This window comes from Pseudoalteromonas sp. 31A1 (assembly GCF_011378815.1).
Lineage (GTDB): Bacteria > Pseudomonadota > Gammaproteobacteria > Enterobacterales > Alteromonadaceae > Pseudoalteromonas > Pseudoalteromonas arctica.
In genome coordinates this window covers 57,672-115,342 of the sequence record NZ_WTKY01000011.1, presented here as the reverse complement: position 1 = coordinate 115,342, position 57,671 = coordinate 57,672, and the positions used below count along the sequence as shown (strand labels likewise).

Here is a 57,671-nt window from a genome sequence, read left to right as displayed (position 1 = left end):
CAGGGTCAGCCATTACCGCGCCGCAATCATGGCATTGTCGTGCAGCAATATCATTTTGAGCGCCGCACTGCTCGCATTCTTTAAATCTAAAACGATAATCGCACTGCTCTTTATGGCCACTATCGTCTTCTAACAACCCTTTACATCGCCTGCCAAAGTGCTCTATTACTTTTCCAGCAGAATCAGTTTTACCCCAAAATATATTAGCAAACCCACAACCTGGGCAAAGTACCTGCACAGGCTCGTTATCACTATCGCCTTTTTTATCGCCTACTTCTGGGTGAAATAAATTAAAACCATTGCCGGCATAATCTATTACTAAGCAATCCGTTTTTGATTCAGATAACCTCAAGCCTCGCCCCACAATTTGTTGATATAAACTAACTGATTCTGTAGGTCTTAGAATAGCTATAAAGTCGACATGTGGCGCATCAAAGCCGGTTGTTAGTACGGATATATTAACTAGATACTTTAATTGCTTAGCTTTAAATTGCTTAATGATTTTATCGCGCTCAGTGTTTGGCGTATCACCTGTTATAAGCGCGCTTTGATGAGCTGGCAAATAGCTTAATATTTCCTGAGCATGCAATACCGTGGCGGCAAAAACCATAACACCTTCACGCTCTTCACTGTATTGAATTACTTGCTGTAATATAGCTTTAGTTGCGCGCTCACTGTTTTTTAAAAGCGCATTCATATCATCAGTCGTATATTGCCCAAATGCATTACTATCTAAGGACGAAAAATCATAATGGCTAATCGCTGCATCAACTTCATTTGGCGGCGTTAAATAATTATGTTTGATCATATACCTGAGCGGCAATTCAAAAATACAACTTTTAAACGGGCTTTCTTTAGTCCCTTTAACAAAGCCATGATAATGATGATGGTATATCCACCCCGTTCCTAGCCGATAAGGTGTTGCTGTTAAACCCAATACTTTTAACTGAGGGTTATATTCTTTTAAACTACTTATTACTTTTCCGTACTGGCTTTTTTTATCCCCATTTACCCTGTGGCATTCATCAATAATAAGTAACGAATAATGCTCATTTAATTTATTTAAATTACGAGAAAGTGATTGCACACTGGCAAAGGTTACTTGATGGTTTAATGACTTTTCTTTTAAACCTGCTGAAAATATACTCGCCTCTAAACCAAAACTTTTATATTTTTGCGAATTTTGCTCTACCAACTCTTTTACATGAGCAAGTACTAATATTTTTTGCTTAGCAATACGGGCAAGTTCAGCAATAACCAAACTCTTACCTGCGCCGGTTGGTAGCACAATAACGGCAGGATCATTACTCTTTCTAAAGTGTAAAACGGTTCGTTCTACGGCTTCTTGCTGGTAAGGTCTTAGTTTATAGCTCATGGGAAAACAAATAGGTTTGAGTGAAGAGATTTTAGCAAATAATAGCTGGGAGTTTTAAACTTTAATTATATTTTATTGAGGGGGGAAACAAAAAAGAGAAGCCGAAGCTTCTCTTATATTTAGCTTTAAGCTAAAAACTTCTCAAGCTCAACACCTTCAAACGCTTTAGGACGACGGCCACGGCCTGTCCATTCAATAGTCTCACCATTAAGTTCCATGCGGTACTTAGGCTTAACTTTAGTACGTTTGTCAGATGCTCCATCTTGTAAATCTTCTAGCGTAAGTCCTTTTTCTTTTAAAAGATCCAAAACTTCCTGTTTCGCTTTTTGCTGCTGGGTATATTTTGAAATTGCATCATTGATAAGCTGTTGGGCTTTTTCAAGATCCGTTAATGATGCTGTTTTAATAAAAGATCGGACTTCTTTCATTTATATCTCGCTAAATTGTGTGATTAGATTTATTTAAATATTCTTTTTTAGTATAAGGGTATTTTTCAAAAATAACTACGACACATAATTTATTAATGTATATAAAATTTATTTATAAAAAAACCGCGATTAAAATCGCGGCTTTTATCATTTTATATAAATAATAATTAGAACTTAGTAGTAAAGCTTAACTGGAAATAACGACCAGTAACATCATAAGCTTCACCAACAGTGTTTATACCTGATGCTCCACTTACAGAACTTTGGTTTGCTACAGGAGGTTGCTTATCAAAAACATTTCGAACTGACAAAGTAACGTCTGTTCCATCAGTGATGTTATAAGTACCTGATAGATCATGATAAATAACAGTCGGGAAGCGATTAAACTTTTCTAAAGGAGCACCAGTTGAGAAATTTTGGTTTCCTTCAATATTACTATCATTTGAACTTGCCCAGTACTTCATGCGCCATGATACTGCAAAGTCATCAACTGCATAGCCTAAATTTAAATTTGCACGATTAGTAGGAGTTAATACTTCACCTCTGTAATCTATCTCTTCACCAGATTCAATTGATGTTTCAGCATACTCATACAAATGATTCCAAATCAAGTCAGCTGATAATTGCCCGTAAGCAAATTCTTGTTTATAGCTTAATTCAATATCCAAGCCTTTTGTGCTTAAATCATTTTCATTGCTAGTACCAGAGCTAACTTCTGTCAAAGCACCTCTTGTATCACGTATTGCCCCACCACATGTCGCATCAAAGTCTGATGGATTAACACCGTAGCATCGGTTTAATACCGTTGTTCTAGCAGTGGTAGCAATAGCGTTATCTACAGCAATATCGTAGTAGTCAAGCGTTAATGAAAATTCATCAGTCACTTGCCAAATAGCGCCAACACTAAATGAATCAGATGTTTCTTCTTTTACATCTTCATTACCACCAACATAACCGCCAGTGCTTTGACGTTCAATAGTTGTTAAATTGAATGCGCCTTCAGTAGCAACTCGATTAGCCACTTCAGCGATAGAAAGACAGTTAGCCGCTACATTTCCGGTAGATGATGCAGTAATTGCATCACATGGATCTGCAACACCTGAAAATGTTTCACCTCTACCACCGAATAAATCAGCAATATTTGGAGTTCTAATAGCTCGCGCTGCTGATGCTCTTAATTTTACTGTATCTGTAGGAGAGTATTGTACACCTGCATTCCATGTTGTTTGTCCACCAACAATTTCATGATCTGAATAGCGAGCGGCTAAATCTAGTTCAACATTTTCGAGAACTGGTAATACAGTTTCAACAAAAACATCGTTAGTGTAGAAGCTACCATTCGTAGGCTCAGATTTATTTGTACTTGAAGCACCAGTTTGCGCTAAATCACCTGGAGAGTATGAACCTTTTTCAAGACGATGTTCTGCACCAACTGCTAGACCAACCATACCACCTTCTAGCTCAATTGGTAATTCACCTGAAAGGGTTGTTGAAAATATAAATTGCTCAACTTGACCTTGAGATTTTGCAGGTGATCTTACATATGCAACAGCTTCATCAGACAAAGTTCCTGCACCGAACAAATCTAAAGGCACACATCCTTGAAGTACTGCTAAATCATTAGAACATTGGACGTTACCTTCTGCGTTAGTGTATACATCTAATGCATTTGCAGCACGTTCAACATTTATTTGACCACCATTTTCTTGGCGCTGGTCAGTTTTACCCCATGAAATATAAGAGTTTAAAAGCCAGTTGTCATTAATTTCCCAATCTATACCTGTCGCAATACGGATAGTATCACGCTCTAAATCTGTTGAACGAGCACCAAACTCAACCATACGGCGAACTAACGTTGGAATATTATTATCCATTGTTAAATCAGGATTATCAGACATTAAATTTTGGCGTAAAAGGTCTGGAACTAAAGGGCTTCCCAGTTTAATCCCACCAACGCCACCACGTGAAGGTAGATATACATCATCCGTAGTAAAAGGAGTTGGTTCAATAGTCGAGTTGTATGTTTTAGATGAATTCCAGTTTACTTCCGTGAAAGAGTGAACACTATCTGAAATATCTTGTTTAAAATTAACTGCTGCGTATTTACGCTCAAGCGGAGTAACTAACTGTCGGTAAGAAGCACGATTGAATGAATTCTCATCACCTACATAAGGTGTCCCATCTGCATTGTATGCGCCAACACGGCCTTGAGGCGGATATGAAGAATTCTGAATACCAACATATTCACCACCCTCATCATTCAAAAATATAGCTTCATCATATCTTGAGAAGTCTCGATCGGATGACTTCAGACCTTTATCATCATCATATCCAGCAGCAATTGTTACACTACCTGAATCCCAACTATTACCAGCAGTAAGGTTTAAAGAATATTTTTCGCGATCAGACTCACCTGAAACACCTGTTTGAGCGTTAACTTCAACACCTTCAAAATCGCTTCGCGTAATAATGTTCACAACACCAGCAACAGCATCTGAACCATAAATCGCTGAAGAAGCACTTTTAAGAATATCAATACGTTCAATCATTGATGCTGGTATTGCATTTAAGTCAACCGCATAACCACTTGATGGAGAAACGCCTGATACAAAGCGACGACCATTCACTAATACTAATGTTCTTGAAGAACCTAAGTTACGTAAAGATGTAGTGTTAAGACCAACGCCTGTAGTACCAAATGCACTATTTGATTGGTTTGAACCAGCAATAGTGACCGGGGATTGATTCAAAACATCAGCTACATTCAATGCGCCCATTTGAATAATATCACTTCGGCCAATTGATGTGATTGGCACGGTTGTTTCAATATCAGTGCGCTTTATGCGTGAACCCGTTACTTGAATACGCTCTACTTTTTCAACACCTTCGTTTGCAGCGATTGTGTTCATAGAAAAAACAGCTGTAGATGCTGCACCAAAAGCAATCGCTAAGCGAACAGCTTTTGAAACTTGATTATTTAACATTGGATTCTCCCTAGAATACTATTTTAATTGTTTTGCCTTCAAAAACGGTCTGTAATTAATCACAGTACCTATTTTGATTCGAATAGTAGTCCTAACTTATGCAAAAGGTCAACACTTGGCTAACCAAATAAAACTCTTTATTTACAAAGCTTTAAAGTAACAAAAAACAAACACAATGCTCTTTTTGCATTATTGCATTATTGCATTATTGCAAAAACTTGATTTAGAATAAGTGCTATTTACTGAAGAAATCATATCTAAGTCTCGCCTCAAACAAGTTACTTACTTCCTTATTGTGGCGAATTATGTAGGTGTAAAAGCATGCAAAAAATAAATTACCTACATAAAATTAACAAAAATGATTGAGACAACTATAGCTATTCAACTATCTGAAAAAGTACTACTTGGCCTTTCTAAAAAAGAAAAAATCCATAAAGCTATATGTTCATTGATTTCAAAAATCGCACACCGATGGCAGGCTAACTAAAATAGCTGAGTCACTTTTTGTAGTAATTACTATTAAATATGTATAAATGCTTAGTCTGTATTTCAGAAAGTCGGCGAGGTAGGAGTGTTAATAACTCCTTATATAGATAAAGACGCTATGCGAGTGACGCAAGCTTAATACTGAAACGAAAAAATGAAAGAGCTGCTGTTATGCGTGATGTAATGTGATGCTGCTGATAGCTTTAAAACTCAAAGATATTAAAGCACCACCCTATTCATCAGATTAGAATATAATAAATTTAGAATAGGCTTTTAAAGGATACGAAGACGTTGTTAACGTAGCTTTGAAGTACGTAACCTCTTTATCAAAAAAAGTAATTGGCGTATCAGATATGATCAAGGTTGAGGCCTGTACTACCCAAGAATATATCCAATCACCACATTTTCAGCTTAAGTAATGAAAGATAATCTTTTGTTGGTATCCATTATGTTTTTAAACTTCTGAAGAACCGCTAAGTAAATCCAACAATTTCCAGTCTAAAGAAACGTAATATCAACTAGATGTAAAAATTTTTGCCTAGTTATAGCGAAATTTACTTATCGTTAAATAAACCCCATATATAAGCCGGTTCGTATAAAAACATATTAGGGCAAGTAAAACATAAAAAAGCCTACTGAAATTTCAGTAGGCTTTAATATTAAACACTTTCGTTTATAAACTTATTTACTAAAGATATTAGAAACGTAAGTTTAGTCCTAAGTTGAAACGTCTGCCGTATACGTCGAAAAACTCACCATCATCGTATGTGCCAGGGTTTCTAGGAGGTGTAATATCAAATAAGTTTGAAACACCTAATCTTACTTCAAGCATTTCGCTAACAGTATAACGACCATTTATTGACCATTCTGTATAAGAAGGAACATCATTATAGTTGTTATTTTCAGCAGTCCACTCTCTGTCTAATACTGTTGAATGACGGTATTTACCAATCATACCTACGTATAAATCATCGTAAGTATAGCCTACCGTTAGGTTACCCTGCCAACGAGGGTATCTTACTTCACCAACTGTAGGTGTTGGTTCATAGCCTTCGCTAGAAACATCTGTATTAAACTCTCTATGCTCAAGGTAACTTGCTAGTAAACGGAAGTTAAATGAACCGTAGCTCGTTTCATACTTGTATGTACCTTCTAAATCAACACCCTTAAGAGAGTAAGATGCTAAGTTATATGGTCCATTACGAACCTCAGAAATATCAAGAGTCGTAGGATCACGGTCAACTAAGTCACAAGCACTATTATCTAAACTAGACGCTTCGTAACAATCATCAATAACACGCTGTGCACCTAAAGAGTTAATTGCATCTTCAACGTCAAAACTCCAATAATCTGCAATTAACGTGATATTTTCAGTTGGGGTATAAATTACACCAAATAATGTATCGTCAGACGTTTCTTCTTGAAGGTTTGCATTACCTGAATTCACACTTGGCGGAGTAACACTACGCCAATCATCAGATGGTCTCCAATCTCCAACTGTAGTACCTGGATTTGGAATGCCTGCAGCTTGACAGTTAGCAATTAAGTTTGCTTTTTTGCTATCACTCGCTGTAGATATATTAGTTTGGTCACATGGATCGCCATAAGACGCGAATGACTGAGTACCAGCAGAATAAAGTTGAGATAATGATGGAGCACGAACCGACTTAGACTTTGTACCACGGAAACGAAGTTCATCGTTCATTGCATAGTTAAAGCCTACCTTCCAAGCTACATTATCGCCCACTGAAGAGTAATCCATGTAACGAGCGGCTAACTCAAGGCTTAATGAATCAACAAATGGTGCATCCACTAATAATGGTACTGACATTTCAACACCAATTTCATCAACTGTAAATTCACCATCCCATGCTTTTACAAAGTTACCAAACACTAGATTATTCTGCATTGCTGCACCAGGTTCATTAGAACCAGTTTCTTTACGATGCTCAGCACTTAAAGCAAAAGAAACACCACCGGCAGGCATATCAAAAGCATAACCTGAAATAACACCACCAATAACTTGCTGCTGTTTAACTTTAGAAATTGATGCTGAGGTAGTAACGTAATCTAAAGCTTCTTGAGATGCACCATTAAGACCGAACAGGCTCAATGCCTGACAACCATCTAACGCACCAACTAAAGAACCATCTGAATCACGGTCTGCACAACGAATTGCTCCGTCAATTTCTACCGCGTCAATAGCCTTGTTAAAGTTCTCAGTAAGGAATTCACCGTTCCATGTAGTGTCGTTTTTATTGCGACCGTAACTAAAATATACTTCGTAATCGAACTCTTCTAATAGTAACCCTTGGAAAGAAAGAGTTGTATTAAGTGTTGTACGATCATCTTCATAGGTACGATTACCGAAACCCGAAGCTAGCTTATAAATTGTAACTGAATCTCTATTAGCTTCATCTAGTTGTGCTTTAGCAGCTGGGTCTAAAAATGCATTATCTGAACGAATCGATTCAGCAAGGAAAATTGGGCTACTTTCTGCATAAGCACTTGCTTTTGAGAAAGAAACTTCAAAATTCATTGAATGATCGTCAGCATAATTATTTACAATGTTTGTAAAAACATTGAAACGATTAAGTGGTGTTGCAAGATCTTGATGTTCAATAAATTTGTAACCATTAGAGAAGCCGTCACCAAAATATCTAAGTTGATTATTCGGTGCAGGTCTTGTTACACCACCAACTGCAACGGGACTAAATTCACCATTATCACCAAATACAACATGGCCATCAGGTAAGAATGCATCACCTGCGCGATCGTAATAGCCTAGTGTTTGCAAACCGGCAAACTCACCTGTAGCTAAGATATTCTGTGGAATTCCATCTGTGTCAGAAACATTATCAGGGTTTAACATTCCAGAAACTGGGTTACGAAGAAAGTCACGGTCTTGAGCTTCAAGCTGTTCTGTTTCTGAGTAAGATAAGCTCGTAATAAAACTTATTTTGTCGCTTTCACCACCAAATGTGAATGAAAAAGACTCTTCTTCACCACCACTTTGTTCTGTAATAGATTTTTTGTAGTTGAAGTCCATAGTATCTTGAGACTTTTTCAAAATAATATTAACTACACCTGCAATTGCATCTGAACCGTATACTGCTGACGCGCCGCCATGAACAATATCCATACGTTCAATCATTTCAGTCGGAATGCCGTTTAAATCTACCGCAGGATTATCTACAGAAGCACCTACGTATCGACGACCGTTTACAAGTACTAAAGTACGACCTTCTCCAAGCTGACGAAGATCTGTAGTATTTATACCCGCACCAAAAATAGTGTTAGTAGTTGTTGTAGGTGCAGAGCCTACGCCAGATGAAGGCAGTTTTTGTAACAAATCTGATATGTTTGTGATGCCGGCATTAGATAGCTCTTCGCCGGTGATTGTAGTTACAGGAGTAGGTGAAACCTCTGAGAAGCGCTTAATACGTGAACCTGTAACTTCTATACGTTCTACTTTTTCAACGCCTTCTTCTGCCGCAATTGAATTTGCAGCGAAAACAGCCGTTGATGCTGTACCAAAAGCAATCGCTAAGCGAACTGCCTTTGAAATTTTATTGTTTAACATTTGATTCTCCCTAGAATACTATTTTATTATTTATGCTTAATTTTTAAAATTAATGCGCAATAAAGCCACTTAATAAGACTAAAAATGCCTATATGAAGGTACAGTAGGACTTTATTGTGTGACGGATGATAGTACTAGAGAAACAAAGAGGTCAACACATTATTAACTTTAAACCAGCAAAAATAACAAATGTATCTTTCACCATTACATTAAAACCAACAGTAAGCAGCTGATTTTATTGAAAAAGTAATATGTGTATATTTAAAGCTTATATCACCTTAAAATAAAACACTTTAATAACAATAACTTGAATGTTTGTAAAGATTTGTAACAAAGCATCATTAAAATATATAAAAACATTCATATTTAGTAGAAATATCTAAAGCTGCAGGTTTAAAAAAGTGTCTCTTTTATTTAAGGTGAAATAAAAAATAACCTTACTATCAATTAGATAACCTCACTTTTATACCTTAATAATAAGATGTATATGCGATTACTTTAGTCTTTTCGAGTATATGACTTATAGTATGCTTGTAAAATTTATTATAGGAATGGACCCAATTAATGTGTAAACATGCATAATTACTTACTCCTTCCTTATTTTGCAATCTGAGTTGTAAATTTTATGTTTTTTAACTTAGATATGTGGAAAAAACCTTTTGAAGTAATCACTTAAATTTTATCCTGATCTTTTTAGGATAGGCAGATTATAACCAAGCTACCTGTGTGGCTTTTATGTAAATACCTACTACTGCCTGCATTTAATTTGTTTGAAAAATTCAGTTTAGAACTATTGGGTACACATGTCAGATTATAAGTTTGGTTATATTATTTTGTAATTTGGCCTACATCGTGTTTAACCTGATTTATTGAGCTAGCCAGCTGCAAATCATAAATAAACTTTCTTTGATATGTCGTAAAAATGTTCATTATCATTTTTATACTCGAAAAGAGCATCGACTGATGAGTGTTTGTTTAATGAGAGGAAATTATGAACTCAATTGTGAAGGTAGTGCTTGAACATTTGGTTATTAACTGGCCAATATTATTCCTTAATACTTGTTCTAATGATATTAAAACCATCTCTTTATTTACTAATTTGATAACATTCATCTGAGTATCACATTAACCGGTAAATCAAAGTTAAAACATCCAAAATCATCAGATAAGCTACATGTATCTGATAAGGCCTTAACTGTTAATATTGAATGTACTTAAGAAGAGTTATCCCCTATTAAGTGTAATGCGGGATATCCTCTATATTCATATTTACAGATACTTTTGCCGGGAGCCTCTACAATGATTATCGCTAGAAATAGAACAACTATAGTTTATAGTTACTCAAAATAAATAAGCTATAAATTATAAATAACGACAAACACTTAAAAAACTTATTGCGATTAAAATCAACCACTTAAATAAACCAAGAGATGAATCATATATAATAGTTTTGTAAAAAATACGTTATTGAAATACGAGAAAACACCAACTAAATACAAAGTTACCACGTTAACAAGGTTTGGCAGATAGTCGAAATTCAATGAAATAATGTAGCCTGGAGGAGGGGTAAGTTTAATAGCAAATAGTTTACTTAATATAGATAACCTGTCCGCATTATTATTAGTACTAACACATCAAGATTTCGAACATAAGTTAAAGTATTGCAATTAAACTTAGTAGTAAAATTAGTTCCTATCTTGGTAAATATTTCCTCTTTTGTTAATTTCTCTCATTGCCTCTTGGTTTTTTTTGCGTCTTTCTTCTGCCAACTCTTTTGACATGCATGTACGCTTTTTAATATTACTACCTGTCACCGCTATTTTTTCGCATACCATATTTTCATTACTGCTTAGAGAGTCTTCACTCAGTGAACTACAACCAGATAGAAATAGTAAACTTGAAATGATTATTACGATTAGCTTTTTCATTTTATTCCCTTAAAGTAAAAGCGCTAATATTATAAATATTAGCGCTTTATTATTGTTTTTCTGAACTCTAGAACTTAGCGTTAAGAGTCAAGAATATATGACGACCAGTTGTATTGTAAGTACGAGGGTCTGTATTATCGTTAAACCCTGTTGCTGCATACGGAGGATCTTCATCAAATACGTTATTAATACCAACAGTAGCTGTGTAGTTATCAAGGAAGTAACTAAAGCGAACATTGTGTATTACTTGTGAGTCAACGGTTCTAATAACATCATAAGAATCAAGAGTACCACCGATATTAACGGCTTCAGTTCTAAATGAAGAGTTAACATCAGCTAAATCATCAGGGTCAATATTTGTAAAGTTTTCTTCAACTTCACCAATGTAACGCAATGCATAAGTTGCAGACCAATTCTCTTGAGCTAACGATACATTGAAGTTAGTTTTCCACTCAGGGAAGTTACCATCACCACTATTTCGGCGGTAGTAGCCAGCATTTTGAAGTGTTGAACCGTCGGCTTGAGTTATTGTGTAGTCGTCATAGTAAGTTGCATCTAAGCTTGCTGATAATGAACCAATTGACGTATCAGTTGTATAAGCAACATTAAAGTCGTAACCAGATGACTCTACACCACCAACATTTATGTTTCTGTTATCAATGTCACTTGAGTTACCAGCTAAAATACCTGATGTATAACGAGTTATTTGATCACAGTATGTACCGCTTTCAGCACACTTGTTTAAAATTAACTGCTCGCCTACAGAGCTAATTGCATTTTCCAGCTCGATATCCCAGTAATCGATTGTGAAAGATAAACCATCAACAAACTCAGGGCTATAAACTACACCAACTGTAAATATATCAGCTTCTTCTGGTTGCAACTCTGGGTTACCACCAAGAGTAGAAGATAATTGGTCACCAATAGGTTCAAAACCAGCTGCTGGTACGCCGTCAGCTATACAGAATGATGTAGGGTTAGTAGCACACGGGTCCGAAACTTCAGGGCTATTATCTGATGCGCCAGAGAATAAATCAGAAGTTGAAGGTGCTCTAAATGCAGTAGATGATGTTCCTCGGAACATAAGGCCGTCCATAGGAGACCATTTAATTCCTACTTTATGGTTTGTAGTATCGCCAAAAGTATCATAATCAGAATAACGAATTGCTAAATCTAGCTCTAACACTTTTGCAAAAGGTGCGTCATATAATAGCGGTACATTAAACTCAGCATAAGCCTCATCTACAGTGTAGCTGCCTGATGTTTCTTGACGGCTAGATCCAGATGTAATTCCTAATGCTATTAGTGCATCAGGGAAATCACCACCTTTCTCTTCACGATGTTCTAGACCAAATGCCATACCTAAACTACCTGCTGGTAATTCAAATGCACTACCAAACACACTACCACTAATAATTTGCTGTTCGTTTGAACCAAAATCGTGAGCTTCAAACGAAATAAAATCTAACATTTCTTGAGTAACTTGAGTATCAGTTCCTGGGATACCAAATACATTTAATGATGTACAACCAGCGATAGGATCATCTACAGTTCCACATACAATGCTACCGTCAACGTCTTGGAATGAAGGACCTACGGCTTGTGAAACTTTTTCAAAGTTTACGCCACCAGCTCGTTTAGTTGTAGAATCACTTGAACCAAAGATGTATGAAACTTCATAACCCCAATCGTCATTGATATCGCCTTCAAAACCAACTACTGCGCGAACTGTATCTACGCGAAATTGAGTATCTCGACCGCCAGTTTCAACCATACGACGGCGCCAATCAGAAATCTCAACTGAGTCACCATTTCTGTCTTTAGGACCAAATTGTTGGTTATAGTAGTTATCTGCAGAATAATTTGCATTTGTCACACCAAAGAACGCAAGTGGTGCTAGAGGTAATGGAGCAAGCTTAGTATCTGAAATACGGCGGTTTAAACTAACTTCTGAAAAGAAACGAACATGATCAGAAAACTCATAGTTACTCTGAACAAATACGCCATATCGCTCAGCCGGAGTTAAGTGAAAGTTTACAGGCGCAAAGTTGTAAGTATCTTTATCCCAATCCCAACAATCATAACCAGTTGGATTAGAAAAATCGCTTGGATCTGATTGACCAGGACCATTAGCTGCACCGTGAGTAAAAGAAGAACAATCTTCACCAGCTACTGAACCATCAATACCGTTGTAACGACCCCATGGTGGAGCTGAAGAACCACCTTTAGAAAGCTCACCTGTATGATCCATGTCTAAAGAAAATTTAGACCAGTCTCTATCACCAGAAGACTGAGAACCCTGCTGAACGTAATATGCACTAGCTACCACGCTGCCTTTATCGCTTGTTAAACCTACAGTAAAATCGTAGCTTTTAGTTTCGCCATCACCGCCATGTGTCGAAGCATCGTAACTTGCTGTAGCTTCAAAACCTTCAAAATCATCACGTGTAATAACGTTAACTACACCGCCAATAGCATCTGAACCGTAAATTGCAGAAGCACCGTCTTTTAGAATTTCAACTCGCTTGATAATTGCTGTAGGGATTGTACTTAAATCTACAGAAGAGTTTGCACCACTACCCGACGCAACCATTCTACGGCCGTTTAATAATACTAGCGTTCTTGAAGAACCCAAACCGCGTAAAGATACACGCACCGCGCCTGAGCCACCATTATTAACAGAAGCATTAGTACCCGCACCAGCAACTGAAGGAATTTCTTGAAGAATGTCACCTACGTTACCAATACCTGAAGCAATTAGGTCATCGCGTGTTAATATTTGTACTGGATTCGCACCTTCCATATCAGTTCTTTTGATACGTGAACCAGTTACTTCAATTCTTTCTACTTTATCGGCGCCTTCGGCTGCCATTGTATTACCTGAAAATGCAGCTGTTGAAGCTGCACCAAATGCAAGTGCGACACGCACTGCTTTAGCTACTTGATTGTTTAACATTTGATTCTCCCTGGTGTCACTACTTTATAGTAGTAATCATTATTTATTTATTTTAGTTACATAAGATTAACAGTAACTAAGGCAAATAATAAACAAAAACCACCAAAAAGCCAACAGAAAGTTAACAAACCTTTGCAGAAAAAGAAATGTTTGCGAATATAATAATCAAAATCGCAATAAACTAGAATAAATAAGATGTGGACAGTATGAAAACACAGATATGTTGCTATTTATGGTGTTATTAAAAAAGTTCCTCTTGTAAATTTAACCCAAAATAAACACTTGAGTGCGAAACAAGATAAACCATTTCAATTAACGGTACAATCTGTTTTTCTACATAAGTTGCATAGTCATAGCTATGAAAGCCTTGATATAGTTCAACTCCAGCAGTTGTGTAAACAAATGTAACAAATTCACCCCTATTGACCGTAAATTCGCTATTTTTTTTCTGGTGTTTCTTAACTGCCTGAATATGAGGAGGAATATTCTTTTTATAATCGATTAAGTTTTGACCTAATCTCTTTTTAAATATGAGTAAATCATCAAACTCACCTTTAAATAGCTTTGTTGTATAGTCTTTTACAAGGTCATTTATGTTTAAATTTCCATCAAAAAGACCAGTAAATAGATCGAACTGAAATTGTTGAGCAAGTTTAGTCCAATCACTTCTTACCGTTTCTAATCCTTTAAATACTAGTTTTGATTCGTTTGGTTTAATTAATTTACCGACATAGCGCTTTTTAGAGCCAACTAACTTCCCTCTTATTGTTGGTAAAAAGAAAGGGCTATAAAGAGATTCAAACTCTATTTCTAAATGACTTGTTAAGTTGTGCGTTTGTTTAATCTCGTTAATCCAATCTGTAGTTATCTTTTTAGCTAAAAACACGCCAATTTCATTACACTCGTCGTGGCTTAAATCATCATCCAACTTAATAAATGTAGAATCGGTATCACCATAAATAACGCTATAACCAAGTTCCTCTATCCACCTTTTAGTTTGTAGCATTATTTCGTGCCCTCTTAACGTAATAGAGCTCGATAACCTAGGATCGTAAAACCGACATCCTTTTGAGCCTAGAACGCCATATAAACTATTCATTATTATTTTGATTGCTTGAGAGAGCATTTGGTCTTGGTTGTCTTTGGCAAGCTGCCTTTGAGACGCTAAGCTTTTAACGAGTAGAGGGAGATGGTGTTTGTCTCGCGAGAATACGGCTTCATTAAATCCCTGCACACTATGTTCAGGATTTTGCAGACCTTCTATTAGTCCGAGAGGATCAATGTAAAAAGTTTGCATAATACTGGGGTATAGGCTTTTAAAATCTAAAACAATGACATTTTTATAAAGGCCAGGAATAGACTCCATTACATAACCACCAGGGCTTTCAAATGTAAGCCCATGATCGCCCATATTTGGGGCAACATAGCCACTGCGATGCAGTAATGGTAAATACATATTAATAAAAGCAGCAACAGAGCCGCCCTTTTTTTCAAGCTCTAATCCCGTAAGCTTTGTTCTTACAATAGAAAAATCGAGTAGCTTTAACTTATCAAAAATTTTATTTACCAAAATACAATCTTGTCGATTATATTTTGCTAAAGAAAGTTTATCTTCATTAAATTGCCTAATAATTTCCTGCAGACTATTACCCGAATTGATTAATTTAGACTCGCCCAACACTTGATTTGAAACATTAGCTAAAGAAAAGCTCTCAAAGCTATATGTGCCATTTTTTAAAGTGTCTATTCCATCAACCACACATCGGCCAGGGATCGATACCCGAGTCAAGTGTCCTTTGCGAACATATAAAGGTTGATCTCCTCTACCCAGTAATAACTTAATCCCGAGTGCTTCAGCTCTTTCATGAATAACAGCAAAGTCGAACTCAATTACATTCCAGCCAATTATTACATCAGGATCGCTAAACTTAATAAAATGCTCTAATCCCTTTAACAGCTCGGCCTCATCTACACACCAAATAATATCAAACTCTAGGTTGGTAGCCTCTCTTTCTGGCTCGCCAATCATTAAAACACAGTCTAAATTACAGCCCACGAGTCCAACAGAAAACAAAACGCCACTTTCGTTACATTCAATATCTAACGAGAGCTTATTAAGGGTTGGAGAATATGCTTCATTCGCTTTTAATTTAGCGTCAGTTATTAATGTATAGCCGTCTTGTTTAAAAACATTACCCGTTATCCACGCTCCACCTTTTATAAAGCGTTCCATTAAATAACGCTCTATTGGTCGAATATCTTCTTCAAATACTACAACTCCACGTTGCTTTAAAGCTTTAGCAGCAGAATAAAAGTGTTTAAGTGATTTGAAGTAACAGGCAGACATATCTTCTTGCTGGAAGTTTTTTAGCTCAAGACTTTTAATACTAAAGTTAAGTGATTCAGCTACTAATATCTCATTCGCTATTTCAGCATCTTTGCTTTTGATAAAAAACAGGGCACTCTCATTAGCCGATACCGTTTTTATAGGCCCTCTATCACTACAAAACCACGCTTCGTAGCATATGCCGTTTGCAGTATCATAAGCATGTGAAGAAACAATAAAACCGGCTGTTAAGTACACTATTACTAAACCTTATACATATATATGTAAGTTTTTACTTAATTCAAAATGCTTTAAAGCCATAAACTCAACCTAAATAAACACTCAGACACTTTATTTTGCTAAATTAATTTCATCACTTCTTGTAGTTACACTCTTATAACTCTAAAATCCATAGCACTGTAATTATATACATACTTTAGGTAAATCATCCCATGCTTTCTGACTCACTAAAAAAAACAATTAGGCAAGTACATCAGCATGTGGCTAGCAACCTAAACGATTATCGCCCTCGTAGCAGTCAAAATTACCTTGTAGCCGAAATAGCAAAAACGCTTGCTGGCGAATACCATAAAAAGCAGCGCATTTGCGTAATTGAAGCAGGCACCGGTACAGGTAAGTCTCTTGCCTATTGTTTAGGCGCATTACCGCTTGCCTTAGCGCAAAAAAAGAAGCTAGTTATTTCTACCGCAACGGTTGCACTGCAAGAACAATTAATAGCAAAAGAACTCCCATTTTTTAAAAAGCATTCAGGCCTCGACTTTAAATTTGATTTAGTAAAAGGTCGCCATCGTTATATTTGTGCCCACAAATTACATAATGCTGTAAACGGCGATAGCCAAACACAAATGGACTTTATGCCAACGCTTACTTCACCATTGAGCGCAATGGAAACCAAGTGTTTGAATGAGCTATATAACGCCTATGTGAATAAAAAATGGCAAGGCGATAGAGACAGTTGGGCCGATACTGTACCCGATAGAGTGTGGAACTTAATAGCGTGCGATAAACATTCATGCCAACGCCAAATGAAGGCCCATCAAACGTGTCCGTTTCAGCTTGCTCGTAATCAATTAATGCAAATGGATGTACTGGTAATTAATCACTCTTTATTACTTGCCGATTTAGACCTAGGCGGTGGTAAAATTTTACCAGAGCCCGACAACACCATTTACGTTATTGATGAAGCGCATCATTTAGCACATATAACACGCGATTTTTCATCGGCCGCAGCAACAATCAAAGGCACGATAGAATGGCTTGATAAGCTCACCAAGTTTAGCGGGAAAATGGCGAAGGTTTTAGTGGGGCAAAGAGCTATTGGGCAAAACTTTAAACTTTGCGACAGCATTAATGACGCGAATAAAGATTTAAAAGTAGTTCGCGATATTCTTGATAATGCCGACTTTGAATACTCAAAAGACGATACTTATCGCTTTGAACACGGTGAAATTCCAGAGTCACTGCACAGTAAAGCAAAAGACATAAGCGAAGCCACGCAAGATGCGCTGCGCTGTTTAAACAAAATGCACGACACCCTTACCCAAGATGTAAGTGATGGCGACATAAAACCTTACGTTGCCGACCCAATACTAGGCGAAAGCGGTCAATACATAAACCGGTTAGAGCAACTAAACAAACTATGGTTTAGTTACGCAAAAAAAGGCGAAGGTGCTCCTCATGCACGGTGGATAAAACGCCTTGAATACAAAAGCCATCACGATCACTTATTAAGCGACTGCCCTATCGAGGTCGGTTATTACTTAAAAGATAAATTATGGCGAGAATGCGCGGGCGCTGTTTTGTGCTCTGCTACATTAAGTGCACTGGGCTCGTTCGATCACTTTGCTTACGAAACAGGGCTTGCTAAAGAAGAAGGCGTTAAATTTATTAAAGTACCTTCTCCTTTTGATTACCCAAAACAAGCCACTTTACGTATTCCGGTATCTAAAGTAGAACCAACCGATAAAGACTTTAGTGATCACCTAGCTAAAACATTACCAGAGTACCTAAATGATAAAAAAGCGAACCTTGTACTATTCGCTTCTTATTGGCAAATGGACCACGTAACAAAGTTTCTTAGAACAAAAGGTTTTAACTTATTAGTACAAGGTGAAATGTCGCGAGAAGCGTTGCTTAAATTACACACCAAAAATGTAGACGAAGGCAAAGGCAGTATTTTATTTGGAACACAAAGCCTTTCGGAAGGTCTTGATTTACCTGGTAAATATTTAGAGAACTTAATAATTACTAAAATTCCGTTTGCTGTACCTACTTCGCCGATAGAAGAAGCGCAAGCAGAATTTGTACAAAGCAAAGGTGGTAACCCGTTTTTAACGATTACCGTGCCAGACGCCGCAAAGAAATTGGTACAAAGCTGTGGTAGACTGCTGCGAAAAGAGAGTGATGAAGGCTGTATTACTATTCTCGATAGGCGCTTAGTTACTAAGCGATACGGTAAAGCCATGCTCGACACCCTACCACCTTTTAAAAGACAAATAGATTATTAATGTTTGAACTCGCACTCGATCCAACAACTTGGGCTGTTTTATGTGCTGTTGCACTTGCCGCAGGTTTTATAGACGCTATCGCCGGTGGCGGTGGTATGTTAACTGTGCCCGCTTTATTAACTGCAGGCTTACCTCCACATTTAACATTAGGCACCAATAAACTAGCAGCAAGTTTTGGCTCCTTAACAGCAAGCTATACATACTATAAAAAGAACTTATTTAGTCCAAAGTTTTGGGCTGCCTCCATAATTGCCACCGCAATAGGTGCATTGATAGGGACTATTATTGTTGATCATTTAAGTATCGACTTTTTAAACAAACTACTCCCCATTATTATTATTTTAGTTGCCGCTTATAGCTTATTTGGTAATTTAAGTACCACAGAAGGCGATGAGCTCCCTAAACTAAACAAAGCGATGAAAATAAAACAATGGCTACAGGGTTTAGCATTAGGCTTTTTTGATGGTTTAGCAGGCCCAGGTACGGGGACATTTTGGACCGCTTCTAATGGCATGCTTTATAAAATGAACTTGCTACTCAATTGTGGTTTAGCGCGTTCAATGAACTTTGTTTCTAACTTTATATCGCTCATCACCTTTGTAGCACTCGGCCATGTAAACTTTTTACTTGGCATAACAATGGGCTTTTTTATTATGCTAGGCGCATGGTTTGGAGCACATTCAGCAATACGTTTTGGTAGTAAATTTATTCGCCCTGTATTTAATACTATGGTTATACTTTTAGCTTTAAAACTAATTTACGAGGCTTACTTTTAATATGCATTCAATGGCTTTAGATAAACTACGCCAACAAGTTGCAACGCTAAAACAACAAGCTGAGCAATTTGATAAAGCTAAACTGTTTTCTAAAAACCGTTATATGCAGGCGCAACCGAGCTTGTTTGACCGCGCCGTTTTTAGTACAAAAAGCATGAACCTAGTCGATTACGTAATAGAAATTGAAGACGAAGTGTCAAGATTACCGCCAAGTGAGCATCGCCATGCTTATACCTACGCGCTTGAACGTATAGCAGCTCAAGTACAAGCTGTATTCAACGTTATTAAATCAACGCCTATTTGGGTTAAAGAAAACAAAAGCCATTATAAACCTCGCCCTAAGCAAACAGTTTATAAACAAGCAGTACAAAAAATAATGCAATCATCGCACGAGCTTTACGACGAATTAAAACAAAACCATGAGTTTGAACGCCGTTTAGTGCTCATGATTGAAGAGCGAAAAATGCAAATGGATAAAGCCTCGCCTGCTAAAGCACAAAAGCTTAATCTTGAAATATTAAGCACACACGCTCGATTAGGCCGCTGCAGAAAAGCAATTTCTGCCACCGAGGACAAAATACAACAAGTAGAAAAACAACAACTGCGTTAAGGCGCACTTTACTATGCAGCTTTATTATCATCCGCTATATTCTGCTTTAACGCTTCCTGAGCGCCATCGTTTTCCAATACAAAAATACCAAAAGCTTAAAGCAGAAATTGAAGGACTAGGCTTAACGCCCAATAATTTCACTTCACCTATAAAAGCAACGCCTGCTCAGCTTTCGCTGTGCCATAATCAAACTTATATAAATAACTTTTTAAACGGCACGCTTAGCAATAAAGCCATAAAAAAAATGGGTTTTCCTTATTCAAATGAATTGGTAGAGCGCACATTACTATCAGTTGGGGCAAGCATCCAAAGTAGTGAACACGCGCTAAAACATGGTTTTTCGGCTAATTTAAGTGGTGGCTATCATCATGCATACAGTGATTACGGTAGCGGTTTTTGTATTTTTAACGATCTAGCTATTGCAGCAGCACATTTAATAAATACAGAGCAAGCCGACACTGTTTTAATTTTTGATTGCGACGTACACCAAGGCGATGGCACAGCACAAATCACTCAAAACCATAACCAAATTATTACCTGCTCAATTCATTGTGAGCAAAATTTTCCTCTTAATAAACAAGAGTCCACTTACGATTTTGCATTGCCCGCTAAAACAGCCGACGATGAGTACCTTGCTACATTAAAACAAGCACTCGATTTTTGCGTGCGCATACATAACCCTGATATTATTTTGTATAATGCAGGCGCTGATATTTACACTAAAGACGAGTTAGGCTTGTTTAATATATCGCTCAATGGCGTATATGAGCGCGACTTGTTTGTTCTCAACTTCTGTAAGCAACATCAAATCCCACTAATGTGCGCTTTAGGTGGCGGTTATCAGCGTAATTTGAGTTCACTAATTAATGTTCATAAACAACTATTTAAAGCCGCTATCGATTTATAGTAAGCCTTAGTATAGACTCAGTTAAACGGATTATTTTAAAGCGGTGGGAATATGCGATTACACGAAGACATACACAACTATTACGAAAAGATTGTAGTTGAAGAAATCATCAAACTTAAACTTGATGAAAAATATGATGAAGATGTAATGGCTGACTTTTGTTGTACGGTACTAAATCAGCTCCCGCCACGATATATTCGCTACGATGTAGATATGGCGTTTTATTTACCGCAATCAGAACGCATACATATGGAACAACGTGTGCAAACAGCAATAAATGTCGCCATTAGCCAAATATCAAAAAAGAAAGAGTTAAATGACAAGCCCACTTGATCAAGCCCCTACACATATAAAACTTGCAGTAGATTTAATTATGATACTAGAGCAGCACGATGTTGCTCCAGAAGAGGTCTTAAAAGCACTCGATATTGTAAAAAGCGACTTTGAAAAAAAGCTAGAAAAGCCATAACTCTATTCTATTATTTGTATGTCGTGCTCGGTAACGCTACCTTCGTGCTTAGTGCAATCAATTTTAACTTCACCAAATGTACGTCTAGGCGAAGTTGAACGACGACAGGTCATATTTTGTGCTTTAACGCCAAATTGCGTTATATACAACGCAACTGTTTCGTCTATTTGTTGTTTTTGCTGCGTAGTCGCTGCACTGTAAAATACATCGTATTGCGCAGACCAATTTTCAACCCCCGCTTCTCTTGCAACACCTAGCCAGCCCATCCCTAGTTTAGTAGATTGCTCCAAGTATTGGCCTTTCAAAAACATAAACGCCAACGTGTATTGTGCGCTTTTATAGCCTAGCCCAGCAGGCTCTTTTAAATAATTGAAAGCGGCCTCAAACTGTCCTTTTCGATACGCTTTAATACCATTGTATTCATTCTTTTTCATGGTGGTATCACTGTAAAGGTTGATTGAGCTTGAATTACATCCACCCAAAAAAGTGATAAATACCATAGAAACTACTGAGAACGTTTTCATTCTTATCCTTAATTTATTATTTTTATATGCCGGTTCCGAATATGGCTTACAGTATTTATAAACCCTGCTATTCTAAAATCCAATATGCATAATTAAAATACTATCATGACCTTAGCAAGCTTACTGCGATTATTTTTTCTGGCCGCTATTTGGGGCGCATCATTTTTATTTATGCGAATGGCCGCTAACAGTTTAGGGCCTGCAGTATTAATTGAGTTTAGAGTTGGCTTTGCCGCAGTTACTTTATTTATTGTTGCCTTATACTTAAAGCGCCGCTTAGCCTTTACTGAACACAAAAAACACTTTTTTATTATAGGCGCGTTTAATTCGGCTCTGCCGTTTTTATTTTTTGCCTATGCAGCACAAACTATAAGCGCTTCTACTTTATCAATTTTAAATTCAACAACCCCTATTTGGGGCGTAGTAGTTGGTATTTTATGGACAAAAACAAAGCCTACCAAAAGTATGGTGCTTGGTTTATTACTTGGCTTGATAGGTGTTGCAATACTTGTTGGGCAAAATCACTTTGTACTAAATAGCCAATCAATCATAGCCATAGTAGCGGCATTAAGCGCTTCACTTTGCTATGCCATTGCATCACATTACACTAAAAATGCGCCCAAATTGGCTCCATTCGATAACGCTCATGGCTCAATGTGGGCGTCGAGTTTTATGGTATTGCCACTTATTTTATTTATGCCAATACGTGAAGTTCCAACCACCAACGTTATGCTAGGTGTATTAGTACTGGGCGTTGTATGTACCGCGCTTGCGTATATATTATTTTTTAAACTTATTGACGATATAGGCCCAACTTCAGCACTCACTGTCACCTTTTTAATTCCATTATTTGGCATATTTTGGGGGCATTTATTTTTAGACGAGCAAATAGGGCCAAATACATTACTAGGCGCACTATTTGTAATTGTAGGCACAATGCTAGTTACTGGTTTTTTACCACGAAAAAAACACTTAGCTAAAACAAGCTAAGTGCTTTTAATTTATACTACCTCTTACGTTAAGATTTACTGCTTATTCACTAATTTGGGATTGCTGAATAAGTAATAACAGCTCTGCAGTGGCGGTTGCATCGGCAAGTGCTCGGTGATGGCTGGTTAAATTTAAATTAAAGTGCGATGAGAGATTACCCAGCGAGTACGACTTTAAGCCTTTGAACGCTTTGCGCGACTCAACCACGGTGCACATTTTTGGCATTTTAAAAAAGTGCCCTGCCATCTCGCATTCTTTTTTAATAAAGCCGTAATCAAAATTAACGTTATGGGCTACAAAAATACTGCCTGCGAGTTTATCTAACAATGGCTGTGCTACTTCGGAAAATACAGGGGCGTTACGCACCATGCTGTCGCTAATACCGGTTAATGACGTTATAAATCCGGGTATGTGCCTCTGTGGATTTACAAGTGTCGTCCAGGTGTCTATTACTTTGCCGTGCTGTACTTTTACAAGGCCAATTTCGGTAATGCGGTTACCGCCTTTTAAGCCGCCCGTGGTTTCTATATCTACTACGCTGTAAATACGGTTTGGATCTACAAACCATTTAACGGCGGCAATATGTACCTCAAAGCCTACATTTTTTAAGTTATCAATGGTGGTTAGTTGGTTGCGCCTAAGTTTGTCGCCCGGTGCTTTTACTTCTTCAAAATGTACTTTGCCATTATTGATAACCATTAAGTCGGGGTAGCCGTCTTTTAGTTGTAAATAATGTTTGCTCATATTGGTTAAATGGGTAATTAATGCCTCATGCGGGCTATTTAAAATAAGTGCTTCTAACGGTTGTAGTAGCTCTTTATGCCATCTAAATAAACCATTAGGTTGCTCAAAGTATTGCGCTACATTTTTACACACTAAATTAAGTAATGCTTGCGACGTTTGGCACTGCGCTAAACGCTCATTTATTTGTGCTTGCTGCGCCTCATAAAAATTACCAAGCCTTAATACTTGCGGATAAATATCAAACTCATTGCATGGCGGATAAGGCGACTCCACAAATAACTCGTGCCAAAATACTAAACCAAACAAACTTTGCCAAAGCGTGTTTTCGGTATTAAATACAGCCATACCTTGGCGAGTATAATAATCGTTTACGCCCTGCTCTACTTCACCTCGGTACAGTTCATCTATTTCTAGCACGCACTGGGTATCGCTAAGCATGGCACTTAAACGCGAACGTGTTTTTTTATTAAACTTACGCATTAAAAAGTCGTCAGCAAAATACAGTAAATCATCCGTAAGTGGGTTTTCAATAATCGCTTCTAACCGTGCTTTTACCCACTCTTTATTGCCAAGCCTGTATTGCTCTCTTATCTGAATTTCTTGTGCTTCCCTGTCATCCACGCACCCTTCAAGTAAGCTAAAAGCAAGTTCGCTATCAACACCTTTTAATTGCCGATAAAGCCCGACTAATAATTTGTTTTTTAACGTAACAGCAATGGCACCGTGCGCGGCTTGCACTAAAACCTGTGGCGCTAAAGCAATATAATCACTCTCATCGGTTATATTTTTAAATGCTAACCGGTAACGGTTTAATAAATAGTTTGATTGCGCTTCGTCAAGTGTTTCAAAGCGCGACAAACTCTCGCTGTGGCCTTCGCGCGTAGCGGTTAAACCTAAATCTCGCATTACAAAACGGTTTTGATGATTCACATCACCACCGCTTAGTTTGCCTGCAAATAAAAACTCAAAATACTCGTAGTAATCACTGCGGTTATTAATTACATACTGGCTATAAAGTGGCGCAAGCTCATGTGGGCATACTTTAAAAAACTCACGGGCAATATCCACCAGCGCGCCTTTAGCGGCGCTCTTTTTAAAGCTTATTTGCTCTGGGTAATTACTTAGCAACTCCAGCAAAGCAGGTTTGGTTAAGTGAGCCAAAAGCTGCGAGTAATGCTGCTCGTTTGGCTCAAATAAAATACCGGCTTTTTTTAGCGTATAAATAGCCTGATGCGGCGAGGTTATTTCTTCGTAATTAAGCGACTGCGCCTGCACCAAATAAGGCTTTCGCGAGTACACGCGCGCCAACATGCATTGGCTTTGCTCATCTAGCTGATTAATTTTACTAATAAATTCGCTGTGTTTAGGCTCAAGTAAATGCATACATTTACTTGTTACAAACTCAATAAGCTCTCTAAAATGCGCTAAATAGTATTTTGCTGGTAATTCTTTTTTCATAATATCGCCACAACTGTATATAAAAACAGTATCCAGTATTTGCGCTTACTATTCAATCTTAAAGTTGTAATCAGTAATTGCTTATATTAGGCATATATAAATAATGTAGAGTCGATAAGCACTGAATGTAAAAAGCGACATACTACAAGCCATACAATACAAACAGAGCATGGTCATACATTGCAAAGGTGGTACAGGCCGCACAGGGGTTGGTCGCTGCGCTTATTTTAAATTCGGCAGGTTACACAAAAGAAGAGGTATACTATATGCCTAGTGCAAAGCACTCAACCAAAAGTACTGGCTATAAAACTGCACTATGATTATTTTAATAGGTTTGAGTTATGAGCAAAAGGTGACAACATTAACCTCTTATTATGCTCTTTTGAACGACTCTTTGGTGGGGAAATTTTGTCCAAAATATCCTCACCCAAATCAAACCTCGATTGATTTATTATAATTACCCCGCCATTAGTTTTTAAATGCTTAATTTTTTCTATTGGGAAAAGTAAAGCTTTTACCACATAACCATCTTTGACAATTACTAATATAAATGTGTCCATTTTTTCTAGTTTGGATTTATTTAAAGTGCATTGGTAAGATTTGCTATCTGCATTTCTTGATTTAATTTCAATTTTTCCATAATGCTTTGAAAAAGCATCAAAACCTTTTTGACAATTATCAGCAAGCTCCGCTTCAAGTTGCTGTGCAACTAGCTTCTCAACGTACTCACCTGTTACTCGAGCAACACTTTTAAACCCATTTTTTGATAATAGCTGGATTGCCTGAGCAATTTCTTTTTTAATCAATGAAGTAATCTCCAAACCCACTTTAAAACAAAACAATAATCAGTTGTTTTAGATGCACTTTAAAATGCCTTATTAGCCATTTTACAGTGCACCAACCATTTTTTTGAATTTATCGCGATTTCGTCGACGAGATGCCAGCTCTGTAATTAAAAAACTTAAACACGCTTGTAAGCTTTCTGCTTTATCGAGGCATTCTTCATCAGTTAAACTATGTACACCTTCACTAAGTAAACTATAAATTTTACCTAATGGGTTTAAGCCCTCTGGTTTTAAGTATTCAGGAAGTGCTTTATTGGCAACCTTAATTTTATCACTCATTGGAGATTCTTTGCGAAGTTCAGCAATTGCTAAATTGATTGGGTTTTCTGTATCTTCAGTATTTAAATCAGAAACTAAAAGATCTAACAGATTAGAAATATTCATTTCCACTATTCTTCGAAAGTAAGCAAAAGCAGCAATCCCATAGCCATTATTAAGGGAAATTAAAGCCTTTTCATAATATTCAGCATCTTGTTTGAAGAATTTTTGTAGTTTACTGTCTCTTTCAATTTTTTTGCGAGGACGTTGGCCATACTTTTGTACCTTTACGATATCGTCATTTACTATTTGCTCGACCAAAAAAGTGTGACTTTCATTTTTACAGGATACGCAGGTGTAAATCAGACAAGAAGTTCCTGATTTTAAGTATTCAATATTTCTACCACTCAATCCACCTCTAGGCCTTAAATCGTGAAATGGCCTAACTTGCTCACATACTTCACAAAACTCATCAATTTCAGATATCCATAAACTCGTTCTTAATTTTTTAGGTTGAGAAAAGGTTTTCCACGAATATAATGATGCGTTTTCTAGAAAATTTTTTATTATTTCATCTGATAAAACTTCCATAACACTCCAATAATTGAAATACAGTTAACAGCTTATCGAACTCCGTTTCTCTGGTTTATAACACAGTAAAACGGCTTAAATTACATGCCTTCATAGTTCCACTTATAATTACCTTTGTAAACAGCTGATTAAGGTAGCGGAAATAACGATCTGTTATTTTCCACTAAAGCGAAGGTTAATAATGTTATTGCACATAATCCTGCTGTTTTATATTTATTGGGTTAAATTTATGCTCTGTAACGCCCAATTATTGCTGCGACTTTAGCTACGTAGTATTACCTTTTGTTATAACTAATCTACTTATATTCCTTTTTAGAATATCAAAAATTAGCTATTGTCCGCCCATTCCAACTTTATGTGTCTACTAAAATGAAAAAACAGTTAATATCAGGCTTAGCTTTAACGTGTGCTTTAGGTTCGTTCAGTGCATTTGCTACTAATGGGTATTTTACACACGGCTACGGCATGACCCACAAAGGCATGGCTGGCGCAGGTGTTGCCCTTTCAGAAGAGTTAATGTCTGGCGCTAATAATCCTGCTACTTTTTTGCCAAACGGAACACAACTATCTCTGGGCTTAGAGCTTTTTTCACCTGAGCGAAAATACACTGCATCGAAAGTAGATACTTTTTACCCTGACGCTTTTTATCTTGAGGCAAAAACACAGAAAAGCGACAACTCCGTATTCGCCATTCCAGAATTTGCTATTGGCCACCAATTAAATGAAAAAGTAAATATTGGCTTATTAGTGTATGGCAATGGCGGTATGAATACCGAGTACGGCGCAGAATCCTCTCCTGAGGGGACTTTTTACGCTGGTACGACGGGCGTTGATTTAAAACAACTCTTTATTAGCCCAACAGTAAGCTATGAGTTGAATGAACAAACACGCCTTGGTGTATCCCCTATTTACGTGGTGCAACAGTTTGAAGCACAAGGGCTTGGAAACTTTGCTCCTTTTTCGCAGTCACCAGAAGCGCTTACAAATAATGGCACCGATACAAGCACAGGCCTGGGCATTCAACTAGGTATTAGCCAAGATATAAATTCGTCATTAAGTTGGGGGGCAAGTTACCGCTCATCAGTGTCTATGCAAGAGTTTGATAGCTATAAAGGTTTGTTTGCAGAGCAAGGCGGATTTGATCTGCCAAGTTCGTTTCAAATTGGTGCAGCTTATAAACTTACACCTAGTAATCAGGTGGTATTTGATTGGCAAAAAATAAATTACAGCGAAGTGAAAAGTATTTCAAACCCAGTCGATAACTTGATGTCAGCGCCTTTAGGGGCTAACGCAGGTGCTGGGTTTGGCTGGAACGATATGACTATTTATAAGCTTGGTTATCAGTGGCAGCGTACATCGCAACAAAAGATACGTTTTGGGGTGTCTTACACCGAGCAACCTATTCCTTCGTCGCAAGTTATATTAAATATTTTAGCGCCGGGCGTTCAAGAGTGGCATTTTACAACGGGCTTTAGCCATTCTTTTACCAACAAGGTACAATTAAACGCTATGGCTTTTTATTCGCCAGCTAAAAAAGTAACGGGTGCTAACTATTTAGCGCCAAATCAGCAAATATCAATCGAAATGAAACAAACCGGTTTAGGTGTTTCTATTGTTTGGGAAATTTAAAAAATGGTAACAGAATTCACCCCAGTATCGGCTGCAATAGGCGGTGCATTAATAGGTATAGCGTGTACGTTATTACTGGTTTTATACGGAAAAATTGCAGGTATATCGGGCATTGTTAAGTCTGTATTTGCTAAAGCAAATTCGGGCTCGCGTTGGCAGTTATACTTTATTTTAGGGTTGTTGTTGGCAGGTGTAGCTGTAAGAGTATTTGCCCCTTTTTTATTGGAGGGCGAATTACAGTTGCCGCCTTGGCTTATTATTGTTGCGGGGCTTTTAGTTGGCGCAGGCACAACTTTAGCTAATGGATGTACAAGTGGCCATGGCGTGTGTGGCATGTCGCGTTTTTCTACCCGCTCTTGGGTTGCAACGTGCACATTTATGCTCGTCGCCTTTATTACAGCAAACCTTGTAGGATAAATAATGAAAGCAATTATGATGGTTTTTATAGGCTTTATATTTGGCTTAGGGCTTATTATTAGCGGGATGACAAACCCCGCTAAAGTGATTAACTTTCTTACCTACGGGAACCAATGGGACGCAAGCTTAATTATAGTGATGGCTGTTGCCATGCTAATAATGATGCTTACATGGTTATGGGTTGCAAAAAAAGAGAAGCCACTTATTTCAGGCACATTTAATTTAAGTGATTTAAAAAAAGTTGATTCGCGCTTAATTATTGGCTCAGTACTTTTTGGTTTAGGATGGGGTTTAAGTGGCATATGCCCAGGCCCGGGCTTGGTTCAATTAGTGTCTCTTAAAATGGAGTTTTTATTATTTTTTGCAGCCGTGCTAGGCGGTATGTGGTTAGCCAAAAAAGTATAATATTTGCTGCCGACTAAAAATCGGCAGCTACTTTACCCAAACAAAGGTACATAACTTGCTGCAATATATAAAACTATATTGAACAGGTTTAAGTTATGCTAAATAAAGCGCTGGAATTTTCTAACAGCACACCTTGGTTAAGCGCAGCGTCCTCCCTTTTACTTATAGCTATACTGCTGTTTTTAATTCGTTTTTTTGTAATGTACTGGCTAAAAAAATGGACTTCAAAAACCACGTTTATATTCGATACTTTACTAATAGAGTCAATATCTAAGCCGCTAACACTGTGCACAATTATTGTGCTGCTCACCATTTTAGAGCACGACACCTTCATTATTAGTACTTCTATTTCTCAACAGATCCCCTTTAATAGCATTAATATTGTATTAGCGCTGCTTGCACTTATTATGTTTTTAGACCGCTTTATTATTGGCACTATTAATTACTATGGTGAACAATCTGCCGTGGTTTTTAATTCCAAAAGCATAATTAAAGGCGTGATACGCGTTACATTATCGTCAGTAGGGTTACTGGTATTAATGGGCACGTTAGGTATTTCTATTACGCCCATTATTGCCTCGTTAGGTATTACATCACTGGCTATTGCCCTTGCTTTGCAACCTACCCTCGAAAACTTTTTTTCTGGCGTGCAGCTAGTCATAGATAAACCTATAAGAGTGGGTGATTTTATTGAGCTTGAATCAAAAGAACAAGGCTTTGTTGATCATATAGGTTGGCGATCTACATGGGTTAAAATGCTACCTAATAATATGATTATTATACCTAATAGCCAATTATCTAAGTCGCGTATTATTAATTACTTTTACCCTGAAAAAGAGCTAAGCGTGCCTGTTGATATAAGCGTGCATTACGATTCAGATTTAGAATTTGTTGAGCAAGTAACACTTGAAGTGGCTCGTGAAATACTTATTTCACACGAATGGGGTGTTGATGATTACAATACCTTTGTGGTTTTTCATACCTTTGACAGATCAAGTATTAACTTTACGGTTATGCTGCGCGCAAAAGAATACTTTAATCGCTTTTGGGTTAAATCTGCTTTTATAAAAGCCCTGCATAAACGCTATAAAAAAGAAGGTATTGTAATCCCCTTCCCTATTACGGCTATTAACACGACTCAAGAAGCAGCTAAATTTAATAGTGATAAAAAGGTGCAAGGCAACACTTAAAAAAGCGCGAGTAACTCTCGCGCTAATAAGTATTAAAACTTGTAAGTTATTTGCCCAATAATTTCACGAGGGCTGCCAGGAAAGTGGCCGTTCCGCTCACTAAACCCACTTACAGCATATTCTTTATCAAACAGATTATTAATATTTACACTCAATAACACGTTATCAAAGCGACTCGTCCAGCTCATATCAAATACGGTAAATGGTTTTACTTTTTGACCACTTGTACTAAGTTGCTCACTTACGTAATTTGCACCAAAGGCAATTGATGAATCAATCGAATCCAGTGCGTAGCGAGTCCATAAACCTGCCTGGTGGCGTGGTGCATTAGCAAAGCGCGAACCATCTCCAAATGTATTTGAAAGCGTATCACCCGTTACGCCGTCTACCACTTGCGTATCGTTGTACGCGTAGTTAGCCGTTACGGTCCAGTGCTGCGACAAATCGCCAACTAAAGTTGTTTCAAATCCTCGGCTTTCTACTTCACCTATATTTAAAAGTGCAGCAATGCCATCCCCCGCGCCAGTATCGTCAGGGTTGCTCATTACCACGTTTTCTTTATTAATTTGGTAAATTGCAAAGGTGCTCATTATTTTGCCGTCAAGCCATTGGTTTTTCATACCCAGTTCGGTTTGCTTGCCGGTTTCTGGTTCTAAATTACCTTCGCCCTCTACATCTTCTTGGTCGGCTGACGATGTAGGGTTAAAGCTCTCTGAGTAGTTAATATATACCGATGTGTTTTCTACTGGCTGATAAGTAACAGCAACGCGCGGCGTTATGTCGTTATCTGAGTAACTAAAACCAGTTTCTTGATTAAACTCTTTAAAATGGTCATAGCGCAAACCTGCAATAATTGTCCACTGCTCGCCTACGCTAATTACGTCTTGTGCATACACACCAAATCGGTCGGTATCAACGCCATCGCGGTTCATGTCGGTAAGGTTATAAGTGCTTGGGTCGGTTTCACCGTAGTTTAAATTAAAAATATTTAAATTAGCGACGCCATCGGCCTCATATCGGGCACGTAAGTAGTCATATTCGGTATCAACGGTGTGGTAATCACCACCAAATAAAAACTGATGGGTTAATTGTCCTTGTCCAAAGTTATAAACAAAGTCGGTGGTTAAGCTTGCTTCTTTATTGGCACGAAATTGCTTACGGTATTCTCGTTTGATGGTTTCGTCATCAATGTTTGCTTCGCCATCACCATTTACATCTACCCAGCTTTGCGACTCATGGTAGGCTTGGTCTCGCTCGTTATCCATGTAGCGAAACGTAGTACTTAAAGAAAAATCATCATTAAAATAATGGCTAAGTTCTGCTTGAAGCACCAAAGCTTCCATATTTTGATAATCAACCGCTTCATTAGCGTTATAACTTGGGTCAACTAAAAAGTTGCCGTTGTCATCTACCGGTACGCCCCGTAAGCGGTTACCGCCCAGGTCTTGTTTTATGTAGTCAACACTTGTGGTTAAGGTTGTTGAATCACTTAAATCAAATAACAATCCGCCTGTTAGCTCGGTATTAGCTGAGTCTGCATTGTTACGAAAGCTGTCTTGCTCTTCATAATAACCACCCAATCTATAAGCCATTGTATCGTTTAAACCACCCGTCATATCGAGTGATGCACCACGGGTGTTGTAATTACCCAAAGTAAGCTTTAATTCGCGTTTTTGTGTGTAGCTTGGCTTTTTAGTTACGTAATTAATCATCCCACCAGGTTCGCCACCGCCATACAAAGCAGAGGCAGGCCCTTTTAATACTTCAACACGTTCTACATTAAATAACTGCGGTACACCAAAGCCCGAATATGGGTCGCCACGCACACCATCGTAAAATACATTTGCGTCATCTCTAAAACCACGAAAAGTTACGCCTGAGTAGCTATATTCGCTCACTCCCGCAATAGATCGGTACAAATCGGTAATGTCACGCGCTGCTTGGTCAATAATAAGTTGCTCGGTTAATACCTGCGCAGATTGCGGAAGCTTAATAAGATCTAAATTAGTTTTAGTCCCAATTTTACTTTCGGTTTCTAGGTAAAATTGCTGGGCACGGCCAGTTACTTCAATAGTTTCAATGTCGTCGTTTTGTTGTGAAAAAGCTATATTAGAAAAAACAGATAAAGACGCAGCAATACTTAATGCCAAATAATTAGGGTTAAACATGATAATTCCTGGGAGAAGTGTAGATAGCCAACAACCTAAATGATAACTTTTATCATTTTCATAATCAACACAAGGGCGGGTTTAATACATCTAAATATTAGAACTAATATTACTTAAAACAGAGCGCTAGCCCTTTTATTGCAGTTAAAATAAAACCCCTACTGCACTAAATGCGGTAGGGGTTATTAAGTAGTTCTTAAATTAGTTTTAGCGTGTAATTTACCCAGCAATATTGCTAATTTGAATTACTGGAGACACGTTAGTAAAGTTAACTAAATCAGCGGCTATTGCCTCTTGATGAGGTGCAAAGGCTTGCTGAAAAGATTCTACCGATTCAAACACTAAATGCCCCATAGCAATATAAGTTGGCGCTTCGCCCGGTGCGCCACCTGCTAAACCTGCATCTGCACTACTTGATATAAGCGCTTTACCAACTAACTCTGCAACTAGGGGTAAATGTGTTTTACAGTAGTAGTCCATATCGAAAGTAGCACTTTCATTATTTGGGTATAATACGCTTACTTTAATCATTACATTCTCTCTTTTATTTACTAAAAAATTTAAAGCTGTGCTAATAAACAGCTTTACAAACTAGTGTTCAAAGCGTCTTTAAAATAGTATGAATCATACTTAAGTAAAAAGCGCATAAGTGAGCAGTCGCTCAATTATGTAGCATTCATGCTCATAGCGCCAGTAATTTGATTGCAGTGCTTATTTTAATTAAGGTGATACTTCGCTAATTTACTTAAGTGCGGGTCGTTTTTTTAAAAGGTTTGGGCGGCAAAGACTCTACAAAGTTAACGCACGTATTTACCCAATATGCTAAATCAGAATCAGACTCAAAACCTTCAGGCAAAATATAAACCAAGCCCTTAACTGGTTTTACTGTAAGGTCGCTCTTCTAATCCTCTGTCAAACGCCATTTAGTGCCTATATTTTTAATAAGCACATTACACACTTAATAACGGTAATAGCACTTAAACCTAAGTGAATAAAATAATAAAAGGTGGTTGGGAAAGGTATACAAAGAGTAGGTATAAAATTATTTTGGACTTACAGTTTATATCAAACCGCACTAATCAAAGCTGATTGAGCTGACACTAGTGCGGTTCAAAAGTAAGTATAAAACTAACTAATTCAATTTTAATAAACCAAAATGCTTATGCAGACAGTTGCACTTGAGCATCTGCTGCAGATACTTTTTTCATGCTGCCTTGTTGTTCAAGACGAATATGCCAGCTAAACGCTTCTTCAAGTAAATGAGGGGTGTGCCCACCACGCTCACAAGCGCGATTGTAGTAATCTAACATATCGTCACGGTAATCTGGGTGCACGCAGTGCTTAATGACTTGTATTGCTCGCTCACGCGGCGCTAAACCGCGTAAATCAGCTAAGCCTTGCTCGGTTACTAAAATATCAACATCGTGTTCGTTATGATCAACATGACTGGCCATAGGCACTACGCTTGAAATAGCGCCATTTTTAGCAATCGATTTAGTCACAAATATTGCTAAATGAGCATTACGAGCAAAATCACCCGAGCCACCAATACCATTCATCATTCGTGTGCCACAAACATGTGTTGAATTTACGTTGCCATACATATCAAACTCAAGCGCGGTGTTTATTGCAATAATTCCCAAACGGCGCACTATTTCAGGATGGTTAGAAATTTCTTGAGGGCGTAACACTAGCTTGTCTTTGTATTGTTCTAAATTATTAAATACTTGCGCATTACAACGCTCCGATAACACAATTGAGCTGCCCGATGCAAAACTAAGCTTACCTGCATCAATTAGGTCAAACGTCGAATCTTGTAGTACTTCAGAGTACATTGTTAGGTCTTTAAAGTCAGAATCGAGTAGTCCCATCATCACAGCATTTGCAATGTTACCAATGCCTGCTTGTAGCGGTCCTAAATTAGCTGGCAATTTATTTTGAGCCACTTCTTCTTTAAAAAAGTTAACTAAATGGCGCGCAATAGCGGCGGTGTCTTCATCAGGGTCGGTAACGGTAGAAAACGAGTCGCTTTGGTTAGTAAAAACAATACCAACAATTTTTGCAGGATCGATAGGAATTGCAGTGCTGCCAATTCTATCATCTACTTTAACTAACGGCATTGGTTGACGAGTAGGACGATACGAAGGAATATATATGTCATGCAAACCTTCAAGATTCGGGTTATGCAGCATATTAATTTCAACAATGACTTCTTTGGCAAAAATAGCAAAACTCGCTGAATTACCAACCGATGTAGTCGGCACAATATGCCCTTTTTCGGTAATGGCAACGGCTTCAATAACAGCCACATCAGGCATGGTTAATTGATGGTTACGTAAATGCTCAACTGTTTCAGATAAATGCTGATCAATAAACATTACTTCACCGTTATTAATCGCTTTACGTAAAGTGCTGTCTACTTGAAAAGGCATACGACGCGCTAAAATACCCGCTTCTGTTAATAGCTTGTCGAGATCATTACCTAATGACGCACCCGTCATTAAATTTATTTTGATTGGATTTTTTTTGACTTGCTCAATTAATGCTCTGGGTACTGCTTTAGCTTCTCCGGCGCGAGTGAAACCACTCATCCCTACAGTCATTCCATCTTTAATAAATTGGCTTGCTTGTTCTGCCGGCATCACCTTGTCGTGCAGGTTACTATTGCGAATACGTTCCAAGTGCATACTGAGCTCCTCTCTAAATTTGACATTATTCTAATCCTAACTTCGTACTACACAATCTAGACTTAAGTCGTATTTACGAACCGAGGATGAGCAACATGTTTAAAAGGGAGGCTAATTTACTTTTAATTAATACTATCATGTAGTTATTAGTAATATTTTTAACAAAAATGACATAACAATCTATAAAGTAATTTATAAAGTAATCTATAAATAAATAGTATTATTTAATTAGAGGAATTCTTTTTGAGGAATTAAGTTTATTAGTTCAAACACCCAAATGTTGTTTGAAGTGTAAGTTGGCATACGAACATAGATTTTTATTGGGCTACAGCGCCGTAAGTGAAGTATAACTTGGCATAATATTGAAGCTTATAATGGCATAAAGTTACCAAATACAGGCTTTATGAAGCCAACCACTTAATAATGCGGCCCAGTTTAGTTGACTGCTATGTGCCATGAGCGGACTGTCGTAACCTTAGACTCTTGTTACGTGTTTTCAACTTGAACCGGTAAAATTTCTTTTAAAAATGGAAATTCGTAAATACAAGACGAATTAATTTTTTTACGAATAGCATCGTCACCATCACCATGTTTTGCCAAACAAAGATAATACTTGGTGTTTTCATGGATAGCATAAATGAGCCATTCACCAGTTGTTTTTTGTTCTTCTCTACGTCTCTGTAAGTTACCCGTAACGAGATCGTTCACTATATGAGAAATATCCTCGGCAGTCATATATTGCTCTTCACCACTTTTTTTAGCATCTATTATTCTTTGCTTAAAATAAGGGATACTGTAATTTTTTAGCGCATTATTAACATTTTGAGCTAGCCCAGAAATGCTACCATCCATGTAATGTTTATGCCAAAGTCCTTTAAGTGGAGGTCTTTTAAATTCAGATTGCTCTTTAGTGTGGCTTTCAGGTTCAGTTCCCTCAAGAAACTTCACCTCATGCATGACAGCATCAACATTTATAATACTATTTTCAAATCCAAAGAATAAGTCTAACAAAAACGATACGCTATAGCGGTTTTCTAATACCTCGGCTATCCGAATCATTATTTTAAAATCGTTAATTTTTGCGTACATATCAGGGGATTCTTCTTGAAACTTATCTAAGAAAATATTCTCCAAATTCACTCCTTTTGCCTCACAAAAATTTTCCATATAGAACTCCATGATGATTACAACACTGACACGTAACGCCGCAATAAGCGGACTAAAATTGTTGGTTATAATGTGTAGCGAAGCGAAACTTAACCAACTGTTTTAGTTCCGTTTAATTGCCTTGTATGGATAATAAACCCATAAATTAATTAATACTTTAACCAAGTTCGGGTAATGTGAGGCCCAAGCTTTGGCTGCAACCAAAGCCTTTTATACAGTAGCTCGATTGATTGAAGGCTCCTCTATTGAGAGACCGATAACAAGAAAGAACGCTGTATAAACTCCAAGCATTAAACTCGGATAGTCAACGGGGCCTCGAGCCCGAATCGCAAGGCAGAGTCAGCTTATTATGAATACACTCAATAATCAAAATGAAATTAACGTCGGTGTCGATACAGGTAAAACTCAACTCGATATTTACATCCGACCGTTAGATATATATTTCACCGTAGAAAACAATGACGGCGGCATTAAACACGCTATAAAAACACTAAAAAAGCACCTAATAACGCGTGTTACTATTGAAGCAACTGGGCGCCTTGAACACCCCTTTATTATGGCGTGTGCTCAAGCGAATATCCCTTTCGTTGTTGCTAATCCCGTTAATATTAAACGTTTCGCAGGCGCTATTGGCCAAAAAGCAAAAACAGATAAGCTTGATGCGCAACTCATCGCTCATTTTGGTGAAGCAATAAAGCCACCACTCTCATCTTTAAAGCCAGAGCAGATGCGCTTGATGAGTGATTTACTTTCTAGAAGAAGGCAGTTAATGGATATGCAAACGATGGAGAAAAATCGTTCACAGATAATGCCAAAAACAATATCATCACTAATAAAACCTATCCTAACGGCATTAAAAAATCAGATTGAAAAAGTAGATTTGAAACTACAAAAACTCATCAAAGAATGTGACGAATATAAGGTCAAGAATGACATTATTCAAAGTGTGCCTGGCGTTGGGAATGTTGTCGCATTTAACTTACTTAGTGACATGCCTGAGCTTGGGTGTGTAAACAATAAAGAGGCTGCATCACTGGTTGGTGTTGCACCATTTAATCGAGAAAGTGGTGCTTATCAGGGTAAACGGATGATACGAGGTGGACGGCCAAAAATTAGAACCGCAATGTATATGGCAATGATGTCAGCTATCCAATGTAACCCTAAATTTAAAGCTATTTATCATCGGCTAGTCGCGGCAGGGAAACCTAAAAAAGTGGCTATTATTGCCTGTATAAGAAAGCTTATAGTAATCATAAATTCTATGGTGAGGGATGGTGTCATGTGGGATCCTAAAATGGTTTGAAATTAGGAATTGACACCATAGTCACTTGTTAGCCGTTTACATAAGGCTGAAAAGACATCTGTTCCATCATTTTATGTTTAAAATGACCTTCAGGTAGATATGAAAAAAACTCAGTTGTCATATCTAAAGCAGTTTCACAACACCACTTTGCAAACTGTGGATTTTGAACACTATCAATCCAACTTTCATCTGCAGTTGGATCGATGTTTGTTACTAGCTTCTTATCCTTTAACCGCGAATACAATTTATTCCGAATTGAACATAAGTCAATTTCAGATTTCTCCCCACCTATTACTTTCTTTTGTTTTACTACTTCAGATTTTCGATGGATAAGTTCATTTCTTAACAACGTAAGGAGTGTGAAATTTTGAAACACCTTCCCTCCTTTATCCCACCTTTTATCAGTAAAGTGTTCTTTAGCTGTATGATATTTTTCTGCTGTTGATACTTGATCATCTTGCATTTGATTAATTAAGTCATAGAAATCACGTTCTTTATCGGTTCTCCGACCACCGCTAAAGATCTCACAACTCATTGCGGTTTCATTTATAAATGCTTCTAATGAATTATAACTAAAGATTAGACTAACAAGTGCTTGTTCGGGTTCATTCTCAACTTTATTACTAGCTTCTAAAGCTATTTTATAAAGAAATCCAGATCGAAAAAAAACATGTGTCGATTTTATTATTTTGCCTCGGAAATCCATACATCCTCCATGACGGCTAACGAGGCTGTAGAATTTCTATTTTAGAAAAAACAGCCTCGAAATTTATTAAAAATTTAGCCTCAAATTGCGTTGCTACGTGAATTCCGAGGCAATATTCCACTAGAAAGTGAACTTTAAAGGCTGTACTAACACAAAAATCATACGCCATTTTTCAGTTTGGAGTAATTCTACAGCCTCAACGCCGTTTTAAGCGGCTTGTAATTGTTTGCTAAAATGTGAAGCGAAGCGGAACCGAGCAAACTGTTACGAGTCCGACTTGAAAACCCTTGTTAGATTTCGTTTTAACCTATATGTAAATCTTATCGCAATATAGACAATACTCATATTCCGTAAAGTTAAACTCAAAGTCATTTTTAAACATTGCAAAATTTTGAGGAGTTATGTCAAAACTATGATTTCCAGTATGTTCATCAGAAAGACCTAAACTTTGCTTTATTTTTTCCCGAGTCATAGTTTTAAGGAGTGTTTCTTCTTCAACTAAGCTATCTCCATCTTCGTCTGTACGACAAGTTTGGATATAAAAGTCACAACGTTTCATATCGTAAAGTGGTTCAAGTAGCTCAACAAACAATCCCGTTTCACTAATTTTTTTAATCGTGCTCTCATTTAAATTAATACAACAAATATACATGTAGTAGTCCCAACCAAACCTAAGACTAAATTGTTCATTAATCTCTAATCTGCACCACAGAAAACCTCGTAAAATCATCTTGATTACAATTTTAAGATCATCTATTTCGAGTTTCTTGTCTTCAAATAGATCAATAACCTTAAACTCTTCGCTAACTAACCACTGATTATCCTTATCCGAAAGGTTATCTTGTACAAACCTAGACTCAAGGTCTACTACTCGAAGGTGCTTAATGTGTTTGGATTGGAGGCATTCTATAACAGCATTTATATATTTTTCTTCAACTTCAAAGTATTCCGATGCTTTAAACTCAACACCGTTAAATGATTTCCCGACTTCTGATGGACACGTCCATTCATCAACTTTGTAATGACCATCGGAATTTCTATTTTTAGGATCGTATTTTGTAATTCTGAAATTCAACATTGCAAAGTTTACCGATGGTGGATTTGATGAAAGAAATCTAACAGCTTATTGGACACCATTTAGGTGGTTTATAACACACTAAAACGGCGTATATTACATACTCTGATAATTTCACCAATAATTACCTTTGTAAACAAGTAATTAAAACAACTAGGAACTAAGCATGTTATTTTGCCCCAAAACGGCGTCTAATAATGTTATCGGACAAAATTAGATTCCTACTCAAAACATAGGAATAAATTTAATTTTTTAATGTCTGCTATTCGCTCTATGCAGAAATTCGGCTCAGTGCCAATTGCAGACAGTGGTAACGACGCACTAAGCGGACTAAAATTGTGGGTTATAATGTGAAGCGAAGCGAAACCTAACTCACTGTATTAGTTGCGTTTAAGTGCCTTGTTATGCCTTAGACTCAAGAAGATCATATATCTCCTGAGCGATCTCATCTATTGTATGAGTTGCTGTACTACGAGCGACTTTGTCAGCTAAAGACGGACTAAAATCAACAACTTGTTGTTTGGTGATATCGTGCCAAATAGGCAGAAGAACCTGTTCGCCTGATACTGTTCTTGTGACAATTCCATCGAGTTCGTAGTTAGTCCAACCTTTTTTAATAAAGGGTGGAGATAAAACCACTAAACCTACACGGCTATTAGCTAGCCCTTTATCAATTTTTTGTCTTAGACTATCACCAATTCTAAGTGTCATTTCATCAAACCAAACATTTAGACCTTTGGCAATTAAAGCGTTTGCCAAAGGGCGAACTAAATCATCTTTATCCTCGGATGCATGAGATATGAATACATCGTGAGTTTCACCATCAGACTCAAGAGGAGGAGGAACATTATCCCTGACTAGGCTAGGCACTTCTGATAATGGTCGTTCTTGTATTTCAGGTAACATTCCTGGAAGTGTTCTCACGGATGCTTTTGTTGAACCTCGAAGTCCTTGCATATCTACAGCAACGTACCATCGACCTGAACTTGTTACTTGAAGGTTTACAGGTGATCTTTTAGCTAGTCCGCCAATAAACCTATGCTTTCTTCCGTTTTTGTAATTATTAAACTCTGAACTAGTCATTAATCTTACATTGGCACCACTTGTTAGTGTTACCTCAACAATCTCACCCCGTTTGAGGTTTCCTAAGTCGAACTGTAAAAAATTCATTAATATCCTTATTTATATATTGAGCCTTGCAGATGACTAAAGAGGCATAACACTTTAGTATTTATGCAACACGCAGTTTGTGTTGCATAATCGCTTGTTGGACTGAGGCGCTACCTGCTCGGTGTGTTCGCGTTGGTGTTGTTTATGCTATGGGAATTTGCTTTTTATGGCCTAACCGATATTTAGCCAATTTCATTGACGTGTATATCGTATCTAAGCTATCCCTGCGTTACTCAGTGTTTATTATGTCCCTATTAAACCTAATATTTAACTGTTAAGCAATGATATTTTCACCACGTACAGTCGCTACTAGCCCGAGCAATTAAGCAGGTTAACTCATTGATTTAAAGTAACCAAGGCTGCTAACTCGTTCGCGCTATTTTATTTGTCGCCACATATAAATTCATCACACCAATAAACCACGAGATGCCATTCAATAGTGAGGGCTATGGATAAATCAAAGATGATGTAATGCGTAACCGCTTTTAACTGGACGGTTATCGCTCGTAGCCAACTTCGCAAATTTTTAGAATTAAGTTATGGGTAGATAACATCAACTTTTATATTTTGGGAGTTTAATGTGGCTAAAACAATAAAAACCAGCAACACCATTGATAAATCGGTGAATTTCGATTACAAAATGTAAAAGCATCATATCGATATGGTGATTTGTGACTGGCGTAGCAGTCAGCTGCAAATTCTCCCTGTAGACTTTTTTGCTCAAAAGAATTAAGCAATAGAGTCGTATCCATTTTTACATTTAATTTCAATCAAATTCACTCAAATCCAGCTCAATACCTCTCTTAATATCTTCAATCAAACTTCGCAACGTTTGATTTAGACTACCAACAGCATCAACAAAAGTTGCATCTTTACTTTTCGCTATCAAAACTTCGTCAACAAAAAAATAAAGTCTAGCGTTATCATGACTGACATACCCATTAATTTTATCAACTTTTAAGTGAATATCTATCAAAGATTTAATATCTGGATCTTGATGACTACATTTTTCATTCGCAGAAAGCTTATTCAATATTTTTCTTAGTTCATCGTAATCCAAATCAACAATGCTTTTTAGTAATCCTTTTTTCAAGAATACACTGTCTTCGTTCTTAAAATTAAAAAAAAGAAATCCCATAAGCTTATCGTCGAAGTTGGTAATTTCAGTTTGTAAATATGGCACAATGTTATGTTTGAGGCAGTTATTAATATCAAGATAGATATTGTATTTGGCCCCGTTACTGTATAGTTCGTTGCAATAGAATGCTTCCATGTAAAAATGGTATTTTTTAACTAAATTGTTAATTTTAAAGCCCTCTGATGTGTACTCAAATTTGAATTTATCCGACAACAAACCGACTTTTAACAAGAATTTCGATATAGCCTCACCGAAAAAAGCATGCCAGTAATCATGTATGTACAGGGACTGTATATCAGACAGTTCTAGGTTGGACATTTCAGTAATTTTTTTATCAAATTGCTCTTTAATAAAGCCAATCGAAGGGCGACACCCTTTTTCCTTATATGAGCTAGATGTTTGTATGTAGTTGTTGTTTATTGGCCGATATTGCACTTTCGTTATATTTTCACTCTTCAAGCCCAGTTTCATGAAACAATACATGTAGTAATAGTCAATCAGCGATGCCATTGAGTTCAGAAGCGCATCAGTTAATGCTTGGTTAGCAAGTTCATTTTCCCTGCTAATTTCCATTTTTTTAGCAACTTCAGTGATTACTTGGTGACTCTTTTTTCTTCTTTCATTACACAAAAAATTCATTTTCTCAATTTGATAAGCGATATTTTCTTGTATTTGTTGTATCTGACTATTTTTAATACCATCCATGAATGTTTCACTTTTAGAAAAATGTGATTTGAAGCTTCCGATACTACATCAATATTTTACTCATTCAACACTGACATTTGATTTTTTGATTAACTGCAAAAATATTTGCTGCCAAATTTTCGATTAATTATTTGGTACTAAAGTAGAGAGTGAGGTTTCGGGAGTGAGCTCTGATACAAGGAAGTTACAAAGAGTAATAGTCTAAAGATCTTGGAAACCCAGCTAGGCTGTTTTTAGTTTCTTTACTCATACTGTTTTAGGATTAGGGGTGAACTTTATTATTGAGCTATATTAGATAATCTTAGCGCAGCTGAACAAGCTGTATTTATGGATAATTTTTATGAAGCTATAAACTCTAATTTAGAACAGTATTTTTCTAAGTATTTTGAAAAACTGAGCAGTAACGGAAAGCTTTATGGTTTAGATGATAAAGTCATTTGTGAAGCACAAAAAAGCTCAAGCCTGAATAAACACAAATAGCTCATATCTTAATTGAAGTTAAATAAAAAGAGCTCAGCGTTTGCTGGGCTCTTTTTATTTAGCCTCTGCCTTTTCGGCAGTTAAGAGTCACAATTTGTGGTTGTTCAATTCCTGGCCTAACTTCAGCTGCCTACTCGGCAGTTCACTCTTATCTGATATCCTTGAGGATATCCCCGTTATTTCCAGCTGCCTACTCGGCAGTTCACTATTAAAAATAGTTTAAATTTCTATAAATACCAAACTGTTAAACGAATTTAAATTATTTATCCTTATTTTTAATCAATCAACTCATTAAAAATTAAAAGAGTCTTTTATAACTATTAAAAAAGGGTATTCAAAGAGGGAACCGTGCCTTGAAATGTTTGGTTAGTCGCAAATCCATAATTGTTGAATTGATTTTTTATGGATTCAGCTTTTTCAATTTTTTGTATGTGAAGTATAAAATTCTCCCCATTGCCTTTGCTTGATACAGGTATTGAATGAAAATGGCCTATGCCCTTTGCCTCAAATTTATATTCTGGGTTGTAGACTTCGCCTCTGGCTTCAGCTCGTTTTTTAGCGCGTTTTAATCGCCTTTGCTTTTCACCCACAAATGCTTTGGCTACTGATTGGTTGCGAATAAACATAATCTCATTTTGCTCTGTTGGTACTTCGAGTATTTTTGATAAGCCAAATAACTTGTCATGTGCCATCATCTCAAAATAGCTTTGCTGAGATAGATTCATTAATTGCTTTTTATCTGTTGATACAAACGCTAATTCATTACCTATTGTTTGCTCATTCCATTTAGGAAAGCACACACCAATATTACTTATTTCACGTGAGCTCATAAACCCATGCAAAATACCAATACAACGCCCAGCAAGAAGGCTTACATCACAATTTTTGGGTAAATAAGTAATGATAAAGTAAAAGCGCTTCAACCTTTACTCCTTTGGAACAAGCCACCTTTAATCAACACTGCCGCAATAAAATGAACAGCGTTTGATTCTTCATTTTGCCCTAAACCATGCTTTTCCATGTGTTTAATATGCATGGCAATCCGCGGAAGTAATGAATAAAAGTCTGAATGGGTCTTAGGTGTTCTGTGTGCAACTAATATTTGCTTATCTGCGCCATACTCATGAGTGCGTAAAGGTTTGTAACCTCCCTCATACCAATCATCGATAGTTTGAATCGCAGCCCCTACTTTTTGTGAATTCAAACTTGCTGCTTTTTTATCGCCCACTTGTGTGTATGCAAGTTGTTTAGATGACATGCCTTGTTCAACAGTATCAACAAACTTTTGACTAGGATGAACCTCTTGGCTAAATGCATTTTTAATTTTGGCGGTTATATCTAAATAACAATAATGTTGAGGGTTGCTGAGCCCTTCTTGAATAGCTTCTGATAATGTTATTAGTGCTGTTTGATTATTTTGCCAATTGCCCTGCCACTTTAATTTTTGTGCACTTTCAACAATAATTGGATCTGAATTTTCTGTGAGGATTTCAATATCAACATTCGGTGATTGACGATTGCGCCAAAGCCAGTTGCCCATCAGTATATTTTTAGCGTAGCGAGTTGCAACTTCATTAAGGCCATTGTGCTTTTTATAGGTTTCAAAAAAACGTTTTAACCAATAAATAACTTTAGGATCATCACAAACATGAGGCTCATTACTATTAGCCTCAACTCTGAGCGAAAAACGGCAAAATAGCTCATTTACCGTTGGAGGCACATAGCACACATCAATAGTTTGGGGGTTTCCAAACGCTAGATCTTGTGGCGCTAAATTTTTAGCCACATTTTGCTTTTGATACGCATCGCCAAACCCTGACTTTTGCCCAACTAATTTATTTTGCTCTATTTGTAGCGGTTCAAAATCAGACTCCGGTGTTTTATAAAAAAACACCGCCTTACTGGGTGAGAGCGAACGCGTGTAACTTAAGTGCCGAGGTAATTGCATTATTCATACTCAAACTTAGACTTTTTCATAAGCATAGACTCTTTTTGAACATCCATAACCCAAAATGCGTCATGAAAGAACTGCTTAGCGCCTGCGTACTTTACTGATGTATTGCTAACACACTCCAAAAGCCCAATTACGGGCTCTGCATAACAATGATATTCATGTAATGTTGCATCTCGCTTTACGGGTTTTTCAAGCGCAGCGAAGCCAATTGCAGCAGGTCTTAAATTAAAGTTACCGTTAAGGGCATCAATCAATTGTTCAAAACTTTTGACTACTTTTTTTGAAGGGTACAACCAACTGCCATTTAACGATTTTGCTTTTATATTTTTAAACAGCTCACTCGGTGTAGTATGTAAATGGCACCAGTCTATATTTTGATATAACGAAGGTGGATGCATAGTCCCGCCTGCAAATGAAGATGGTAGTGCGGGCTTTATAAGCTGACTATTTAACTTATCTAACAACTCAGTATTTGGTACAAAAAGCCTAAATATTAAATCGAGTGTTATATCGCATTTAGGTTTATCGATAATTCCTGATCTTATTACATGACTACGCCCAGCCACTTGCTTTAATTTATCAAGCTTTGGTAATGGTTTACCTGTATGTAATTGATAGTTTTTAATGTAAATAGCACTGCCGATACACTTAATGGAAGGGTCTATAAAGTTTTTTAGCTTACGCTCAAAGTTATGAGCAAGCCCACTTAAAGCTGTAAGTGACGGCATACCTTGAATATATGGGTTAGCCATTGCCTCGGCATCAAACACTCGCATATCTTGGCAATGTACATACACTATTTGCTCATCATTTAATATTTCTTCTTCAGTTGTACAATGAGTAAACACATAGTTTAACTGCGTTTTAAACAACCCCATTAAATTAGGGTGATATGCAAAGCGTTTGAGCTTACTTAAAGTACCTAGGCTCTCATTTAGTATGTTACTAAATTGGCTAATACAGTTAGTAATACTCTGATCTAAGTAATGCTTAGCCCACTCAGGATAAGCTTTCTCTTGCGCGTTATTTTTAGCTTCCAGAATGTTATCAAGCCATAACTGCAAACTAACACGTACCTGCCTAATAGCCGCTACTCGCGCTAATCGTTTTTGCCTTAACGTATTAAAGTGTTTAATGCCTACCAATACCAAAAGCGCCTGTTGAAATTGACTGCTTAATAGCGCACGAATTTTAAATGTTTTCTCAATATCATTATTGACTACTTTAGAGCGGTTAACAGCCTTTGAATATGTTTTAGGAAAGTAACGCAGCACTCTTATATTGCCGCCTACTGAGCTTGCTAAATCGCCAACATTGGCAGGTCTTGAGTGCTCAACTAAACCAAAGTTTAACTTATGCTCTGTTGTTAATTGCTGAATTTTAGCTAGCATTACGTGGCTTACTACAGGCGTAACTGCAAGGTAGCTTTGCTGAAATGGCATTTGTAGCTGTGGTGAAAAAGAACTTACTTCTAATGGGAGCTCTGCCACTGGCAAAAGCTGTTTTATTTTGCCTGCGATGTCTAAAACCGCCTTTTTAGTAAACCCGTATTTTCTTATTAAATTAATCCAAACAGGCTCTTCAGCTATTAGTAACTTTGCTAAACAAGTTACTTCACCTTGCCAAATAAATGAGGTTAAAAATAGCTTTGCATGATTAATTTCAGCACTGTTGTGCGACCAGCCAAAACTTAAAGGTAATGACCGGCTACAAATACCCGCAATATCTTCACTTACTACCTTACTAATTAAACGCTGATGGCTTACTCGTATATCGGGGTATTTTAAATTATGGGTATGAAACCATTTAACTTCGTTAATGCACTTATTCAATAACACTTGATCGCGCAATACTCTTTTAGCAGTTCTTACACTTGTTAAATCATCAATCTCACTTCGCTTATAAACAAGATTAATGAGCACAACGAGAGCTTGTTCTTCAAAGCCATCTACCGCAACATGAGGCGTGTATGGAGCAAACAACTTTCTAAGTGCTGTGGTTTTTTCTTTTAGTGATTCAATTGCAAATGCATCTTGTAAGTTCATAAGTTACCACGGCGCTATAAATTGTTTTTTTGTTTGAGGCTTTTCAGCTGCAAATGCTTGCTGTAGTTCAATTACTTGGCGTAAATAAAAAACATGGCTATCAGCTTTGAGCTGTTCGTGCTTTTTTTGTGGGTAAGCGCAGTTTAAAAAGCCTTCTTGATGAAGCCTATAAATCTGCTCTGTGGTGGTGTTTAATAATACTGCTGTATCAAAAGTACAAAGCAGTAAGTCAGCAATATTTGGATGTTTAGTTTTAGGGTTATTATCAACTAATTCGACAAAGTAATTAATAATCTCATCAAGAACTTTGTTTTTACGGTTAGTTGTTGCGGCTATTTGAGCATCACGGATCACATTGCCATATACAGAGTTGAACTTAGTTTTATTAAAAGGGTTAAGTTGCTTAAGCCGCGCATTGTTTGTGAGTAAGTTTAATTCAACGGTAAGGCTTTCAGGCCAAGTACTAAAGTAATCAACAAAAGTACGATTAAAGTCTGCATCGCTTACATCAAGTTGCTTAACCTGCGCAAACCACGATATCAACCCCACTATTTTATGACTGTTACTACTTGCAAGCGCAAATGCAATTTTAAAGTCTGCATCGTTTAACTGTTCACTATTGGTGAGTTTACAACCACAACTGCACTCTAAAAACTCCTCAGAAGCTCTGTAATCAATTAAGTTATGGCATTCCTTACGTTGTGCAGTTAATTGTGACTTATGCTTATGGCACGCTTTATAGGGCTTTAAATGCCAATAAAAAGGAATACGTGAAGATTCAGACAAGCATTCAATGCAAACAGGTATATTATCAGTTCGAAGTAACTCAAGAGGAATAGTCAGCTCATTACGGCTTACTGCGGCAAGGTTGCCAAATTTAAAGTTACTGCGCCGCCATGCAAGCGCAAGAATATCACCAGCGTTAACATCTGCTAATTGAGCTACCAACTTAAGCGCTCTTATTCTAAAGCTGCTCGCTTGCCTAGCATGATAAACATCAACCTTGTTAAGCTCTAACGGCAACGCACCTTCAAGCTCATGATCTTGCTCTGCAAGCCATTGCCACAAAATATCAGCAAGCTCACTATAGCCATCGTATGAGTTATCACTTGCAAGCCTCAGCAAATAGCTTTCAAGCGCCTCATCTGGGTAAGGTTTTGTTTGAACTAAAAAATGCATCGCCAACCTAAACTAAGAAAATCTTAGTTTAGGTTTAGGCTAAATAAATTAGATAGTCAAAAATAATTATCGTTAAATCATTCGTACTTCACAAAAGTACAATATCTGATATTGTAGAGAGCGTTACGGCATTTCTAATGGATGTATTAATAGCCAGTAACATAATAAAAAAACTCAAATTTAAAAATACAAAGCTAACTTATAAGGAGATTCTTATGGCTTGTAACTGCTGTAATAAAGCACTCAATAGTGGAATGATCATAAAGGCTGACCAAATTACAGGACAAAGATTTAAATCTTGCCCTCATTGCTCTGATGCAAATGGTTCGGAACACGTATTTCATTATTACCCTAACTCATTTGGTAAAACTCCCGCACGTAAATCGTCACAAAACCCCGATGGTTTCCAAAGCTATTGTATAGATTGCCGCCATTTACCGAAGGGGGCTGCATCAAAAAGCTCACACAATGGCAGATTATGCAGCACACTTTAACTAAAGAGATTTAATGCAAGTATTTAAAGATGATGCGGTAAATTGGTTATCAACACTTTCAACCGAAAGTGTTGATCTTTTAATTACTGACCCACCCTACGAATCATTAGAAAAACATCGAAAAATAGGAACCACCACTCGCCTAAAAGCAAGTAAATCGTCAAGTAATCAATGGTTCGACATATTCCCAAATAATCGCTTTGAAGAACTACTAATTGAAATTTACAGAGTGCTCAAAAAAGGTTCTCATTTTTATCTATTCTGCGATCAAGAAACAATGTTTTATATTAAGCCAATAGCTGAAAAAGTAGGTTTCAAGTTTTGGAAGCCAATAATTTGGGATAAAGTGACTATTGGTATGGGTTATCATTACAGAGCTAGACACGAATATATTCTTTTTTTCGAGAAAGGTAAGCGCAAGTTAAATGATCTAAGCGTTCCAGATATCCTCACGTGTAAAAGAGTATACAGGGGCTACCCTACTGAAAAACCAGCTGAGTTAATTGAAACGCTTATCTCTCAAAGCAGTAATGAAAATGAACTCGTCGTCGATCCTTTTTTTGGCTCAGGAGCGACTTTAGTAGCAGCCAATAACTTAAATCGAAAAGCTATCGGTTGTGATATTTCAGAATCTGCCCATTTACATCTAAAAGGTCGAAATAACCAATCTAAGTCAGCTGAAAAGATTTAAGTTCACGATCTTTGCCAGAGTTGTTAGGTCCGATACAAGCTCACAACTCTGGCTAACCCTCAGTTTTAGATGGCTTTTCCATTTCATTTTCAATGTTTATTATTAAATCTGTATTATAACTCATTTCCATCAACCTTATTTTGAACCCAAAGCACTTAATAATTCTTTTTGCTCTTCTTCTGTCAGTTTCCCAATAACGCGTATTAGCTCAGCTAGATCATCTTCTTCACAATAAAAATAAGCTACTGGCACATCTAGCTCTTTAGCAATGCGTTTCATGGTTAAAAAATCTGGGGCATGTTTGCCTTTTTCATATTGGTTCATGCGAGCACTAGCCGTGTTTGGCTCCAAACCTAAAGCCATGCCAAGCTGCTGCTGGGTAAGTCCAGCAGCTTTTCTTGCAGATTTTAGACGTGGAGGTATTGGGGTTTCCATGTGAACCTTAGCTATAAAACATATCTTGCTAAGATTCTCTTAGTATTCAACCTGAAAGTGTACTAAGGATATTTTAGTTTTACCTGAATTTATACTTAAATCTAACTTTTTCACTTTTCTTCTTTAAAAAATGCTTGGGATCTAGCAATCTATGCCTATCATAAAAAATTGTAGCCTTCTCATATGGAACTTGTTTGTATATACATTGATGAATATAAAGGTATTAAAGATCTCTTCGTGAATCTGAATCAAAACTTCATCTGTGATTTCGATAGACCTCATATTCGTGTAAAAAAACAGCATTGTAAGTTTAAAGAAAGATATTATCGTGGACAAAATATAAAACTAATAATAGGTAAAAATGGGGCAGGTAAAACATCAATTTTAGAGTTCATTGAAGGGGCTTTTAGTGAAATTGTAGGAATTGGTGCAGCTGTTTTCTGGAATGACGTTGACTCGAAGTATTATGTAAAAAATAACTCTTTATCAGAAGCTTTCCTTAATGGCAGCCCTATTAATGAGTATGAGCCAAACAATAGGACTAGCCTACTTTTTATAACCAATCTTTTTGACTTAAATAAATTTGCTTTTAATGAACGCAGTAAAGAAAAAAAGAATGTATTAAAGTTATCTTCAAATAAATTTCTTGAGAAAAGAGTAACAAAGAAAAAAATTCTTATGGCTGAGGTTGCTAGGGAATTAAAGTATGCTGAATATATCAACTATCAAAAAAAAGTAGTTGGAGCACCCTTATCATTTAGGTTCCACATTCACCCCTCAAGTAAGAATTACCTTGAACAAGCAGTAAATAAGCTAACTAGTGATAACGTTTCTACATTGATGAAAAATCGAGATTTCTATCATTTAATCATCGATGAAACTGAAAAGAGCCAAGCTGCTGTATTAGTAAACGAGATAACATTCTCGATAGATAATATTTCTAGAGAAAGGCCGATAACTAGTACAATAATAAAAAAAGCCTTAAGTAGGTACATGCAATCACCCTACAAAAACATCAATAAAAAACAAAGACTCAGTGATGATACATTTTGGTATATATATAACTATTTAATAAGTGATTTCTTAAAAAAAGCCTCTTTGAAAATAAGTGAGCCGAATGAAAGGGCATGGTTTTATATAAATGTAATTTTCCAAGCTTCACTTTCTGAAGAAAAAATCCCTGAAATTATCAATCAACACATTGATGAAAATAACCTACTAAGTAAAAGTGATCCTATTGAAGACATAATTTATGAGTCCGAATCTTTTAGAGATAACTTAGAAGAAATGACTCAATCATTGCTAGATAACGATATAAATATTAACTTTGATACCAAATACATTTCTTTCGATCTTAAGGATAGCCAACTAATAGCCGACATATCTGAAAAATTTAACAAACTAAATTATTATACCGCAGATAACTTTACATATGGTTGGTATGCTCTTAGCTCAGGTGAAGAAGCTAGATTAAAGCTACAATCTCGTATTTTCTCTGGCATCGAGCAGCTAATTTCACAAGGTTATTCAAATATCCAATTACTTGTAGATGAAATAGATGCCTACCTTCACCCTGAGTGGCAAAGAAAAGTTGTTAGTGAGGTTATTGATATAATAAATCATTTTAAAGATCACAATGGGCTTAAACGAGCAACCATAAATACAATTTTGACAACACACTCTCCTATCATACTAAGTGACTTTCTACCCGATGATATAGTTTCAATTATTAAGATTGATGGCAAAATAACTCAGGAGAAATCAAATGGCTTCGGTACCAGAATAAACGACTTATACCTTGATGGTATGCACTTGGACTCTACATTTGGCGAGTTAGCCAGAGAAACTATCGAGCAACTATTTTTAGCTAAAAAATATAAAAACATTAGTTCGTTTGATAGATACCTAATAAAACAAATACCAGATAAAGACATTCAAGAAATGTTCCTGAAAAAAAATGATTAAAATTATTCCTGTTAAATGTCCAGACCTCACAGCTCAATACAAAAAGTTTGTCGTTGCAGAAACTTTAGTTCCTAGTATTGATAAGCTAGCTGAGTCAATACACGACAAAGAAGTTCGTAAAAGACTAATTACTTATTTCTCAACAAATAAGCTAGAAAGCATTACATTTGAGGAAGCCCAAAATTTACACTTAGTTATCACTGATACTTATGAAAAATTTCCTGAGCTTTTAGAATATTACTGCCCTGAACTCTTTCTGACAAATCTTAAACTAAATTATAACTTACTAGAAATTGAAGCTTTAAAGCTCACTGCGGCAAAAGAAAAAGCCAAAATTAATGTTTTATTTGAAACGACGTTAAAAAATCTAAATGACTTTTTCATCAATAATCCAAGCAGCTTTCTAGAGAAATCCCTTAAGCTCAATCGTAGAGTTAACAGAAAAGCATCAGAAAAAAGAGATGCATTAGTAGAGCTAAGTAATTTAAAGCATGGTAAAACAAGCTTATCTAAAGGGCTAAAGTTTATACCTCTATGGGTAATAGAGTTTTCAAAGGTTTTTAAATACGACATTATGGCTCAAAAATTCGGTTACGAACTGATTAACGAATTGAAAATTTCGGTGTGCCCATATTGTAATCAAGAAGACATTACTTCTATTTTTGATAATGATGCTAGGTACCGTCCAGCATTCGATCATTTCTATCCAAAATCAAAGTTTCCATTTTTAGCAACTACACTTTCAAATCTAATTCCTGCTGGTGAACGTTGTAATGAGAGGTACAAAGCTTCAGTGTCTACTTTGGGCTATGCAAATCCTTATGATAAATCAATAGATTATCAAAAGCCTTTTTTCAAATTTAATATAGCAAACTCTAATTTTTATGATAAAAACCTTGAATTAAAAGATGTTGAAGTTGAGTTGATCATTAGAGATGAGTCTATTAAGAAAAATTCTAAGTTGTTTAAATTAGAAACAATTTATAACGAAGAAAAATTTAAAAATGAATTTTTAAAAGTAAAAAAGAAGTATAACTTTATCAAAGAATGTGGGGGTAAGTTTTTAGACTTAGTGCACTTAAGTGAGAATGATCATGAAAAAATAGACTTGCACTTTGGTATTAATATTAAAGCTTCACCCCGAAATGAAAATTTACAAGTACTCAAGATAGATTCTCTCAATATGATTGCCAAAAGTAAAATTAGACTAAATGAATGATGTTATAGTTTATAATTCAGTACTAAAATATAAGTTTTTATTTCCTCAACAACTGACTAATAGGCATCTTGTCAGTAAACTTGGTCGCTATAAATGGGTCTTCGTCTTGGGCGCTTTCAGGTTTGTATAGTGAATAGCGTTCGACTTCACTTGCTGTAATTTCTGCAACGGGCAAGGTAAATAGGTTTGGTAAATCAGGAAACAGTACTTCAAATGCTTTGACTAAATGCTTGGTTGTGAGGGTTTTTGCGTTATCCATTAATGCATAAAGTACGGCATCATCTAAAAAGTATTTTAATGTTCTAAAACAACCTTTTGATAGTGAGAACAAAGCAAATACTGTAGCTTGCTCACTTAAATTTGGCTTTTCGGTAAATGGCATACGGTTGGCTAGGCCAATTATTAATTGCACAAAATGCTTTGGGTTTTCTGATAATTTAAAATAAGGCAGCTGTCGCCTTACTAATAAACGAGATGACCACTGAGGCTCGTCTGCTATTTTTTCTGCCCACGGCATCCCTACCAATACAATTGATACACCCGCTTCGTCGTTAATGTATTTTAATCGGTTGGCAATCTCGCGGCGCTTTTTACCTTGGTTGTGCTCAATTAGCTCTTGAAACTCATCAATAATTATAAGCTCTGTACCACACGTTTTTAGACACTTTATTAATGATGTCGTTAACCGAGTACCGTTTATTCGCAATTTCCGCTCTGTGCTACCTACTTGTCCTAAGTCTTTAAGAAGCTCGGCTAAAGTAGATTCTAGTGTCGGATTGCTAGGTATGCGGCTTACTAATACAGGGTGATTCATCACTCCATTAATAAATTGCGGTAAATGTCGTTCTTTATATTGCTTGATCAGTGCCGTTTTGCCTGTGCCTGTATCGCCATTTAAAAGCATGCAGGGCTTTTCGCCCGCTAACCCTTTACCAAGTCTTAATCTGTCGAAGTCGTTAAATACGGTGCTTATTATTGGGTATTCAATAAATACATCGCGAAATTCATTAAGCTTTTCTTTTTGTTTATCGGTCAGCATAATTAAAATCCATCTAGGTCTGAGATAAAGTCATCCCAGCTATCAGCTGGTTGCTCTTTAGGTGTAACCTTTTTGGTCTCTACAGATTTGCTCTGCGTTATTGATTTTTGTGAGTCACTATTTACATTTTGATGCTTAGCTAATGCTTTACCCCCTTTTACCTTTGAGTTTTTTGGCGCATTTTTTAACGCTTCAAACTCGTTTTGAATTTTATTATGAATAAACATACGCGCTTTTGCTAAGCCTACATTATCGATAGAGCCCGAAATAAAATCGCGATGAATGCGCATATTTATTTTATGCTGATTCAAACTTAAATTTTGGGCGTAACCGTTTGGATCTATGCATGGCACTTTTATGTAATGCTCTAGCTTATCGAGGTAAACGTATATATAAGAAATATCATCGGGGTTTAATTTAATTAAAACTTCTTGAGATACTTTGTGGCTAAACTGCTTTCTATAGTTCGCCAGTTCAGTACTGTCGTAGCTTAAGTTTTCTAGCCGTATTCCACCTTTACGAAGCACACGATGGTTTGAAATACTGAGCACAACATCTAGTTGTTGAAGATCAGCATCACTCAGCATTGTTGGTGGTAACGTACTAAATCCTTGATCCCACAATTGGCTTGGTATGTACTTAAAGCGGCTGTCGGCATCTTGATGGTAAACGTCTACTACCCATTTATGAAATAACTGCATAAATGTCGTAAAACGCATGATTGCATCTTTTTTGGGATTGTATTCATGCTTTTGTAAAATGTTAGAAAAGGTTTTGCCTGGGATCGGATCTAGTAACTCAGTGTTAATAGTGCCAAACATACGTTCTACAAAAGGTTTAAGCCAAGGCTTCTTCGTTGGGTTATATTGAATGTTAACTCCAATTTCACAAACAGCAAGCTCAAGATTGTTACCCCAAAACTCTCTTCCATTATCAGTAACGAGCGTTTCAATTTTACCTGCACACTTCCACTCATTTACCGTATCAGGGTATAGCTTTGCCACTTCACTTTTAGGTTTCATGGCATTCATCATCGCTCGCCTTACTGCATCATAACAGGGTTCGCTGAAGCTAAAGTAGTAGCCAACAATACAATGGCTATACACATCAACTAACATGGTGAGTGTCGGCCGACCAAGCGGGATATGTAGCTCATCATCTAATAAAATAAGATCAAGCGGTGTATGGTCAATTTCAACTTTTTCGAGTACTCGGGTAGGCCGTGTATGCCCTTCTACTTTATTAAAAGCAATATCAGCAAGGCGCTTACCATAACGAGCAACCATCACGTCGTATTGCGGTAAATTATCGACTCTATTTTTAAATGCTTTGTATGTTAAAGGCTTTAAATCACTGCCAACAACACTGTCGTTTTCAATAACAACTAAGTCTGCATAATACTTATAAGCCGAAGCCACCGATGGTTTTTCTTTTACTAAGTAACGCTCAAGTGCTTTTTCAAAAAACTTATCGGTGGCTGTATCGCGCTCCCTGTTCCCCTTTTTTTGGTGGCTTGGTATTAGCGCCATGATATTTTTATCCGCATTGGTATAAGCGCTATACCATCGTGCAGCTGTTCTCCAGCTGGGCTTTTTCTCTCCCTCAACTTCGGGCATTACTTTTAATAAAGGCTCAAGGTTTTTTTGTGTCCAACCGCCTTGAATGTTAGCCTCAAGCCATTGAATATATTTAAGCTTAGCAAATGTTGTTGTTTTAATTTTTTCAGGAAGGGCTTGTAAATCTTTGGCGTAATTTTGAGGTGATTTGGTTTCTACTTTTGGTAATGGCTGGTTAAATTCATCATCAAACAAACCGTCATTAAACATTGTTAGACCAAATTGCTGTTTCTATTGATATTTCATTAGTAGTTAAATCGGCAAATAACTGCCCTAATGATAATAAGCGTAGCACCGTAGCAAGTAGCTCACCGGCAGTTACTTTTAAAAAGCTAACTAACTGGCCCACTTTAATAGAGCCGTATTGCTTAACAAGTGCTAACACTGATGCTTGCAACTCTGTTAAGGACTGAAAACCAGAATAGCGATGCAAAAGCTTTAAATTATTGAGTGTTGGGTATACACGGATTTGTTTATCAGTAACCAGTATTAAGTCGCGTCCATCTTGTTTAGCGATGGCTTGCTTTTCAATAAAACGTGCACGAAAGTCCTCTTCGGCAATTTTACTTTGCGGTTTTACTTCAATAAATTTTTGCGTGCCGTCTGTATGGGTAAGTAAAAAGTCAGGTGTGTAACGGCAAATACGTTTATCGAACTCATATTCGTAACCTAGTGGTTGTGCCTCAAATGCGGCTATTGATGGTGAAAATTCAAAATGGAAACAGGCATCAAACTCTAAAGAGGATTCAACTAAACAGGTAGATTTATTTTTTTGACTAGCAAATTTATGGAGGTTTTTAACACGGGAGTGTTTAAGTTTTCTTCTGTACATGTGAGTCAACCATCTAACCATTTGGTTAAATACTAGACTATGCCACCTTATACTTCCAATTTATGCCATCTTTTAGTACAAATATGTCAACTTATACTTCAAACAACACCCAAATGAGGAATTTGGGTGGCAGTCTTACCAGCCACATCTCGGCACACACGTCACAAACTGTGGCTGCTCCCTTCCGGGCCTGACCAGGTTCGCCTGCTAGTGTTGCGAGAGGACCAATAAGACTACCATTGAGGGCCTTGGTTGGCGCGGGAGGGATTATCTCTACTTTTGCTCTGTTATTCAAGGGATAATCTAAAAAGAAAGTGCGATTGCATACTTCATATACAATCGCGGCGTATTTAGCTATTTTAGTGCGTATTAATTGTTCTCTAACTGCGCTTTTATATTACGTAATGCTGCTTTTACTTTTTTCATGTTTTCTGGACCCATACGTAAAAGCTGCTTTTGTGCATCTGGTAATTGCTCCCACTCCGAAAACGCATACTGGTAAGTTACTGAATCACGAAGTAACGGCAAGTCACCTTCAGGCTCTGGCGTATCAAGTAATAAATCGATTGCATCGGTTAGCGTTTGATTAAATTCGTCATCGCCGTAACCAATTTCACTGTATGCATTATTAATAAGTGGCTTGTACTCTTCGTACATGCGAACGGCTTGCGCTGCACTCATACTGGTAAATATTTTCACATACGGTGTATAACGCTCGTAGCTGTTAGGGTTAATCGTTAAGATATCACCTTCATTCACGCTAAATTTTTCTTCTGGCTGTACAACAGGCATGTGTTTTTTAGCTATTTTTCCTTTTGCTAAGTTATCTACATATACCACACCACGACGAATAACATCGTCGGTCACCATTAAGCTCATTACTGAGTCGCTTAGGTACTCGTCCATTTTAGCAACAACAACTGCATCACTTTCGTTAAGCGTTGGTAGTGGCTCTACTTCTGGCACAGGCTCACTTGGACTTTGTGCTGGTACTTCAAGCTCTGCTGGCTTTTCTGGATTTACAGACGGCGCATCTACCACGGGGTCGTTCTCGGGTTTAAGCTCCATCATAGGTTGTTCTTTAACTGTGGGCTCTACCTCAGTGCGTGTTGCTTGCTCGTCACTGGGTGTTAGCAATACGAAGGCGGCCGCACATGCTACGACTATTAAAATAATAACGGCGAAAAGAATATTGT

General features: G+C 37.0%; 45 protein-coding genes, 1 other RNA gene and 1 pseudogene (2 of these 47 cut by a window edge). 18 read left to right on the top strand and 29 right to left on the bottom strand.

The annotated features are described in order from the left end of the window. The 7 genes from GQR52_RS11835 to GQR52_RS11805 form a co-directional block, all read right to left on the bottom strand. Positions 1-1,375, bottom strand: the 5' portion of a protein-coding gene (locus GQR52_RS11835; RefSeq protein ID WP_165728580.1) for a DEAD/DEAH box helicase. 377 nt of this gene lie to the left of the window's left edge; 1,375 of the gene's 1,752 nt are visible here — the first part of the coding sequence; it begins with the start codon at positions 1,373-1,375; its stop codon lies beyond the left edge, outside the window. Positions 1,376-1,500: 125 nt separating this feature from the next. Then, positions 1,501-1,803, bottom strand: coding sequence for an H-NS histone family protein (locus GQR52_RS11830; RefSeq protein WP_007586043.1), 303 nt, complete (start codon positions 1,801-1,803; stop codon positions 1,501-1,503). 167 nt (positions 1,804-1,970) lie between these two features. Continuing rightward, complete coding sequence (locus GQR52_RS11825; RefSeq protein ID WP_165728579.1) at positions 1,971-4,787, bottom strand: TonB-dependent receptor; 2,817 nt, start codon at positions 4,785-4,787, stop codon at positions 1,971-1,973. Between the two features lie 1,183 nt (positions 4,788-5,970). Further along, the gene (locus GQR52_RS11820; protein WP_165728578.1) at positions 5,971-8,856 is read right to left on the bottom strand and encodes a TonB-dependent receptor; all 2,886 of its coding nucleotides are present in this window, start codon (positions 8,854-8,856) and stop codon (positions 5,971-5,973) included. Positions 8,857-10,541: 1,685 nt separating this feature from the next. After that, a complete protein-coding gene (locus tag GQR52_RS11815) occupies positions 10,542-10,784 on the bottom strand; it encodes a hypothetical protein (RefSeq protein WP_024593662.1) in 243 nt (80 codons plus the stop codon). 67 nt (positions 10,785-10,851) lie between these two features. Continuing rightward, on the bottom strand, positions 10,852-13,740 hold the full coding sequence (locus GQR52_RS11810) for a TonB-dependent receptor (protein ID WP_165728577.1): 2,889 nt from the start codon (positions 13,738-13,740) through the stop codon (positions 10,852-10,854). A gap of 241 nt (positions 13,741-13,981) precedes the next feature. Beyond that, a complete protein-coding gene (locus GQR52_RS11805; RefSeq protein ID WP_165728576.1) occupies positions 13,982-16,324 on the bottom strand; it encodes a DNA polymerase II in 2,343 nt (780 codons plus the stop codon). 194 nt (positions 16,325-16,518) lie between these two features. Between GQR52_RS11805 and dinG the strand changes: the two genes are divergently transcribed. The 6 genes from dinG to GQR52_RS11775 are packed head-to-tail and all read left to right on the top strand — an operon-like array spanning position 16,519 to position 21,356. Then, on the top strand, positions 16,519-18,594 hold the full coding sequence (gene dinG, locus GQR52_RS11800; protein ID WP_165725432.1) for an ATP-dependent DNA helicase DinG: 2,076 nt from the start codon (positions 16,519-16,521) through the stop codon (positions 18,592-18,594). Continuing rightward, positions 18,594-19,370 (top strand): TSUP family transporter, encoded by a 777-nt coding sequence (locus tag GQR52_RS11795; RefSeq protein WP_165728575.1) that lies wholly within the window; start codon positions 18,594-18,596, stop codon positions 19,368-19,370. Before dinG ends, GQR52_RS11795 begins: the two co-directional genes overlap by 1 nt. Position 19,371: 1 nt before the next feature. Next, positions 19,372-19,980, top strand: coding sequence for a primosomal replication protein (locus GQR52_RS11790; protein ID WP_007378182.1), 609 nt, complete (start codon positions 19,372-19,374; stop codon positions 19,978-19,980). A 13-nt stretch (positions 19,981-19,993) separates the two neighbouring features. After that, the gene (locus GQR52_RS11785) at positions 19,994-20,887 is read left to right on the top strand and encodes a histone deacetylase (RefSeq protein WP_165728574.1); all 894 of its coding nucleotides are present in this window, start codon (positions 19,994-19,996) and stop codon (positions 20,885-20,887) included. A gap of 51 nt (positions 20,888-20,938) precedes the next feature. Then, entirely contained in the window at positions 20,939-21,220 is a 282-nt protein-coding gene (locus GQR52_RS11780; protein ID WP_024590772.1) for a late competence development ComFB family protein, read from the top strand. Next, positions 21,204-21,356, top strand: coding sequence for a DUF2496 domain-containing protein (locus tag GQR52_RS11775; RefSeq protein ID WP_007584045.1), 153 nt, complete (start codon positions 21,204-21,206; stop codon positions 21,354-21,356). The genes GQR52_RS11780 and GQR52_RS11775 overlap by 17 nt, the downstream gene beginning before the upstream one ends. Before the next feature lie 2 nt (positions 21,357-21,358). Here GQR52_RS11775 and GQR52_RS11770 read toward each other — a convergent pair whose 3' ends face one another. After that, positions 21,359-21,880 (bottom strand): sel1 repeat family protein, encoded by a 522-nt coding sequence (locus GQR52_RS11770; protein WP_165728573.1) that lies wholly within the window; start codon positions 21,878-21,880, stop codon positions 21,359-21,361. Positions 21,881-21,985: 105 nt separating this feature from the next. On the opposite strand from GQR52_RS11770, the gene GQR52_RS11765 reads away from it, so the two are divergent. Beyond that, positions 21,986-22,870, top strand: coding sequence for a DMT family transporter (locus GQR52_RS11765; RefSeq protein ID WP_165728572.1), 885 nt, complete (start codon positions 21,986-21,988; stop codon positions 22,868-22,870). Positions 22,871-22,912: 42 nt separating this feature from the next. Here the strand turns inward: GQR52_RS11765 and GQR52_RS11760 are convergent, their stop codons facing one another. Then, positions 22,913-25,072, bottom strand: coding sequence for an exonuclease domain-containing protein (locus tag GQR52_RS11760; protein WP_165728571.1), 2,160 nt, complete (start codon positions 25,070-25,072; stop codon positions 22,913-22,915). A 130-nt stretch (positions 25,073-25,202) separates the two neighbouring features. Between GQR52_RS11760 and GQR52_RS20545 the strand changes: the two are divergent. Then, positions 25,203-25,417, top strand: a pseudogene (locus tag GQR52_RS20545) (tyrosine-protein phosphatase); the annotation flags it as partial. Here GQR52_RS20545 and GQR52_RS11755 read toward each other — a convergent pair. Further along, complete coding sequence (locus GQR52_RS11755) at positions 25,393-25,878, bottom strand: hypothetical protein (protein ID WP_165728570.1); 486 nt, start codon at positions 25,876-25,878, stop codon at positions 25,393-25,395. The pseudogene GQR52_RS20545 and the gene GQR52_RS11755 overlap by 25 nt on opposite strands. 81 nt (positions 25,879-25,959) lie before the next feature. Further along, entirely contained in the window at positions 25,960-26,766 is an 807-nt protein-coding gene (locus GQR52_RS11750) for a hypothetical protein (protein WP_165728569.1), read from the bottom strand. A gap of 369 nt (positions 26,767-27,135) precedes the next feature. Here GQR52_RS11750 and GQR52_RS11745 point away from each other — a divergent pair, with 369 nt between their 5' ends. The 4 genes from GQR52_RS11745 to GQR52_RS11730 all read left to right on the top strand — a co-directional run bounded on the left by GQR52_RS11745 (position 27,136) and on the right by GQR52_RS11730 (position 30,407). Then, positions 27,136-28,395 (top strand): outer membrane protein transport protein, encoded by a 1,260-nt coding sequence (locus GQR52_RS11745; RefSeq protein ID WP_165728568.1) that lies wholly within the window; start codon positions 27,136-27,138, stop codon positions 28,393-28,395. 3 nt (positions 28,396-28,398) lie between these two features. Continuing rightward, the gene (locus GQR52_RS11740) at positions 28,399-28,812 is read left to right on the top strand and encodes a YeeE/YedE thiosulfate transporter family protein (RefSeq protein ID WP_165728567.1); all 414 of its coding nucleotides are present in this window, start codon (positions 28,399-28,401) and stop codon (positions 28,810-28,812) included. Between the two features lie 3 nt (positions 28,813-28,815). After that, a complete protein-coding gene (locus GQR52_RS11735) occupies positions 28,816-29,217 on the top strand; it encodes a DUF6691 family protein (RefSeq protein WP_165728566.1) in 402 nt (133 codons plus the stop codon). 95 nt (positions 29,218-29,312) lie between these two features. Then, entirely contained in the window at positions 29,313-30,407 is a 1,095-nt protein-coding gene (locus GQR52_RS11730; protein ID WP_165728565.1) for a mechanosensitive ion channel family protein, read from the top strand. Positions 30,408-30,439: 32 nt separating this feature from the next. On the opposite strand, the gene GQR52_RS11725 is transcribed toward GQR52_RS11730, so the two are convergent. From GQR52_RS11725 to GQR52_RS11710, 4 genes are all read right to left on the bottom strand, one after another. Beyond that, positions 30,440-32,575 carry a TonB-dependent siderophore receptor gene (locus GQR52_RS11725; RefSeq protein WP_165728564.1) on the bottom strand — a complete coding sequence of 712 codons (2,136 nt, stop codon included), beginning with the start codon at positions 32,573-32,575 and terminating at the stop codon, positions 30,440-30,442. A 219-nt stretch (positions 32,576-32,794) separates the two neighbouring features. Next, positions 32,795-33,106, bottom strand: a complete 312-nt coding sequence (locus GQR52_RS11720) for an EthD family reductase (RefSeq protein WP_007584064.1) — start codon at positions 33,104-33,106, stop codon at positions 32,795-32,797. A gap of 629 nt (positions 33,107-33,735) precedes the next feature. Beyond that, positions 33,736-35,262 (bottom strand): acetyl-CoA hydrolase/transferase family protein, encoded by a 1,527-nt coding sequence (locus GQR52_RS11715; RefSeq protein ID WP_165728563.1) that lies wholly within the window; start codon positions 35,260-35,262, stop codon positions 33,736-33,738. 486 nt (positions 35,263-35,748) lie between these two features. Continuing rightward, entirely contained in the window at positions 35,749-36,429 is a 681-nt protein-coding gene (locus tag GQR52_RS11710) for a hypothetical protein (protein WP_165728562.1), read from the bottom strand. Positions 36,430-36,778: 349 nt separating this feature from the next. Here GQR52_RS11710 and GQR52_RS11705 point away from each other — a divergent pair, with 349 nt between their 5' ends. After that, complete coding sequence (locus GQR52_RS11705) at positions 36,779-37,732, top strand: IS110 family transposase (protein ID WP_165728561.1); 954 nt, start codon at positions 36,779-36,781, stop codon at positions 37,730-37,732. 28 nt (positions 37,733-37,760) lie between these two features. Here GQR52_RS11705 and GQR52_RS11700 read toward each other — a convergent pair whose 3' ends face one another. From GQR52_RS11700 to GQR52_RS11685, 4 genes are all read right to left on the bottom strand, one after another. Next, positions 37,761-38,438, bottom strand: a complete 678-nt coding sequence (locus GQR52_RS11700) for a hypothetical protein (protein ID WP_165728560.1) — start codon at positions 38,436-38,438, stop codon at positions 37,761-37,763. Between the two features lie 307 nt (positions 38,439-38,745). Continuing rightward, positions 38,746-39,516, bottom strand: coding sequence for a hypothetical protein (locus GQR52_RS11695; protein ID WP_165728559.1), 771 nt, complete (start codon positions 39,514-39,516; stop codon positions 38,746-38,748). Positions 39,517-39,915: 399 nt separating this feature from the next. After that, positions 39,916-40,683: a DUF1883 domain-containing protein gene (locus tag GQR52_RS11690; protein ID WP_165728558.1), complete on the bottom strand. Its 768-nt coding sequence runs from the start codon at positions 40,681-40,683 to the stop codon at positions 39,916-39,918. Positions 40,684-41,449: 766 nt separating this feature from the next. Next, a complete protein-coding gene (locus GQR52_RS11685) occupies positions 41,450-42,526 on the bottom strand; it encodes a hypothetical protein (RefSeq protein WP_165728557.1) in 1,077 nt (358 codons plus the stop codon). Positions 42,527-42,853: 327 nt separating this feature from the next. Between GQR52_RS11685 and GQR52_RS11680 the strand changes: the two genes are divergently transcribed. Further along, complete coding sequence (locus tag GQR52_RS11680) at positions 42,854-43,006, top strand: hypothetical protein (RefSeq protein WP_240914475.1); 153 nt, start codon at positions 42,854-42,856, stop codon at positions 43,004-43,006. Positions 43,007-43,326: 320 nt separating this feature from the next. Here the strand turns inward: GQR52_RS11680 and cas6f are convergent, their stop codons facing one another. From cas6f to GQR52_RS11660, 4 genes are read right to left on the bottom strand one after another with little or no spacing between them, the layout of a single operon-like run. Next, the gene (cas6f, locus tag GQR52_RS11675; protein WP_165728556.1) at positions 43,327-43,929 is read right to left on the bottom strand and encodes a type I-F CRISPR-associated endoribonuclease Cas6/Csy4; all 603 of its coding nucleotides are present in this window, start codon (positions 43,927-43,929) and stop codon (positions 43,327-43,329) included. After that, positions 43,926-44,954 carry a type I-F CRISPR-associated protein Csy3 gene (csy3, locus tag GQR52_RS11670; protein WP_165728555.1) on the bottom strand — a complete coding sequence of 343 codons (1,029 nt, stop codon included), beginning with the start codon at positions 44,952-44,954 and terminating at the stop codon, positions 43,926-43,928. The genes cas6f and csy3 overlap by 4 nt, the downstream gene beginning before the upstream one ends. After that, positions 44,954-47,005: a type I-F CRISPR-associated protein Csy2 gene (locus GQR52_RS11665; RefSeq protein WP_165728554.1), complete on the bottom strand. Its 2,052-nt coding sequence runs from the start codon at positions 47,003-47,005 to the stop codon at positions 44,954-44,956. The genes csy3 and GQR52_RS11665 overlap by 1 nt, the downstream gene beginning before the upstream one ends. A 3-nt stretch (positions 47,006-47,008) precedes the next feature. Next, positions 47,009-48,184, bottom strand: coding sequence for a TniQ family protein (locus tag GQR52_RS11660; protein WP_165728553.1), 1,176 nt, complete (start codon positions 48,182-48,184; stop codon positions 47,009-47,011). A gap of 215 nt (positions 48,185-48,399) precedes the next feature. Between GQR52_RS11660 and GQR52_RS11655 the strand changes: the two genes are divergently transcribed. Together GQR52_RS11655 and GQR52_RS11650 are read left to right on the top strand one after the other, a co-directional pair. Next, on the top strand, positions 48,400-48,678 hold the full coding sequence (locus tag GQR52_RS11655; protein ID WP_165728552.1) for a hypothetical protein: 279 nt from the start codon (positions 48,400-48,402) through the stop codon (positions 48,676-48,678). Positions 48,679-48,691: 13 nt separating this feature from the next. Beyond that, on the top strand, positions 48,692-49,369 hold the full coding sequence (locus tag GQR52_RS11650; protein ID WP_165728551.1) for a site-specific DNA-methyltransferase: 678 nt from the start codon (positions 48,692-48,694) through the stop codon (positions 49,367-49,369). 135 nt (positions 49,370-49,504) lie between these two features. Here GQR52_RS11650 and GQR52_RS11645 read toward each other — a convergent pair whose 3' ends face one another. Beyond that, positions 49,505-49,804, bottom strand: a complete 300-nt coding sequence (locus GQR52_RS11645; RefSeq protein ID WP_165728550.1) for a helix-turn-helix transcriptional regulator — start codon at positions 49,802-49,804, stop codon at positions 49,505-49,507. A 183-nt stretch (positions 49,805-49,987) separates the two neighbouring features. On the opposite strand from GQR52_RS11645, the gene GQR52_RS11640 reads away from it, so the two are divergent. Both GQR52_RS11640 and GQR52_RS11635 read left to right on the top strand, forming a co-directional pair. Beyond that, positions 49,988-51,769 (top strand): AAA family ATPase, encoded by a 1,782-nt coding sequence (locus tag GQR52_RS11640; RefSeq protein WP_165728549.1) that lies wholly within the window; start codon positions 49,988-49,990, stop codon positions 51,767-51,769. Beyond that, positions 51,762-52,988: a hypothetical protein gene (locus GQR52_RS11635; protein ID WP_165728548.1), complete on the top strand. Its 1,227-nt coding sequence runs from the start codon at positions 51,762-51,764 to the stop codon at positions 52,986-52,988. Before GQR52_RS11640 ends, GQR52_RS11635 begins: the two co-directional genes overlap by 8 nt. Positions 52,989-53,025: 37 nt before the next feature. On the opposite strand, the gene GQR52_RS11630 is transcribed toward GQR52_RS11635, so the two are convergent. The 5 genes from GQR52_RS11630 to GQR52_RS11610 all read right to left on the bottom strand — a co-directional run. Further along, a complete protein-coding gene (locus GQR52_RS11630; RefSeq protein ID WP_165728547.1) occupies positions 53,026-54,027 on the bottom strand; it encodes a TniB family NTP-binding protein in 1,002 nt (333 codons plus the stop codon). A gap of 2 nt (positions 54,028-54,029) precedes the next feature. Then, positions 54,030-55,853, bottom strand: coding sequence for a Mu transposase C-terminal domain-containing protein (locus GQR52_RS11625; protein WP_165728546.1), 1,824 nt, complete (start codon positions 55,851-55,853; stop codon positions 54,030-54,032). Further along, positions 55,846-56,475: a TnsA endonuclease N-terminal domain-containing protein gene (locus tag GQR52_RS11620; RefSeq protein WP_165728545.1), complete on the bottom strand. Its 630-nt coding sequence runs from the start codon at positions 56,473-56,475 to the stop codon at positions 55,846-55,848. The genes GQR52_RS11625 and GQR52_RS11620 overlap by 8 nt, the downstream gene beginning before the upstream one ends. 133 nt (positions 56,476-56,608) lie before the next feature. Beyond that, an RNA gene (ffs, locus tag GQR52_RS11615) (signal recognition particle sRNA small type) lies at positions 56,609-56,705 on the bottom strand. A 139-nt stretch (positions 56,706-56,844) separates the two neighbouring features. Then, on the bottom strand, positions 56,845-57,671 hold the 3' portion of the coding sequence (locus tag GQR52_RS11610) for a DUF3014 domain-containing protein (protein WP_101164364.1). Its footprint extends 49 nt past the window's final position; the window shows 827 of its 876 coding nt (coding positions 50-876); its start codon lies off the right edge, out of view — the gene reads right to left on this strand; the stop codon is at positions 56,845-56,847.

What these genes read in the sequence shown, in the direction of transcription:
- GQR52_RS11630 (WP_165728547.1), bottom strand. Translation starts at nt 54,027, where the DNA reads ATGCTGACCGATAAACAAAAAGAAAAGCTTAATGAATTTCGCGATGTA.
- GQR52_RS11625 (WP_165728546.1), bottom strand. Translation starts at nt 55,853, where the DNA reads ATGTTTAATGACGGTTTGTTTGATGATGAATTTAACCAGCCATTACCA.
- GQR52_RS11660 (WP_165728553.1), bottom strand. Translation starts at nt 48,184, where the DNA reads ATGCATTTTTTAGTTCAAACAAAACCTTACCCAGATGAGGCGCTTGAA.
- GQR52_RS11680 (WP_240914475.1), top strand. Translation starts at nt 42,854, where the DNA reads ATGGATAATTTTTATGAAGCTATAAACTCTAATTTAGAACAGTATTTT.
- GQR52_RS11715 (WP_165728563.1), bottom strand. Translation starts at nt 35,262, where the DNA reads ATGCACTTGGAACGTATTCGCAATAGTAACCTGCACGACAAGGTGATG.
- GQR52_RS11695 (WP_165728559.1), bottom strand. Translation starts at nt 39,516, where the DNA reads ATGTTGAATTTCAGAATTACAAAATACGATCCTAAAAATAGAAATTCC.
- GQR52_RS11650 (WP_165728551.1), top strand. Translation starts at nt 48,692, where the DNA reads ATGCAAGTATTTAAAGATGATGCGGTAAATTGGTTATCAACACTTTCA.
- GQR52_RS11770 (WP_165728573.1), bottom strand. Translation starts at nt 21,880, where the DNA reads ATGAAAACGTTCTCAGTAGTTTCTATGGTATTTATCACTTTTTTGGGT.
- GQR52_RS11750 (WP_165728569.1), bottom strand. Translation starts at nt 26,766, where the DNA reads ATGGAAGTTTTATCAGATGAAATAATAAAAAATTTTCTAGAAAACGCA.
- GQR52_RS11710 (WP_165728562.1), bottom strand. Translation starts at nt 36,429, where the DNA reads ATGGAAAATTTTTGTGAGGCAAAAGGAGTGAATTTGGAGAATATTTTC.
- dinG (WP_165725432.1), top strand. Translation starts at nt 16,519, where the DNA reads ATGCTTTCTGACTCACTAAAAAAAACAATTAGGCAAGTACATCAGCAT.
- GQR52_RS11640 (WP_165728549.1), top strand. Translation starts at nt 49,988, where the DNA reads ATGGAACTTGTTTGTATATACATTGATGAATATAAAGGTATTAAAGAT.
- GQR52_RS11735 (WP_165728566.1), top strand. Translation starts at nt 28,816, where the DNA reads ATGAAAGCAATTATGATGGTTTTTATAGGCTTTATATTTGGCTTAGGG.
- GQR52_RS11815 (WP_024593662.1), bottom strand. Translation starts at nt 10,784, where the DNA reads ATGAAAAAGCTAATCGTAATAATCATTTCAAGTTTACTATTTCTATCT.
- GQR52_RS11730 (WP_165728565.1), top strand. Translation starts at nt 29,313, where the DNA reads ATGCTAAATAAAGCGCTGGAATTTTCTAACAGCACACCTTGGTTAAGC.
- GQR52_RS11790 (WP_007378182.1), top strand. Translation starts at nt 19,372, where the DNA reads ATGCATTCAATGGCTTTAGATAAACTACGCCAACAAGTTGCAACGCTA.
- GQR52_RS11665 (WP_165728554.1), bottom strand. Translation starts at nt 47,005, where the DNA reads ATGAACTTACAAGATGCATTTGCAATTGAATCACTAAAAGAAAAAACC.
- GQR52_RS11700 (WP_165728560.1), bottom strand. Translation starts at nt 38,438, where the DNA reads ATGGATTTCCGAGGCAAAATAATAAAATCGACACATGTTTTTTTTCGA.
- GQR52_RS11830 (WP_007586043.1), bottom strand. Translation starts at nt 1,803, where the DNA reads ATGAAAGAAGTCCGATCTTTTATTAAAACAGCATCATTAACGGATCTT.
- GQR52_RS11685 (WP_165728557.1), bottom strand. Translation starts at nt 42,526, where the DNA reads ATGGATGGTATTAAAAATAGTCAGATACAACAAATACAAGAAAATATC.
- GQR52_RS11820 (WP_165728578.1), bottom strand. Translation starts at nt 8,856, where the DNA reads ATGTTAAACAATAAAATTTCAAAGGCAGTTCGCTTAGCGATTGCTTTT.
- GQR52_RS11810 (WP_165728577.1), bottom strand. Translation starts at nt 13,740, where the DNA reads ATGTTAAACAATCAAGTAGCTAAAGCAGTGCGTGTCGCACTTGCATTT.
- GQR52_RS11690 (WP_165728558.1), bottom strand. Translation starts at nt 40,683, where the DNA reads ATGAATTTTTTACAGTTCGACTTAGGAAACCTCAAACGGGGTGAGATT.
- GQR52_RS11725 (WP_165728564.1), bottom strand. Translation starts at nt 32,575, where the DNA reads ATGTTTAACCCTAATTATTTGGCATTAAGTATTGCTGCGTCTTTATCT.
- GQR52_RS11705 (WP_165728561.1), top strand. Translation starts at nt 36,779, where the DNA reads ATGAATACACTCAATAATCAAAATGAAATTAACGTCGGTGTCGATACA.
- GQR52_RS11645 (WP_165728550.1), bottom strand. Translation starts at nt 49,804, where the DNA reads ATGGAAACCCCAATACCTCCACGTCTAAAATCTGCAAGAAAAGCTGCT.
- GQR52_RS11785 (WP_165728574.1), top strand. Translation starts at nt 19,994, where the DNA reads ATGCAGCTTTATTATCATCCGCTATATTCTGCTTTAACGCTTCCTGAG.
- GQR52_RS11635 (WP_165728548.1), top strand. Translation starts at nt 51,762, where the DNA reads ATGATTAAAATTATTCCTGTTAAATGTCCAGACCTCACAGCTCAATAC.
- GQR52_RS11620 (WP_165728545.1), bottom strand. Translation starts at nt 56,475, where the DNA reads ATGTACAGAAGAAAACTTAAACACTCCCGTGTTAAAAACCTCCATAAA.
- GQR52_RS11775 (WP_007584045.1), top strand. Translation starts at nt 21,204, where the DNA reads ATGACAAGCCCACTTGATCAAGCCCCTACACATATAAAACTTGCAGTA.
- GQR52_RS11780 (WP_024590772.1), top strand. Translation starts at nt 20,939, where the DNA reads ATGCGATTACACGAAGACATACACAACTATTACGAAAAGATTGTAGTT.
- GQR52_RS11795 (WP_165728575.1), top strand. Translation starts at nt 18,594, where the DNA reads ATGTTTGAACTCGCACTCGATCCAACAACTTGGGCTGTTTTATGTGCT.
- GQR52_RS11760 (WP_165728571.1), bottom strand. Translation starts at nt 25,072, where the DNA reads ATGAAAAAAGAATTACCAGCAAAATACTATTTAGCGCATTTTAGAGAG.
- GQR52_RS11765 (WP_165728572.1), top strand. Translation starts at nt 21,986, where the DNA reads ATGACCTTAGCAAGCTTACTGCGATTATTTTTTCTGGCCGCTATTTGG.
- GQR52_RS11655 (WP_165728552.1), top strand. Translation starts at nt 48,400, where the DNA reads ATGGCTTGTAACTGCTGTAATAAAGCACTCAATAGTGGAATGATCATA.
- GQR52_RS11825 (WP_165728579.1), bottom strand. Translation starts at nt 4,787, where the DNA reads ATGTTAAATAATCAAGTTTCAAAAGCTGTTCGCTTAGCGATTGCTTTT.
- GQR52_RS11740 (WP_165728567.1), top strand. Translation starts at nt 28,399, where the DNA reads ATGGTAACAGAATTCACCCCAGTATCGGCTGCAATAGGCGGTGCATTA.
- csy3 (WP_165728555.1), bottom strand. Translation starts at nt 44,954, where the DNA reads ATGCAATTACCTCGGCACTTAAGTTACACGCGTTCGCTCTCACCCAGT.
- GQR52_RS11745 (WP_165728568.1), top strand. Translation starts at nt 27,136, where the DNA reads ATGAAAAAACAGTTAATATCAGGCTTAGCTTTAACGTGTGCTTTAGGT.
- GQR52_RS11720 (WP_007584064.1), bottom strand. Translation starts at nt 33,106, where the DNA reads ATGATTAAAGTAAGCGTATTATACCCAAATAATGAAAGTGCTACTTTC.